Source organism: Klenkia sp. PcliD-1-E (genome assembly GCF_024124375.1).
Taxonomy (GTDB): Bacteria; Actinomycetota; Actinomycetes; order Mycobacteriales; family Geodermatophilaceae; genus Klenkia.
Genome location: NZ_JAMXRZ010000015.1, coordinates 1 through 49,890, shown reverse-complemented (window position 1 = coordinate 49,890; position 49,890 = coordinate 1). Strand labels below are relative to the sequence as shown.

Sequence of the window (49,890 nt, the reverse complement as noted above, 5' to 3'; positions counted from 1 at the left end):
CGTCGGGCTCGCACTTCTCAGGCAGGCCCTCGAAGAGCTCGGTCAGCATGGCGATGCACCGACGGCACCGGGGTGCCACGACAGGCTGTCAACCAACCTCCCGCGCCACCAGGGTCAACCAGTGAGGGTCGGGAGCGCGCCGGGTCCTGGCCCCGGCGCGCTCCCGGTACGGTCACCGCGCGCCCAGAGGAGGGTCCCCCCGTTGGTCCTGTCGGTCATCGTTGCCGCGTTCATCCTCGTCCTCCCGGTCGAGCTGCCGGACAAGACGCTGTTCGCCACGCTCGTCCTGGCCACCCGGTTCGCCCCGCTGCCGGTGTTCGTCGGCGTGGGCACCGCCTTCGCCGTGCAGTCGGCGATCGCGGTCACCGCCGGCTCGCTGCTGTCGCTGCTCCCGGCCGCCGTGGTCAGCGGCGTCGTCGCGGTGCTGTTCCTCGTGGGCGCCGTGCTGCTGTGGCGCAGCGCGACCGAGGGACCCGAGGACGGCGGGGAGGCCGCCGAGCAGCGCGAGCAGGTGCCCTTCCTGCGCGCCGCCGCGATCAGCTTCGGCGTGCTGTTCGCCGCCGAGTGGGGTGACCTGTCCCAGCTGGCCACCGCGGGCCTGGCCGCCCGCTACGACGCCCCGCTGTCGGTGTTCCTCGGCTCCTGGGCCGCGCTGCTGGTCGTCTCGGGCCTGGCGGTGTTCTTGGGCACGAAGCTGGCCGACCGGCTGCCGATCCCGCTGATCCGCCGCGTCGCCGCGGGCCTGTTCCTGGTCTTCGCGGTGATCGCCGTCGTGGAGACCGTGCGCGCCCTCTAGGGCTGCGTGCGCCGCTCGACCATCGCGGCCAGCCGGTGCAGCGCCTCGACGTTGCGGCGGCGCAGCAGCGCCTCCGACACCGGGTTGTGCACCCATGCCCCGGGCCCGCTGACCGGCTCCTCGGTCATCGTGACCCGGGTGCCGCCGTCCTCGGCCGCCAGCTCGAGCTGCACCCGGGCCGCGCCGAAGGGCCGGCCCTGGGCCAGCAGCACGAGGCGGCTGGCCGGCTCCGACACCTCGACGACGGCCTCGTCGTCCAGCGTCACCGGCCAGGTGCCCTGGCTGTGGTGCAGCACGGCGCCGGCCGCCGGCCACGCGGCGTCCACCGCGCGGACGGTGGCGGTGCTGACCACCCAGTTGCTGTAGGCCCAGCCGTCGGCGAGGACGTCCCAGACGGCGGTGGGCGGGGCGTCGACGTACCGGGAGGTGGTGGCCACCGACCGATCGTTCCGCGGCCGGACCGGTTCCGCATCGGCAGCGGCGCTTGCGCTGGTGAGCCGCTCCCGCATCCCGACGGCGAGGCCCGTGACGGTCAGCCGATCGGCCGCGCCGCCCAGCACGCGGGCCACCCGCTCGTGCCGGACGCCGCCGAGCCGCAGCCGCAGCTGCACCCGGGTGCCGCCGTCCTGCTCCCGCAGCACGATCGCCCAGGTGAGCCGGACGTGGTCGCGCACCGACCGGTGCACCAGCACGTGCGGCGGGGTCATCTCGTGCGCGGTGAAGGTGGCGTGCCGGCCACCCCAGTCGGGGATGGTGTCGCCCACCCGCAGGCCCAGCAGGGCGGGGTCCAGGTGGCGCAGACCGCGGCGGGTGCGCGGGGTGAGCGCCTCGAACCAGCGCGGGAGGTAGTAGCCACCGCGCCGCTTGCCCAGCTGGACGAACCACGGCCAGACGGCGGCCGGGGGCGCGGGCAGGTCGAAGGCGGTGTCCATGGCGATGGCGGCGTCGGGGACGACGTCGTCCCCGGGCAGGACGGCGGCCCGCTCGGCCGCCGTCGGACGGGTGCTCACCCGGGCACGCCCGCGCGCAGCTCGGCCAACCAGAGCGCGGCCGAGCCGTCCGACGGTGCCCGCCAGTCCCCGCGGGGGGACAGCGAGCCGCCGGCGCTGACCTTGGGCCCGTTGGGCAGGGCCGAGCGCTTGAACTGGCTGAACCCGAAGAAGCGCTGGCAGAACACCTCGAGCCAGCGCTTGATCTCGGGCAGGTCGTAGGCGACCCGCTTGGCCTCGGGGTAGGCGTGCGGCCAGTCCCCGGCGGCCGCGTCCCGCCAGGCGTGCCAGGCCAGGAAGGCGATCTTGGAGGGCCGGAAGCCGTAGCGCAGCACGTGGAAGAGGGTGAAGTCCTGCAGCGCGTAGGGGCCGACGCTGGCCTCGGTGGACTGCGCGGTCTCGCCGGGCACCAGTTCGGGGCTGATCTCGGTGTCCACGATCGACTGCAGGGTGGCGCCGACCTCGTCGTCGAACTGGCCGGTGGCGATCACCCAGCGGATGAGGTGCTGGATGAAGGTCTTCGGGATGCCGCCGTTGACGTTGTAGTGGCTCATCTGGTCGCCGACCCCGTAGGTGGCCCAGCCCAGCGCGAGCTCGGACAGGTCGCCGGTGCCCAGCACGATGCCGCCGCGCTGGTTGGCGATCCGGAACAGGTAGTCGGTGCGCAGGCCCGCCTGCACGTTCTCGAAGGTGACGTCGTAGACCGGCTCGCCGGCCCCGGCCGGGTGGCCCATCTCCTGCAGCATCAGCCGGGCGGTGGGCTGGATGTCCAGCTCGGCGGCGGTGACGCCGAGGGAGCGCATGAGCGCCCAGGCGTTGCCCTTGGTGTGCTCGCTGGTGGCGAACCCCGGCATGGTGAAGGCCAGGACGTCGCTGCGGGGCCGCCCCGCTCTGTCCATGACCTGCGCCGCGACGATGAGCGCGTGGGTGGAGTCCAGCCCGCCGCTGACCCCGATGACCACCTTCGGGTCCCCGATGGCGGACAGCCGCTGCGCCAGGCCGGCGACCTGGATGTTGTAGGCCTCGTAGCAGTCCTGCTCGAGGCGGGCGTCGTCGCTGGGCACGAACGGGAACCGCTCCAGCTCGCGGCGCAGGCCGAGGTCCGCCTCCGGCGGGTCGAGGGTGAACTCGACGGTGCGGACGGACGGCCCGACGTGCCGCCGGTTGTCGTCGAAGGTGCCCATCCGGGCGCGCTCCTGGCGCAGCAGGTCGAGGTCGACGTCGGCGACGGCACGACGGTCGCCGTCGGGGAAGCGGTCGGTCTCGGCGAGCAGGACGCCGTTCTCGTAGACCAGGGTCTGGCCGTCCCAGGACAGGTCGGTGGTGGACTCGCCCTCCCCGGCGGCGGCGTAGACGTAGGCGGCCAGGCACCGGCTCGACGCCGACCGCACGAGCAGCCGGCGGTCCTCGGCCCGGCCGACGGTGATCGGCGAACCGGACAGGTTGACCAGCACCGTGGCGCCGGCGAGTGCGGCCTCGGCGCTGGGCGGGACGGGCACCCACATGTCCTCGCAGACCTCGGCGTGCAGCACCAGACCGGGGACGTCGGCGGCGGCGAAGAGCAGGTCCGGGCCGAAGGGGACGTCGTCGCCGCCGATGCGGACCGTGCCACCGGCCTGGTCGTCGCCGGGGGCGAGCTGGCGGCGCTCGTAGAACTCGCGGTAGGTCGGCAGGTAGGACTTGGGCGCGACGCCGAGGACCCGGCCGCGGTGCACCACGACGGCGCAGTTGTAGACGCGGTTGCGGTGCCGCAGCGGCGCGCCGACGACGAGCACCGGCAGCAGGTCGCGGGAGCCCTCGACCACCTGGGTGAGCGCGGCCTCGACGGCGTCCAGCAGCGGGTCCTGCAGCAGCAGGTCCTCGATCGAGTAGCCGGACAGGGTCAGCTCGGGGAACACCGCGACCGCGACGCCGTCCTCGTGGCAGCCCCGGGCCTGGCGGAGGACGGCGTCGGCGTTGGCCGGCGGGTCGGCCAGCGCGGTGCGCTGCGTGCACGCGGCGACGCGCGCGAACCCGTGCCGGTAGACCGAGGTGAACCCCATGGTGATCAGTGTCGCGCGCCCCGGCCTCGGCCGTCGGCCGCCCTCCCCCGGCCGGGTGGCGGCAGCGTGGACCAGGTGGGACGACGACTGTGCATCCTCCGCACCCGACGTCGGCCCGGGAGGATGCACGCTGGTCGTCCCACCTGATCCACGCCGACCTCAGAACGGTGCGGTGCCCGAGCGGTCGGTGAACGTGCCGGTGGGGCCGCCGGCCCCCTGCAGGGCGAGCGCGACGACGGCGTCGGTGCCCTCGGTGACCGTCTGCGGTCCGCTGTGCCCGTTCAGGTCGGTGGCCGTGTAGCCGGGGTCGGCGGCGTTGACCCGGATGCCGGGGAGGGCCTTGGCGTACTGCACGGTGAGCATGGTCAGCGCGGACTTCGACGCGGTGTACAGCGGCGCGACGACGGTGGACTCGACGCGGTCGGTGTCGTGCACCGCGGCGAAGGAGCCCAGACCGCTGGTCACGTTGATGATCGCCGGGGCGGCCGAGTCCCGGAGCAGCGGCAGGAAGGCGGTCGTCGTCCGGACCGCACCGGCCACGTTGGTGTCCAGGACGGCGAGCGCGTCGGCGCCGGTGAGCTCGGCCGGGTCGGCGTGCGTGCCGGTGATGCCGGCGTTGTTCACCAGGACGTCGAGCCCGCCCTGCTCGGCGACGGTGGCGGCTGCGGCGGCGACGGAGGCGTCGTCGGTGACGTCGAGCTGGACGAAGCGCGCGCCGAGCTCGTCGGCGGCCTGCCGGCCGCGGGTCTCGTCGCGGGCCCCGATCCAGACGGTGTGTCCCTCGGCCAGGAGGCGGCGGGCGGTCTCGCGGCCCAGGCCCTTGTTGCCGCCGGTGATGAGTGTCGTGGTCATGGTGTCCACCCTGCGCCCGCGGCGGGTGGTCGCGCGTGGCCCGGCGCAGCCTGTGGAGTGCCGGTACCAGGCTGGGGCGTGCGGACCGGACGACACTGGGGTGCGTGACGGACCACGGTGAGCTCGGGGCGTTGCTGCGGTCGTGGCGGGACCGGCTGTCCCCCGCCGACGTGGGGACGGCGACCGGGGGTGTGCGCCGGGCGGCCGGGCTGCGGCGGGAGGAGCTGGCGGCGCTCGCGGGGGTGAGCGTGGACTACGTCGTCCGGCTGGAGCAGGGCCGCGCCCGGACGCCGTCCGCGCAGGTGGTGGCCGCGCTGGGCCGGGCGCTGCAGCTGGACCGGGCCGAGCGGGACCACCTGTACACCCTGGCCGGGCTGCGACCGCCCGGGGACGCACTGGTGAGCACGCACGTGCCGGCCGGGGTGCAGCGGATGGTGACCCGGATGGGCGACGTCCCGATCGCGGTCTTCACCGCGTCCTGGGACATCCTGCTGTGGAGCCCGACCTGGGCGGCGCTGTTCGGCGAGCCGGCCGGGCGCAGCGCCTGGGAACGGAACCTGGTCGTGCAGACCTTCCACGAGGACCTCTTCGCCGAGGAGCGCATCGGCCGGGCCGTGTACGCCGACGGCGGTGCGGCCTTCCGGGTGTCGTTGGTCGCGGGGCTGCGCCGGGCGCAGGGCCGGCACCACGACGACCCGGGCCTGCGTGCGCTGATCGGCCGGCTGCGGGCCAGCAGCGAGGAGTTCGAGCGGCTGTGGGCGACCGGGGTGGTCGGGGAGCACCTGTCGCAGCGGAAGGTGCTCGAGCACCCGACGGTCGGCGCGCTGGAGGTCGACTGCGACGTGTTCACCGTCAGCGGCTCGGAGCTGCAGATCGTGGCCATGACCGTGGCCGCCGGGTCGCCGGCGGCGGAGAAGCTGGACTTCCTCCGCGTCACCGGCGCCGCCGTTGGCTGACGTCCCCGCCGTCGTGGCCGACCCCCTCTCGACCCGCCGCCCCCTGACGTCACGCTCCGCGCTGACCCGACTCCGAAGAATTGCCTGCTCAGCGGCCTGTCGACGAGCCCGGGAATGTCGTACCCCTCTGGTCGAATGGGTCCATGACGGCGACGGCGCAGCGGTTCTGGGTGGAGATCACCCCGCGCCTCGCCGTGGACCGCACCGAGGGCCCGACCGTCCTGCCGCGGTTGACCGGCCTCGCCGTGTCCGCCGGTCTGGAGGGCGCCGACCTCGACGCCGAGCTCGCCTCGGTCCACCGGCAGATGGCGTCGTTGGCGGCCTACCGGGCCGGGCTCGTGGAGCGCAAGGCCGCCCTCGGGGCGCAGCACCCGTTGCCCTTCGCACCCGGTACCCGCACCGACACCCGCCCCGAGGCCGACGAACAGGACCCGTCGCTGCAGGCCGCCGATGATTTCCTGCCCGAGGAGGTCGCGGTCCTGCTGCGGATGTCGGTGCCTTCGGCCCGCTACCTGGTCGACGACGACCTGGTGCTGGTCCGGCAGCTGCCCGTGGTGTGGCACGCGCTGGCCGACGGCCGCATCGACGAGACCCGGGCGAAGGTGCTGGTGCGGGCGCTGCGCTACCAGGCCGCGTCGTGGGGCGGCCCGGTCGACCACGCGGTGGTCGACCGGGTCGCGGCACGCGGGGTCGAGTGGGCCGCCGCCGGTTGTCCGCCCACCACGCTGCGCGAACGCGTCGACGCCGCCCTGGTCGCCGCCGACCCCGAGGCTGCCGATCGGCGCAGGGCGCTGCGCAAGCGGGAGGCCGACGTCCGGGTGCAGGGCACCGGCGACGGGTTGGCCGACCTGCGCGCGACCCACCTGGACGCCGCCGACGCGCAGCTGGTCAAGGCCCAGCTCGACGCGTTCGTCCGGAAGCTCCAGGCCGAGGGGGACGACCGCCCGGCCGGCCAGATCCGCACGGCCCTGGTGGTCACCCTGCTGACCCGGCCGTGGGAGAAGCTCGACCCGGCCATCGCGCACCTGACCATCAACGCCGACCTCGCCGACCTGCTCGTCCCCGGCATCGGTGACCTCCTCGCCGACGCCGAGGCGCGAGCCGCAGACACCCGAGTAGCCGGGGCCACGGAGCAGGCGGCAGCCCAGGCCTCGGGCCAGGGAGCCGAACGAGCGCGGGACACTGATCCGCCCCCGGCCGACGACGGGACAGGTGCGCCCGCCGGCGAGCCCATGGGGACAGGCGCGCCCGCCGGTGAGCCCGTGGGGACAGGTGCGCCCGGCGGCGGCGCGCAGGTCGGCGACGTGGGCGGGCTGCCGGTGTCGCCGGCCGCGGTGCAGGAGCTGCTGCGGCGCATCGACGCGCTCGGTCTCACCCACCCCGGCGGCGGCGAGCTGGCGTTCACGATCACCGGCGAGCACGGGCGGCTGCTCGCCGTCGCCACCCCGGAGGAGCTGCTCGCCGCGGCACGGGCCGGACGCGGCGTCGGGCCGCCACCACCGGCCGTCGGCTACACCCCCACGGCCGCCCAGTACCGGTACCTGCGCGCCCGCGACCGGCACTGCCGCTTCCCCGGTTGCCGCCAGGTCGCTTTGCGCACCGACGCCGACCACGTCGTCCCCTACGACCACCGCGACCCGGCGGCCGGCGGGCGCACCTCCGTGCGCAACCTGGTGCTGCTCTGCCGGCGGCACCACCGGCTGAAGACCTTCGCCGGGGCCTGGCGCTTCGCCCTCGACGCCGACGGCACCCTGCACGTCACCACGCCCGGCGGCGGCACCGTCGTCACCCGACCACCGGGCGAGGGTCGCGTCCTCGACCTCGGGCACCCGCCACCGCCACCGCACGACCCGGTCGCGGACCCCGCCCCGTTCTGAGCGGCACCTTGCATCGACGGCTGACGTCCCCGCGGGGGCCCGCTCGTCCTGGGGCCGGCGGGCGACGCTACGTTCGGCGGCCGTGCGCGTCGTCAGCCTCAACGCCTGGTGCGGGGTCGAGCTGGACGCCCTGCTCGCCTGGCTCCCCGCCGTCGGGGCCGACGTGCTGTGCCTGCAGGAGGTCACCAGCTCGGCGACGCACCACGGCTGGGTGACCTACGCCGACGGCGACCGCACGCTGCGCCAGCGCTCCGACCTGCTCGCCGACGTCCACGCCGTGCTGCCCGGCCACGAGGCGCACTTCGTCACCTTCGACACCGGGCCGGTGGTCGACGAGGACGGCACCCGGCACCGTCAGCTGTTCGGCCAGGCCGTGTTCGTCCGCCACGGGCTCCCGGTGGTCGGGCTCCACGCGGAGCACGTCGTCGGCGGGTTCGCCGCGCACGACGAGTGGCCGCCCGAGGGCCGGCCGCGCCTGGCGCAGGCCGTGCGCGTCGTCGACCCGGACGGCGGCCGGCCCGTCGTCGTGGTGCACACCCACGGCGTCCGCGAGCGCAGCGGCAAGGGCGACACCGACCTGCGACGGTCGCAGGCGCAGCGCATCGCCGAGGTCGTCGAGCGGGTCCGCCGGCCCGGCGACCTCGGCGTCCTGGTGGGTGACCTCAACCTGCTGCCGGACTCGGAGACCTTCGCCGTGCTGGCCGGCACCGGCCTGCGCGACCTCGTCGGCACGGCCGACACCCGCACCCACCTCTACCCCAGGGCGGTGCGGCACGCGAGCTACGCGCTCGTCTCCGACGTCGACGCGGTCCGGCGCTTCGAGGTGGTCGCCGATCCGGTCGTCTCCGACCACCGGCCCCTGGTGCTCGACCTCTGAGGGCCGCGACCAGGCAGGGTGCACGATGCGGGGATGAGCGAGCACGCGGGCGAACGCCCCCTCGAGGCAGGCATCCGCACCGACCTGCGCGACACCATGACCTACGGCGGCTACCTCGACCTGGACCGCCTGCTGTCCGCCCAGCACCCGGTCAGCCGGCCCGAGCACCACGACGAGCTGCTGTTCATCATCCAGCACCAGACCACCGAGCTGTGGTTCAAGCTGGTCCTGCACGAGCTGCGCGCGGTCCGTGACCAGCTCGACGCCGACGACCCCGCTCGAGCGCGCAAGGGCCTGGCCCGGGTCAAGCACATCTTCAAGACCCTGGCCGAGCAGTGGTCGGTGCTGGCCACCCTGACCCCGAGCGAGTACGCCGAGTTCCGCGGCTCGCTCGGCAGCTCCTCGGGCTTCCAGTCCCACCAGTACCGGGCCGTCGAGTTCATCCTCGGCAACAAGAACGCGGCCATGCTCGAGGTCTTCGACGCCGACCCCACGGCCCGCGCAGTGCTGGCCGACCTGCTCGCCGAGCCCACCGTCTACGACGCCTTCCTCGCCCACCTCGCCCGGCACGGCCACGCCGTCCCCGAGCAGCTGCTGCACCGCGAGGTCACGAAGGCCTGGGTGTTCGCCCCCGAGCTGGTCCCCGTGGTCCGCCGCGTCTACGACGACACCGACGCGCACTGGGACGCCTACGCCACCTGCGAGGACCTCGTCGACATCGAGGACGCCGTCCAGTTCTGGCGCTTCCGCCACCTGCGCACGGTCCAGCGCACCATCGGCTTCACCACCGGCACCGGCGGCTCCTCGGGTGCGGCCTTCCTCCGCCGCGCCCTGGACCTCACGTTCTTCCCCGAGCTCTACGAGGTGCGCACCGGCATCGGCGCCTCCGCCCGCTGACCGGAGGCGTCCTCCTGCACCGGAGTCCGTCCTCCTGCACCAGATCTCGCGCGGGAGGACGGAGTTCGATCAACCTCCCTGATCAACGCTGCGGTGGGGGGCGGGGGGCGCTCAGTCGGTGAGGCGGGACATGCTGTCGGGCAGCTCCTGCGCGTGCAGGACGGCGAGCCGTTGCGTGGCGCGGGTCAGCGCGACGTAGAGGTCGGAGTCCCCGCGCACGCCCTCGGCCAGCACCGCCGCCGGCTCCACCAGCACCACCGAGTCGAACTCCAGCCCCTTGGCCTCCGCCGGGCGCAGCAGCACCGGCCCGGCCGAGGAGTCGGCGTCCGCCCCCGCGGTTGCTTCGGGCAGCGCGGCCACGGCGGCGTCGAACAGCGACGGCGGCACGACGACCGCCGCCGTCCCCCCCTTGCCGGCCAGGTCCGCCGTCACCTCGGCGACCCGGTCCATCAGGTCGGCCGAGGCCACCCGCTCGGCGGTCGGCGGCTCACCGCTGCTGCGCACCGAGCGGGGCGCCTCCAGCGACGACCCGGACGCCGCGAGCACGTCGGCGGCGACCTCCATGATCTCGGTCGGCGTCCGGTAGTTGACCGTGAGCACCGCCTGGCGCCACTGGGTGCGGGCGTGCGGGGTGAGCACCTCGGCCCAGCTGTCCGCCCCGCCGAGCGTCCCGGTCTGCGCCAGGTCCCCGACCACCGTCATCGACAGCGTCGGGCACTTGCGGGCCAGCACCCGCCAGGCCATCGCCGACAGCTCCTGCGCCTCGTCCACGACCACGTGCCCGAAGGTCCAGGTGCGGTCGGCGGCGGCCCGCTCGGCGGTGGAGCGGTAGTCGGCCTCGTCGGCGCGGGCGGCCAGGCCCTCGGCGTCCAGCAGGTCGCCGGCCATCAGCTCCTCGGACTCCTCGTCGTCGTCCGCGTCGTGCGACCGGGACCCGTGCAGCAGGTCCAGGACCCGCTGCGCCTCGTCCAGCCCCGCCTGCCGCCGGCGCGCCGCGGCGGCCCGCTCCGCGGAGTCGTCGACCCCGAGCAGCTCGTCGGCCTCCTCGAGCAGCGGGACGTCGGACACCGTCCACGGCGCGTCGGCGTCGCGCACCAGCAGCGCGCGGTCGGCCTCGGACAGCCCCTTCGCGGCCCGGGCCAGCCGCTCCGGGGAGGCGAACAGGTCCCGCAGCAGGTCCTCGGGCGTGAGCAGCGGCCACAGCTCCTCGACCAGGTCCACCACCGCCGGCTCCCCGGCGATCTCCCGGCGCAGCGCGCGGCGGTCCTCGGCGTCGAGCAGGTTCTCCCCGCCACGGACGTCGGACCCCAGCCGGTCGGCCACCCGCTGGGCCAGCAGGTCGACCAGGCCCCGGTAGAAGGCGGGGCGGGCCAGGTTGTGCAGCCGCGACGCCCGCCGCGCCTGGGTGCGCACCTTCGCGACGTCACCCGCGCGGAGCCGGATGCGCTCCCGGTCGACGACCAGCTCGCGGGTGCCGCGCAGCACGCCCTGCCGGTCCTTCACGGCGGTCGCGACCACCTCGGCCATGGCGAGGCGCCCCTTGACCTCGGCGACGGCCGGCTCGTCGACCAGCGTGGTCGACAGCCCCGGCCGCAGGTCGCCCAGGCCGGCCATGACCACGCCGGTCTCGCCGAGGGCCGGCAGCACGTCGGCGATGTAGCGCAGGAAGGTCGGGGTGGGGCCGACGACGAGCAGGCCGCTGCGGGCCAGCCGGTCGCGGTGGGTGTAGAGCAGGTAGGCCGCCCGGTGCAGCGCCACCGCGGTCTTGCCGGTGCCCGGGCCGCCCTGCACGACCAGGATGCCGCGGGCGTCCGAGCGGATGATCGCGTCCTGCTCGGCCTGGATGGTCCGCACGATGTCGGTCATCCGGCCGGTCCGCTCGGCGGTCAGCGCGCGCAGCAGCGCCGCCTCGCCGGTCAGCCCGCGGTCGTCGGCCTCCTCGCCCTCGGCCAGCACCAGCACCTCGTCGTCGATGCCGGTGACCGTCCGGCCCAGGGTGCGGATGTGCCGGCGCCGGGTGATGCCCTCGGGCCGGAACGGGGTGGCGGTGTAGAAGGGCCGGCTGGCCGGGGCGCGCCAGTCCACCAGGGCCGGGTCACCGCCGGCGTCGTCGGCGGGCAGGCCGGTGCGCCCGACGTAGAGCGGCTGCGGGGAGGACTCCCGGTCCAGCCGGCCCAGCACCAGCCCGGCCTCGGCGGCGTCCAGCTGCACGATCCGGGTGCCGTGGAACCGGACCGCGGCCTCCTTCTCCCCCATCGCCTGCGGGTTGTCCACCAGCGGCGCCGAGATCGCCTGCTGCCGGCGGGTGACCGCCAGCTCGCGGGCAGCGTCCAACCGGGCGTAGAGGCCGGTGACGTGCTCCTGCTCCTCGGCGAGGTTCGGGACGGTGCTCGACACGTGCAGGTCTCCTCCTAGTGCGCGGGCCCGTCGAAGGTAGTCGCAGAACCTGCCGAACGGTGATCACCGCGCGCCAGGGTCCGCGCCGTGACCGGTCACCACCTCGCCCAGCTCGATCGCGCTGCCCGTCGATCCACTGACCTCGGCCCGGTTGGCCGGTCCCGTCGACCTGCTCGAGCCGGTCGACGCGGCCGGCGACGCCGCCCCGGGCTTCGTCCGGCGACTGCAGACCGAGGACGGCGACGCCACCGCCGTCCGGGGTCCCGGCGACGACGCGCTGATCGTCGACATGAGCACCTGGACGTCGCCCGAGACCGTGGGCGACGACCGTGGATCAGGTGGGACGACCAGCGTGCATCCTCCGCCGCCGACGTCGGTGGCTGAGGATGCACATTCGTCGTCCCACCTGATCCACGCCGGTCAGCGGCGCCCCAGCACCTGGTCCAGCGCACCGGCCAGCCACTCCTGCGCGCCGTCCCCGGGTGCCTCGAGGTGCCGGGCGGCGACGTAGCAGTCGGGCCGGACCAGCAGGCAGCCGCCGTCGGCGATCTCGCGGAGGTCGGCCCAGGTGCCGTAGGGGTCGTCGTAGGGCAGGCCCGGCCCGATGGCGACCGGCGTGATGTCCAGGCCGCGCTCCGCGCCCAGCGACGCGGCGGCGTCCAGCCATGCCTCGCCGCCGACCCCGGTGACGACGGCGAACCTGCCCTTCCCGACCAGGTCCAGGGTGGAGACCTCCCGGCCGCCGCGGGTGACCCAGGCGTGCGGCAGCTTGGCGCCGGGCCAGGTGGTGGGCTGGGCGTAGAGCTGGTGGTCGCGGCGGTAGGGCGGCATGTCGGTGCCGTCGGGGACGACGGCGGACGAGGCGTAGCGCTGGTTGTGCTCCACGCCGTGCGCGTCGAACTCGTAGGCCTTGTAGGCGATGGCCTCCCGCACGGCGGCGCGCACCTTGTCCCCCTCGGGCCCCGGCGCCCGGCGCAGCGCGAGCTGGCGCTCGAGGGCCTCGGTGTCGGTGGTGTCGGTGAGCTCCAGGGCGGCCATGATCCGGCCGGTGTCGGCGATCGACTGGTTCGCCCGCTCGACGACCTGGCGCGCGATCGGAGCCCGCTCGGCGTCGTAGGACTCCAGCAGGGCAGGACCCGCGGCTCCGTCGATCACGTGCGCCAGCTTCCAGGCCAGGTTGTAGCTGTCCTGGATGGAGGTGTTGGAACCCAGGCCGTTGGTCGGCGGGTGCCGGTGCACCGCGTCGCCGGCGCAGAACACCCTGCCCCGGGCGATCGTGGTGGCGAAGTGGTGGTTGACCGTCCACGGCGAGCCGGACAGCACCTCCATCTCGAAGTCGTCCCGGCCGACCAGCCCGACGGCCAGCTCGCGGACGAACTCGTCGGTCAGCTCCGGCGGCCCGTCGGCGACCGCGTAGCCCCACATGAGCATCCACTCGGTCCAGGGCTTGATCATCCGGAGGACTCCGAGGCCGACGCCCTCCTTCTCCGCGCCCGGCTGCAGCATCCAGTACAGGACCGAGGGCCGGTGCGCGACCAGGTGGGTGAGGTCGGCCTTGAACACGATGCCCAGCGCACCGCCCACCGCGCCGGGGCCCTCGTAGGGCAGCTCGAGGTCGGCGGCGACCTTGGACCGCGCGCCGTCGGCGCCGACCAGGTACTTCGAGCGGATCTCGTACTCCAGGCCGCTCAACCGGTCGCGGACGGTGGTGGTGACGCCCTCGTCGTCCTGCACGTGCCGCAGGTACTCGGTGTCGAAGCGCACCGTCGCTCCGCGGTCCTGGGCGGCCTTGACCATCACCGGCTCGGTGATCGTCTGCGGGGCGTCGAGCATCGTGCAGGGGCTGGCCAGCTGGTAGTCGGCGTGCCGGGCGGGGTCGGTGCCCCAGCTCGGGATGCGGCCCAGCTCCTCGCCGGCCAGCGAGGTGCAGAAGGTCGTCGTCCCCATCAGCTCCCAGGGGGTGGCCAGCGCCATGAGGGTGTCCTCGACACCCATGTCGCGCATGGTCTCCAGCGCCCGCTGGTTGGTGATGTGCGCCCGCGGGTCCTGGGACAGCCGCGAGTACTTGGTGACGACGACGACGCGGGTGCCGTAGGTGGCCAGGAACAGCGCGGCGGAGGCACCGGCGGGGCCGGTCCCCACCACCAGGACGTCGGTCTCCACGGGCACGGGCGCACTCCTCGACGAGTTCCGGGTGACCGCGGTCACGGCCTGGCCCTGACGGTCGTTGAACGTTCGACCACTGTCAAGGCCGATCTACGCTGGCCCGCATGACCGCGCTGACCCCGGAGGAGGCGACCGCCCGCGCCGCCGCACACCGGGACCGGCTGCTGACCTGGGTCGGGCCGCACCTGGAGCGGCGGCAGCGGCACGAGGCGCACCCGGTGCTGGACTTCCTGTTCACCTACTACTCCGAACCGCCGGCCCGGCTGCTGCGCTGGCACGCCGGCGTCGGCGCCTCGGTCACCGGCGACCTCGCGGAGGAGCGGCTGGGCTGGCCGCTGTACGCGCGGCTGGACGACGGGTCGGTCGGGCTGGACCTCGCGGCCTACCGCGCCAAGCGCGGGACGTCGGCCGGCTGGGTCGCCGGGTTGCTGGGTGCCACCGCCAGCCGGGCGGGCCAGTTCGGGTGCTTCGGCCTGCACGAGTGGGCGATGGTGCACCGGGCCGCCCCGCGGCACGGCGCCGTCCCGCTGCGACTGGGCCCCGCCGGGACCGACGCCGTCGTCGAGTCGCACCGCCTGCAGTGCACGCACGTCGACGCCTACAGGTTCTTCACCCCGACCGCTGCCCCGCGCAACGCGCTCACCCCCACCCGCGGCACCCAGGTGGCGCTGGAGCAGCCGGGCTGCCTGCACGCCGGGATGGACCTCTACAAGTGGGCCTACAAGCTCGCCCCGGCGGTGCCCGGCGAGCTGCTGGCCGACTGCTTCGAGCTCGCGGTGGACATCCGGGTTCTGGACATGCGGGCCAGCCCCTACGACCTCGCCGACCACGGCTACGACCCGGTGCCGGTCGAGACCGCCACGGGCAAGGCCGAGTACGCCGCGGCGCAGCGGGGCTTCGCCGCCCGCGGCCAGCAGCTGCGCGCCCGCCTGCTCGCCGTCTGCGACGCCGTGCTGGAGCCGGCCGTCCTCTAGGGGAGCCCGCGCAGCCAGTCCGCGATGGCCGACCCCAGCTCGTCGGGGCTGTCCTCCGGCACGAAGTGGTTGCCCGGCACCTGCACCTCGGTCAACGCCGGCCAGCGCCGGACCAGGTTCCGCTGCCGGCCGACCAGGATCGACCCCGGGTCGGCGTCGACGAACAGCTTCGGGACGTCGGAGGACGCCAGCCACTCCCCGTAGGCGTCGACGACGTCGTGCACGTCCGGCGGCACGTGCTCGATGGGGATGTTCCGCGGCCACTCCAGGGTGGGCCAGCGGCTCTCCGGCGTCGGGTAGGGCGCCCGGTACCGGTCGTGCACCTCGGGAGCCAGCCCCTGCAGCGTCGAGGCGGGCAGGATCCGCTCGACGAAGGTGTTGCGCTCCAGCACCAGCTCCTCGCCGTGGTCGGACCGCATGCCCTGGAACACGCCCTTCGCCGCCTGCGGCCAGTCGGCCCACAGCAACGGCGTCACGATCGTCTCGAGGAAGGCGATGGCCCGGACCCGGTCGGGGTTCTTCCGGGCCCAGTCGAAGCCCAGCGGACCGCCCCAGTCGTGCAGCACCAGGGTCACCCGGTCGCCGAGCTGCACCTCCTCGAGCAGGTCGGCCAGGAACTCGGCGTGCGCGGAGAAGGAGTAGGTGCCGCGCTGCGGGTCGGGCAGCTTGTCCGACTCGCCCATGCCGATGAGGTCCGGTGCGATGCACCGGCCCAGCCCGGTCAGGTGCGGGATGACCCCGCGCCAGAGGTAGGACGACGTCGGGTTGCCGTGCAGCAGCAGGATCGCGTCCCCCTCGCCGACGTCGACGTAGGCCATCTCGTGGCCGCGGACACGCGCCCGGGAGCGCGGGAAGGGGTCGTGCGGGGAAGCCGCCATCGCCCGATCCTGCGCCGGACTTGACCCTGACGCGACGTGAGGCGCTTCCATCGTCGGCATGAGGAGGACGGAGCGATGAGCCACACGGTGGGCGAGCTGGCCAGGCTGGCCGGGGTCACGGTGCGCACGCTGCACCACTACGACCGGATCGGGTTGCTGACCCCGTCCGGCCGCACCGCGGCCGGCTACCGGGTCTACGAGCTCGCCGACGTCGACCGGCTGCAGCAGGTGCTGGTCTACCGCGGGCTCGGCTTCGGCCTCGAGGAGATCGCCGCCCTGCTGGACGACCCGGACGCCGACGCGGGCGAGCACCTGCGCCGGCAGCACCGCCTGCTCCTGGAGCAGCGGGACCGGACCGACGCGATGGTGGCGGCCGTGGAGAAGGAGATGGAGGCACTGGAGATGGGGAACCCGATGACCCCGCAGGAGAAGCTCGCGGTGTTCGGCGACTGGCTGCCCGAGGAGTACGCCGACGAGGCCGAGCAGCGCTGGGGCGACACCGAGGCGTGGGCGCAGTCGCAGGCCCGCACCAGCCGTTACGGCAAGGCCGACTGGCTGGCGATCAAGGCCGAGACCGACGACCTCGAGCGCCGGTTCGCCGCCGCCCTGGCCGACGGCGCACCCGCCGACGGCGAGCGGGCGATGGACCTGGCCGAGGAGCACCGGCAGCACATCACCCGGCGCTTCTACGACTGCCCGCCGGAGATCCACGCCGGCCTGGGCCGGATGTACGTCGAGGACGAGCGGTTCACCGCCCACTACGAGCAGATCGCACCGGGGCTGGCCGCCTACGTCAGCACCGCCTGCCAGGCGAACGCCGCCCGGCAGGGCTGAAACCGGAACGGCTCCGTTCTCACCCGCGGGGGTGGGACGGCTCCACTCCTGGTCAACGTCGCGCCCGCGGTCGCCGAGAACCCACGGACGAGCAGCGACCCCGCTGCTCGCCCGTGGGTCCGACGACGACCAGGAAGGGTGATGTCGACCGTGCAGACCGTCGCGATGCACCACCCGCCCGGCACCCGACCGCTGTTGCACCGGGTCACCTCGCCGCGCGCCCTGCTCGTCACCGCCGGCGTGCTCGCCGGGTGGGGGCTGGTGCAGAGCGCCAGCTCACCCGACCGCGCCTGGCGGTTGGTCCTCGACGTCGTCGTCCTGGCCGGGGTGCACGGGCTGGCCGCCCTGGTCGCGCTGCGCGACCCCCTGCCCGGCTCCCCCGGCGCGGTCGCCCGCCGCGCCCTCGGCATCGGCCTGGGCGCCTTCGCCCTCGGCGCGGTGGTCGCGCGCGTCCTGCACCCGGTGCCGTCCGGCGCCCTCGCCTGGCTGCTCGACGGCCTGCACCTGGTCGGCCAGGTCGGCATCGGGGTCCTGCTGCTGTCGCTGGTGCTGCCCCTGCGCGGACGCCTCGTGCTCGCCGGCATCGGCCTGGACTCGGTCAGCACCGCCCTCGGGCTCACCGCCGTCGCCGGCACCGTCGTGCTCATCGGCATCGGCGACGGCGGGACCGACGCCGCCACCCGCGCCGTCCTGGTCCTCACCGGCATCGACGTCACCCTGGTCTCCGGGGCCGTCGCGCTGTTCTCCGTGCTGCGCCCCGGCCGGGACTCCGTCGTCCCGCCCCTGCTCGCCGGCTCGGCCCTCGTGCTCGCGGCGGACCTGGCCTCCGGGTACTCGCTGCACCACGAGGGCCCGGCATCCCCCGGCCCGTCCTTCCTGCTCATGGTCGGCGCCTGCGTGGTCCTCGCCTACGCCGTCACCCGGCCGGCGCGCACCACCGACCGCGCCGTGCTCGACGCCACCCACCGGCTGCGCAGCTGGTCCAACGTGCTGCCCTTCGCCGGGTGCGGGGCGAACCTGCTCGCCGTCCTGCTCGCCGCCCACTCCGCCGGGACCGGCCGCTGGGTGCTGCCGCTCGTGCTGGCCGGCGCCGGGTGCCTGGCGGTGGTCGTGGTCCGGTTCCAGCTCACCATCCGGGTCGCCCGCGCCGCCCTCGAGCAGCTCGAGGACGCCTTCACCGACCCGCTCACCGGCCTGCTCAACCGCCGCGGCCTGGGCGCCGGCGTCGACCGCTGGCTCGCCGGGCCCGAAGCGGTCACCCTGCTCGCCCTCGACCTCGACGGGTTCCGCCGGATCAACGAGGAGGCCGGCCACGAGACCGGTGACCGGGTGCTGCAGCGGGTCGCCGCCCAGCTGTCCACCCTGGCCGGGCCCGGCACCGTGGTCGCCCGCATCGACGGCGACGACTTCGCGCTCGCCTTCGTCGGCCAGGACGCCGCGCGCGCCGCACTGCTGGCCGCCCAGGTCCGCGGTGCGCTCGGCCGGCCCTTCGACCTGGACGGCCACCGGCTGCACCTCACCGTCAACGTGGGGACGGCGACCAGCCACGCCCTGGACGGCCGGCCCGGCGAGCAGGCCACCACCGGGGACCTGCTGCGCTGCGCCGACCAGGCCCTCGCCGAGGCCCAGGCCAGCACCAGCGGCGTCGCCGTGCACGACCCCGCCCGCTGCGGCCGGGCACAGGAGGACGGCCTGCTGGCCTGGGTCGACGACCTGCACGCCGCCCTGGACGCCGACGACCAGCTGCTGCTGCACTTCCAGCCCCAGCACCGCATCGAGGCCACCGGCACCGGCACCGTCGCCACGGTCGTCGGCTGCGAGGCCCTGCTGCGCTGGGCGCACCCCGTCCGCGGCCTCCTCGGCCCCGGCGAGGTGCTGCGCGCGGCCGAGCACGGTCACCTCTCCGACGCCGTCACCGAGCGGGTGCTCGACCTCGCCCTCGGCGGCGTCGCCGGCTGGTGGGCCGAGCGCGAGGTGCCCGTCGCGGTGAACCTGAGCGCCACCGACCTCGACGACCCGCTGCTGCCGCACCGGATCGCCGACGCGCTCGACCGGCACGGCCTGCCCGCCCGGGCGCTCACCGTCGAGGTCGTCGAGGACACCCTCATGCTCGACCCCGACCGCGCCCTGCAGACCCTCACCGCGCTGCGCTCCATCGGGCTGCGCATCGCCGTCGACGACTACGGCACCGGCTACAGCTCGCTGGCCTACCTGCACCGGCTGCCCATCGACGAGGTGAAGTTCGACCGCTCGCTGACCTCGGGCATCGCCTCCGACGCGGCGGCCGCCGTCATCGTCGGGCACAGCATCCGGCTCGCCCACGACCTCGGTCTGTCCGCGCTGGCCGAGGGCATCGAGGACCCCGCGGACCTGCAGCTGCTGTTCCGGCTGGGCTGCGACGCCGTGCAGGGCTGGCTGACCGGCCACCCGCTGCCCGTGCAGGGCTGGGTGACGGCCCTGGACCTGGAGGCGGTACACACGGCGACCCTCCGGGCCGCACCGCGGCCGACGGCCGTCCCCCGGGTGGGCTGAGCGCGTCCGTCCCCTCCTCGTGGAGGGGACCTCGCGCCTCGGACCCCTCCGTCGTCGTGGACCCCTGCCTGTGCCGTCCCCGGCTCTCCTGCCGATCGGTGTTGCCCGCGGCGGGTGGGGGCCGCCATCCTGCGCGCGTGGCGTACGACCTGGAGCTCGCGGAGCGGGTGCGGACGGCGCTGGCCGACGTCCCCGACCTCGCCGAGAAGAGGATGTTCGGCGGGCTGGCGTTCCTGGTCGGCGGGTCCATGGCGCTGGCGGTCAGCGGCAACGGCGGGCTGATGGTGCGCTGCGACCCGGCGCTGGCCGACGAGCTGGTCACCCGCGACGGGGTGGCCCGGATGGTCATGCAGGGCCGGGAGCTGGCCGGCTGGGTGCTGGTCGACCCGGCCACCCTGGACGCCGCCGCGCTGCGGGGGTACGTCGACGCGGGCCTCGCGGCGGCTGCCCGGGCGTAGGGCACCCTGGGCCCGGTGATCGCGCTCGTCGAGGTGCTGCGCCGGCCGTGGGTGCAGCGCGGCATCCGGGCCGCCGTCGCCGCCGGGCTGGCCTGGCAGCTCGCCGTGCTGCTGCCGCCGACGCTGGCCGACTACGCCTACTACGCCCCGCTGGGCGCGGTCATCGCCGTGCACCCCACGGTGGCCGACTCCGCCGGTGCGGCCTGGCGGACGGTCGCGGCCATGTTCCTGGGCTTCGGCCTGGCCGTCGCGCTGTACGAGGTCACCCGCGGGGTGCCCAACGCGTTCACCATCGCGCTGATCGTCGCCGCGGCCGTCGTGGTGGAGCAGTGGCGGCTGCTGCGCGAGCAGGCCAGCTGGGTCAGCTTCGCCGCCGTCCTGATGCTCACCATCGGCACCGACGACCCAGCGGCCTACGTCCTGCGCTACGGCGGGCTGACCCTGCTCGGGGCCGCGGTCGGCGTCGCCGTCACCACCGTGCTGTTCCCGCCGATGATGCTCACCGTCGCCGTGGAGCGGATCGCCGTCACCCGCGGCCTGCTGGCCGCGCACCTGGTGGACATGGCCGACGCCGTCCGCGGCGGCACCGTCCCCGACCCGGAGGACTGGGCCCACCGCGGCCGCGCGCTGGACGCCGCCCTGGACCGCATGCGCGCCGCCGAGACGCAGGTCGAGCGCGCCCGGCGGGCCAACCCGCGGGCGCCGCGGTGGCAGGGCACCGCGGCGCGGGTGCGCGAGCAGTCCCGCGCGCTGGACCGGGTGGCCGTGCTGGTCGACGACCTGACCGACCTGGTCGCGGAGTTCCAGCCGCACCGCCGCGGCCTGGACCGGGTGGACGACGGCACCGGGTGGGTGCTCGCCGACGCCCTCACCGGGCTGGCCGGCGTGGTCCGCATCCCGTACCACGACGGCCCCGAGCGGGACTCCCGCGACGACGCCATCGACGCCGCGGTGGCCGCGCTGGACCGGTTGGTGCAGCTGCTGCGCGCCGCCGAGGTGCCCGACGACGAGGGGTTCTTCGCGCTCGGCGCGGTCACGGTCGGTGTGCGGCGGTCCCTGCACGCGCTGGAGGCGGCGCCGCGCCACTGAGCCGGCCGGTACCGGGCTCAGTGGCGCCTCCACACCCCTGATCGGCGGCTAGCCGGTGGTGCTTGAGGGGCCGACCCGGACCAGCAGCTCGCCGTGCAGCATGCCCAGCCAGCCGTCGTCCGCGGCCGCCCAGCGCTGCCAGGCCGCGGCGACGTCCGCGAGCTCGTCGGCGGTGGCCAGGCCGTAGGCCACCGCCTGCTCGGCGAAGGACGACGCGGTCGCCCGGCCGGCCCACGAGTCGCCCCACCAGCGGCGCTCGGCGTCCGAGGCGTAGCAGTAGGTGGACGCCGACGCGGTCACCTCGCGCAGGCCGGCCGCGTGCGCCCAGGCCCGCAGCCGGCGGCCGGCGTCGGGCTCGGCGTCGTTGCGCCGGGCCACCCGGCGGTAGAGGTCCAGCCAGCGGGCGAGGCCGTCGTCCTCGGGGAACCAGGTGGTGGCGGCGTAGTCGACGTCGCGGACGGCGAGCAGCCCACCCGGTCGGCACACCCGGGCCATCTCGCGCAGCGCGGCGACCGGGTCGGTCAGGTGCTGCAGCACCTGGTGGGCGTGCACGACGTCGAAGGAGTCGTCGGGCAGGTCGAGGGCGTAGACGTCGCCGACGGCGAACCCGACCGGCACGCCCTCCCGGTCGGCCAGTGCGCGGGCCTCGCCCAGCGGGTCCTCGACGACGTCCAGGCCCAGGACGCGGCCCGGGGCGACCCGGCGGGCCAGGTCGACGGTGATCGTGCCCGGCCCGCAGCCCACGTCGAGGAGGTCGAGGCCGGGCCGCAGGTGCGGGAGCAGGTACCCGGCGGAGTTCTCCGCGGTGCGCCAGCGGTGGGACTGCAGGACGGCGTCGGCGTGGCCGTGGGTGTAGATGTCCACCGGGTCAGCGTGCACCTGCCGTCCCACGATGTGAACAGGCTGTCCCATTCAGTGAACGACAAGCACTGAGCGTGCGGCTCGGCGTGGCACGATCCGCGCCGTGCCGCCTGCCACCCGACGCCGCCCGGCGCGGCGTGACCCGCTGCTGGCCCCGGCCGGGCGGTGACCGACCGCCCGGCCGCCCTGCGCGCGGCGACCGCTGACCTGCAGCCGCCCTTCGCCGTCGTCGACCTGGACGCATTCGACGCCAACGCCGACGCCCTGGTCTCCCGGGCCGCCCCCGGCACCACGATCCGGCTGGCCAGCAAGTCCGTGCGCTGCCGGCCGCTGACCGACCGGGCGCTGGCCCGCCCCGGGTTCGCCGGCGTCCTCGCCCTCACCCTCCCCGAGGCGGTCTGGCTGGCCGCCGACCACGCCGACGTCGTCGTCGGGTACCCCAGCACCGACGGCCCCGCGATGGCCACCCTGGCCGCCGACCCGGAGCTGGCCGCGCGGGTCACGCTGATGGTCGACTCGGTCGAGTCCCTGGACGTCGTCGAGGCCGCGGTCGGCCGCTCCCCCGCCGCGCCGATCAAGGTCTGCCTGGACCTGGACGCCGCGCTGGAGCTGCTCGGCGGGCGGGTGCACCTGGGTCCGCTGCGGTCCCCGGTGCGCACTCCCGCGCAGGCCGTCGCGCTGGCCCGCGCCGTGCTGGACCGGCCGTGGCTGCACCTGGACGGCCTGATGGCCTACGAGGGCCAGATCGCCGGGACGGCGGACGGCGCGGGCCCGCGGCTGCGGCAGCTGGCGGTGCGGGCGATGCAGCGGGCGTCGGCCCGGGAGCTCGCCGACCGGCGGGCCGCGGTGGTGGCCGCGGTGTCGGAGCTGGCGCCGCTGCGGTTCGTCAACGGCGGCGGCACCGGCTCGGTCGAGCAGACCTCGGCCGAGCCCGCGGTCACCGAGGTCGCCGCCGGGTCCGGCCTCTACGCACCCGGGTTGTTCGACGGGTACCGCCGGTTCCGGCCGCGGCCCGCCGCCTACTTCGTGCAGCCGGTCGTGCGCCGGCCGTCGACGACGGTCGCCACCGCACTGGGCGGCGGCTGGATCGCCTCGGGCCCACCCGGCCCCGACCGGCAGCCCACCATCGCCTGGCCGGCCGGCCTGCGCTTCAGCCCGCTCGAGGGCGCCGGCGAGGCGCAGACCCCGTTGCTCGGCCCGCCCGCCGCGGGCCTGCGATTGGGCGACCGGGTCTGGTTCCGGCACGCCAAGGCCGGCGAGCTGGCCGAGCGGGTCGGCGAGCTGCACCTGGTCAGCGGCGACGCGCTGGTCGGGTCGGTGCCCACCTACCGCGGCGAGGGCAAGGCCTTCCTGTGAGGGAGGCGTTCCTGTGAGGCGGGCGTTCCTGTGAGGCTGGTCGACGCGCACCTGCACGTCGTGGACCCGGCGTTCCCGCTGGTGCCCAACGACGGGTTCGTGCCCGAGCCCTTCACCGTGGCCGACTACCGGGCCCGGGTCGCGGGGCTGGACGTCGTCGGCGGCGCCGTCGTCTCCGGGTCCTTCCAGGCCTTCGACCAGACCTACCTGGCCACCGCGCTGGCCCAGCTCGGGCCCGGGTTCGTCGGGGTGACCCAGCTGCCGGCCGACGTGCCCGACGCCGAGGTGCTGCGGCTGGACGCCGCCGGGGTGCGCGCCGTGCGGGTCAACCTGCGCCGCGGCGGGTCGGCCCCGCTCGCCGACCTCGACCGGCTGGCCCGCCGGGTGCACGAGCTGGCCGGCTGGCACACCGAGCTCCACGTCGACGGCCGCGACCTCGCCGACCTCGCGCCGGTGCTGCACCCGCTGCCGCAGGTGGTGGTCGACCACCTGGGCCTGCACGCCGGCGGCCTGCCCGACCTGCTGCGGCTGGTCGGGACGGGCGCAGTGGTCAAGGCGACCGGGTTCGGCCGGGTGGAGCTGGACGTCGTCGACGCGGTGACCCGGGTGCTGGCCGTCGACCCGCAGGCCCTCGTCGCCGGCACCGACCTGCCCAGCACCCGCGCCCGCCGTCCCTTCGCCGACACCGACCTCGACCTGCTGGCCCGGGCCGCCGGCGAGCACGCGGAGGCGGTCTTCGAGGACAACGCCAGACGCCTCTACCGCCTGCCCCCTTCCCCTGCCCCCTCAGCCGTGATCATGGGGTTGTCGCCACGCGCCGCGCCGGCCCCCGGCGTGTCCGTGGCACCAACCCCATGATCAGCGCCCGGGGCGGCGGCTGAGCTCGTCGGCCAGGGTCTCCTGCGCGCGGGCGGCCGCCGCCTCCCGGTCGGCCGGCACCAGACCCACCCTCGTCCGGCGGTCGAGCAGGTCGGCCACCGTGCGGGCGCCCTCCGCCCGGACGGCGAAGCGCAGCTCCCCCACCGTCTCCGGCCGGCCGGCCACCAGCGGCTCACCCCCCAGCGCGTGCACCGCCGGCGCCTCCGTGCCGTACCGGGCGACCAGCCGGGCCGGGGCGTCCACGCCGTCCAGCACCCGGCGCGGCGCGGCCCCGACCAGGGGGAGCCGGGCCGTCACCGACCGGCGGGCACCCCGGCCCAGCACGTCGAGGGCGGCGTCCACCGTCTCCTCGGCCATCGCCCGGTAGGTGGTCAGCTTCCCGCCCACCACGGTCAGCACCGAGCCCGACCGGTGCAGCAGGTGCGTGCGGGAGAGGTCCGCGGTGGCGCCGGCGACGGCGTCCGAGGGCAGCACCAGCGGGCGCAGCCCGGCGTAGGCGCCCACCACGTCGTCGGTGGTCAGCGGGTCGGCGAGCACCCGGTTGACCGTGCCCAGCAGCTGCTCGACCTCGGCCGCCGAGGGCTGTGGGTCCTCGTCGGGCACCGGGCCCTCGACCGGCTCGTCGGTGATGCCGAGGAACACCAGCCCGGTGTCCTGCGGGAGCGCGAAGACGTAGCGGGAGCGGGAGCCGGGCAGCGGCACGGTCAGCGCCGCGGTGGGGTGGCCCAGTCGCTCCGCGCGGACGACCAGGTGCGACCCGCGCGAGGGCACCAGCGAGACGCCGTCGTCCAGCCCGGCCGACCACACACCCGCCGCGTTGACCACCACCCCGGCCTCGACCTCGACCCGGCGTCCCTCGACCTCGACGACCGCGGTCCGACCGTCGACGCCGAGCACCGACGCCCCGGTGAGCACCGACGCGCCGTACCCCGCGGCGGTGCGGGCCAGCGCCACGACCAGCCGGGCGTCGTCGACGAGCTGGCCGTCCCAGAAGGCCACGCCCCCGCGCCCCGGCCGCACCGCCGGCAGCCACGCCGCGACCTGGTCGGCCCCCACCCGCCGGGCCCGGGGCAGCGACCCGCGCCCGCCGCGCACCGATGCGCGGAGGGCGTCCCCGAGCACCCCGCCCACCCCGGCGACGGCGGCGACGTCGGTGCCGCCGACCGCGGGCACGCAGAATGGCAGCGGCGCGACCAGGTGCGGCGCCGTCACCCCCATGAGGACGGCGCGCTCGCGGGCGGACTCCCGGGCCAACCCGACCTCGCCGTGCGCCAGGTAGCGCAGCCCGCCGTGCACCAGCTTCGAGGACCACCGGCTCGTCCCGGCCGCCAGGTCGGTGCGCTCGCACAGCAGCACCGACAGGCCCCGGGAGGCCGCGTCCAGGGCCACCCCGGCGCCGGTCACCCCGCCCCCGACCACCAGGACGTCGACCGCGCGCCCGAGCCGGTCCAGATCGCGGGCGCGGCGGGCGGGGTCGAGGCGGGTGCCGATCACGACCCCACCCTCCCCCAACGCCCAGGTATCGGAAGCTCCACCCTGCCGATCGGGGCGCGACGGTCGGGTAGAGCTTCCAATACCGGGGAGACCCCGGCGGGCAGACTGTCCCGGTGGCCGAGCAACCCGAACTGACCGTCCAGGGCTGGGGTCCCCCCGGCACCCGCGTCGCGCACGTGGCCGAGGGCGGCACGCTGGAGCTGACCGCCGACCAGGCACTGGCCAAGGCGCTGCCCAAGGCCGCCCGCAAGCACCTGGCCCGCGAGCTGGGCTGGACGCCGCGGCACACCCCGCCGGTCCCGGTGGCGGACGTCGAGCTGGCCCCCAGCCGCCTGCCGGTGCCGGTGCGCGCCGAGCTGGTGACCCTGCTCGGGCTGGAGAACGTGCGCGACGACCGGGAGTCCCGGCTGCGGCGCACCGGCGGCAAGAGCTACCTGGACCTGCTCCGCCGCCGCTCGGGCGACGCCTCGGACGCCCCCGACGCCGTCCTCACCCCCGCCGACACCGCCGAGACCGCCGCCCTTCTGCAGCTGTGCAGCCGGCACGGCGTGGTCGTCGTCCCCTTCGGCGGCGGCACCAGCGTGGTCGGCGGCCTGTCCGGCACCGACGTCGACGACCGGCCGGTCGTGGTCGTCGACCTCTCCCGGATGTCCGGGCTGGTCGCGGTCGACGTCCCCAGCTCGCTGGTCACCGTCGGCCCGGGCATGCGCGGGCCGGCCCTGGAGGACGCCCTCGCCGAGCACGACCTCACCCTCGGCCACCTGCCGCAGAGCTGGGAGTTCGCCACCCTGGGCGGGTACGCCGCGACCCGCAGCGCCGGCCAGGCCTCCACCGGCGTGGGCCGGTTCGAGGACCTGGTGGCCTCGCTGGTGCTGGCGACGCCGTCCGGGGTGCTCGAGGTGGGCCACCCGCCGGCGTCCGCGGCCGGCCCCGACCTGCTGGGCCTGGCGCTGGGGTCGGAGGGCGCGCTGGGTGTCATCACCGAGCTGACCGTGCGGGTGCGGCCCCGTCCGCGGGTCCAGGAGTACGAGGGCTGGTCCTTCCGCAGCTGGGCGGCCGGGCTCGCGGCACTGCAGCGGCTGGCCCGGCACGACCTGCTGCCCGACGTCGTCCGGCTCAGCGACCCAGACGAGACCCGCGCCAACCTGCTGCTGTCGGGGGGCGCCGGCGCCCGGGCGCTGCGCGGTGCGCTGCGCACCCGCGGGCACGGGTCGGGCTGCCTGCTGGTGGTGGGCTGGCAGGGACTGCCCACCCTGGTGCGGGCCCGGCAGCGGGCGGCCACGTCGCTGCTGCGGGAGGACGGCGGCAAGCGCGCGGGCTCCCGGGTCGGCGAGACCTGGGAGCGGCACCGGTTCGAGGGGCCCTACCTGCGCGACCGGTTGCTCGACCACGGCCTGCTGGTGGAGACCCTGGAGACCGCCGCCACCTGGAGCGCGCTGCCCACCGTGTACGACGCCGCGCGCCGGGCGCTGCGCGAGGCGCTGGCCGGCCCGGGCAAGCAGCCGCTGGTCATGACGCACGTGTCGCACGGCTACGCCACGGGCGCCTCGCTGTACCTCACGGTGCTGGCCGACCGGGACGACGACCTGCCCCTGCAGCAGTGGCTGGGCGCCAAGCGGGCCGCCACCGACGCGGTGCTGGCCGCCGGCGGCACGCTCACCCACCACCACGCGGTGGGCGCCGACCACCGCCCGTGGCTGGACCGGGAGGTCGGGCCGCTCGGCGTGGACGTGCTGCGGGCGGTGAAGGCGTCGCTGGACCCCGAGGGCATCTGCAACCCCGGGGTGCTGTTGCCCTCCTGAGCGGCGTGTCGGGTTTGGCTGTGCGTGGTCCGGGACACCCTGGGCTGCATGACCACGGACGTTGAAGCCACAGCGCCCGACCACGGGTCCGTCGAGCTGTCCGCCGACGGCACCCTGCTGGTGTTCACGGGCGAGATCGACAAGGACGTCGTCCGGCAGTTCCGGGTGACCGTCCGCCCCGCCGAGTGGCCCGCGCGGGTCGACGTCCGCGGCGTGACCTTCATGAGCTCGGCCGGGCTGGAGCTGCTGGTGCACCTGGCCCGCAAGCAGAAGCGCGCCGGCGGCGAGCTCGAGGTCGTCGAGCCCCCCACGTCGCTGCGGCTGCTGCTGAACCAGACGGGCCTGAGCCGGGTGTTCCGGTCGGTGCCCGCCTCGGTCATCCCCGCCTGATCTCGGCGGCGACCGCCAGCAGTTCCTCGAGCACCACCGCCACCACGGCGCGCTCGGCGGTGTCCGGGCGGACCAGCGCGTCCACCTGCCGCCCGGCCCGCACCCCGGCCAGCGGCACCAGCACGACCCCGGGGTGCCCCCCGGAGCTGTAGCGCGGCAGCAGCGAGATGCCGTGCCCGGCCGCGACCAGCGCCTCCACGACGTGGAAGTCGTTGATCCGCTGCACGACGCGGGGCGCGGTGCCGGTCGCGACGCCGACGTCGGTGAGCACCCGGGCCACCGGGAACCCCTCCCGGACGGCGATCCAGTCCGCCCCGGCCACGTCGGCCGGCTCCAGGGCGCTGCGCCCGGCCAGGGGTGACCCGGCCGGGACGGCGACGTCCAGCGGCTCGCGCAGCAGCGGGACCACGCGGACGTCGGGTCCCCAGCCCGGGTCGGCCTCGGCCGGGCGGTGGGCCACCACCACGTCGTGCCGGTCGGTGAGCGCGGTGAAGGCGTCCTGCGCGACGTCCTCGTCGGCGCACTCCACCGTGATCCCGCCCCGGGCGGCGACCCGGGTGAGCAACCCGGGCAGCAGCATCCACGCCGCGCTCTGGAACGCCGACACCCGCACCGAGCCGGTCGGCGAGCCGGCGAAGGCCGCGCACGCGGCACGTGCGCGCTCCAGGGCGACCGCGACGTCGACGGCGGCGTCGGCCAGCGCCTCGCCGGCCGCGGTGAGCCGCAGCCCGCGGCCGACCCGCTCGGTGAGCGGCACCCCGGTGTCGCGGGCCAGCCCCGCCAGCTGCTGGGACACCGCGGACGGCGTGAGGTGCAGCACGGCCGCGGCGGCGGTCACCCCGCCCTGGCTGCGCACCGCGCGCAGCGTCTCCAGCGCGCGCACGTCCATGCAGCGACGCTACATCGACGACGCAGAACCATTCGATGGTGCTGCACGGGAAGCGACCGCACAGTGGTCGACGTGAGCACCCGGGACCGCCTGCTGGCCTGCCTCGTCGCCGTCTGCTGGGGGCTGAACTTCGTCGCGATCCACCTGTCGCTGGCGCAGTTCCCGCCGTTCTTCCTGGTCGCGCTGCGCTTCGCCCTGCTCGCGGTGCCCACGGTGCTGCTGGTGCCCCGCCCCGGCGTCCCGTGGCGGTGGGTGCTCGGCTACGGCGTCGGCTTCGGCGTCCTGCAGTTCCTCTTCCTCTACCTGGCGATGGCCGTCGGGATGCCCACCGGGTTGGCGTCGCTGGTGCTGCAGTCCTCGGCCCCGTTCACCGTGCTGCTGGCCGGTGTGCTGCTGCGCGAGCGGGTCACCGGGCGCCAGGCCCTCGGGGTGGCCGTGGCCATCGCCGGGCTGGGCGGCATCGCGGTGCACCGCGCGGACGTCGACGGCGGGGCGCTGCTGCTGCCGGTGCTGCTCACCCTCTGCGGCGGGCTGGGCTGGGCGCTGGGCAACCTGGCCACCCGGCAGGCCCGCGCGCCGCACCCGCTGCGGCTGACGCTGTGGATGTCGGTGGTGCCGCCGCTGCCGATGCTGGCGGTCTCGCTGCTGGTGGAGGGCCCGGCGCAGATCGGCCGCTCCTTCACCGGCCTCGGGACGGCGACGGGCCTGCTCGCCGTCGGCGGTCTGGCCTACACGGTGCTGGTGGGCACCGTCCTGGGTTCGGGGCTGTGGGCCACGCTCATGAGCCGCAACCCGTCGTCCTCGGTGGCGCCGTTCTCGATGCTGGTGCCGGTGGTCGGCATCGGCGCGGCCTGGCTGCTGCTCGGCGAGGCCACCTCCGCGACCGAGCTCGCCTGCGGCGCCCTGGTGGTCGGCGGGGTGCTGGTGGGCTCGACCGGCTCAGCGCGGGCGGCGCACCGGCGGCAGCTTGGCCGCGACCGAGCGGGCCAGGAAGCCGCCGACGACCGCCGACAGGACGCCGACCAGGACGGCGAAGCCGCTGCCGACCTCGCGGGCGCCCAGCGCCGATAGCGCGAAGAAGCACAGCGCGGCGACGAGGACCGCCAGTCCCAGGCCCAGCAGCACCACGAACCAGGCGGGTTGGGGCACGGCTGGTTGTCGCTCGTCGTCCGCCACAGGGCACAGTCTGCCCATGACTTCCCCCCTGGTCACCAGCGAGGTCGGGCGACTGCGCACGGTGCTGCTGCACCGCCCCGGGGCCGAGCTGCGCCGGCTGACCCCCCGCAACAACGACGAGCTGCTCTTCGACGGCGTCCCCTGGGTGGCGCGGGCCCAGGACGAGCACGACGCGTTCGCCGCGGCCCTGTCGAGCCGGGGTGTGGAGGTGCTGCACCTGGACCGGCTGCTGGCCGAGGTGCTCGACGTCCCCGACGCCCGCGATCAGCTGGTCACCGCTGCGGTCGACGACCCCCGCATCGGCGAGACGCTCCGGCACACCTGCGTGGCGCACCTGTCGGACCTGGCGTCCGACGAGCTGGCCGCGGCCCTCATCGGCGGGGTGGCCCACGACGAGCTGCCCGGCGCCCGGGGCCTGGCCTTCGAGCTGATGGGACCCGGGGACTTCGTGGTGCGGCCGCTGCCGAACCTGCTGTTCACCCGCGACTCCAGCGTCTGGGTGGGTGACCAGGTGGCCATCACCTCGCTGGCGATGCCGGCCCGGCACCGGGAGTCCACGATCACCGGCGCGGTCTACGCCCACCACCCGCGCTTCGCCGGTCCGCAGCGGCTCTACGACCCGACGCTGGAGCACCTCGAGGGCGGCGACGTGCTGCTGCTCGCGCCCGGCGTCCTGGCGGTCGGCGTGGGCGAGCGGACCACCGCCGGCGGCGCCGAGCGGCTGGCCCGGCGGGTCTTCACCCGGGGCCTGGCGCACACGGTGCTCGTCGTCCCGATCGCGCAGGAGCGGGCGACCATGCACCTGGACACCATCGCCACGATGGTCGACGTCGACGCGATGGTCATGTACCCCGCCGTCGCCGACACCCTGGTCGCCTGGACGGTGCGCGCCGGGGAGGAGCCCGAGGCGGGCGACCTGCGGGTGAGCGGTCCCCGGCCGTTCCTCGCCGCGGCCGCCGACGCGATGGGCATCGACCGGCTGCGGCTGATCGACACCGGCCTGGACCCGGTCACCGCCGAGCGCGAGCAGTGGGACGACGGCAACAACACCCTCTGCATCGGGCCCCGCCTGGCGGTGGCCTACGAGCGCAACACGGTGACCAACAAGGCGCTGGAGGACGCCGGCATCGAGGTGGTGCCGATCGCCGGCGACCAGCTGGGGAGCGGCCGCGGCGGGCCCCGGTGCATGAGCTGCCCGGTGGTCCGCGACGCCTCACCGGCCTGAGCGGACCCCCAGCGCGACCACGGCCGGCGAGGCGAACACGCCCTCGGGGTCGAGGGAGTCGAACAGCTCCCGGGCCCGGTCCAGGCAGGGCACGACGCCGGCCAGCCCGGCCGCGCGCAGCGGGTGCACCTTGCCCCAGTGCGGCCGGGCACCGAAGGGCGCCAGCACCTCGGCGACCAGGGGCACCGCCTCGGCGAGGGTGCCGGGGGTCCGCCGCCACGTGAAGTGCACCGCCAGGGAGTCCCGGCCGTGCGCCATCGACAGCCACAGGTCGTCGGCGGCCACCGTGCGCAGCTCGCTGACCACCAGGTGCTCGCGGATGCGGTCGCCGACCCCGGCCACCGCCTCGACGGCGGCCGCGGCGTCGGCCCGGTCGAGGAAGAACTCCGACTGCACCTCGTCGCCGTTGCTGGGGGTGGCGTCGTGCCGGAAGTGCGGCAGCCGCTCGTGCCACGGGCCGGGGACGCCGCCCTGCGGGGTCACGTTCCCGACGATCTCGTCGGTGATCCGGTCCCGGCTGTCCGGGTCGCGCGGCACGCCGAGCAGTTCGTCGGGGGCGTCGGCGGGCAGCCGGGTCTTGACCCAGAGGTCGGCGGCACCGTCCCAGCGGGTGAACGCGCTCACGCTGTCACCGGCGCCGAGCCCCCCGGTCACCTCGGCGAGCGGGACACCGCGGTAGACGTCCTGGCGCACGTCGTAGGTGGGTTCGGTGGCCAGCACGAGCTCGGTGACCACCCCGGTCGAGCCGAGCGCCACGGCCTGGGCGGCGACGTCGTCCCCGGTCACCTCGACGGCCTCGCCGTCCGGCCCGATGCGGGTGAGGGACCGGACCGCGGTGGCCAGCGCGCCGGCGCGATCGCCGGAGCCGTGCGTGCCGGTGGCCACCGCCCCGCCGACGGAGATGTGCGGCAGCGATCCCAGGTTGTGCAGGGCCCGGCCCTGCCGGTGCAGCTCGCGAGCGAGCGCCCCGTAGGTGGTGCCGGCGGTCACCGCGACCGTGCCGTCGGGGCGGACGTCCACGCGGTCCGGCAGCGCGGTCAGGTCGACCAGGATGCCGGGTGAGTCCGCCAGCCCGTTGAAGGTGTGCCGGGTGCCCAGCGCGCGCACCCTAGGGGCGTCCCGGACGACCTGCTGGAGCTCGTCGGTGCTGCGCGGGCGGAGCACCCGTGCGGTGTAGGTGTGCGTGCCGGCCCAGTCCTGTTCCACGTCCCCACCGTAGGCGAGCGGGCCAACCTGTACGCCTGTACCGTTTTTCCGGTACGGTTGTGCAGATCCGAGTGGGAGGAGGCCGTCGTGGCCTGGGTGCTGGTGGTCGTGGCCGGTCTGTTCGAGACGGCGTTCGCGGTGTCGCTGAAGAACTCCGAGGGCTTCAGCCGGCTCTGGTGGACGCTGTCCTTCGTCGTCTGCGCCGGCATCAGCTTCACCCTGCTGACCACCGCGCTGCGCGACCTGCCGGTGGGCACCGCGTACGCGGTGTGGACGGGCATCGGTGCGGCGGGGACCGCCGTGGTGGGCATGGTGCTGCTCGGCGACCCGGTCGGCACCGTGCGGATCCTGTCGATCCTGCTCATCGTGGCCGGCGTGGTCGGCCTCAACCTGGCCCCGTCGTCGGCGCACTGAGGTGACCACGCCCAAGGGGGAGGCCCGCCGGGATGCCATCGTGGCCGCCGCGGCGCAGCTGGTGGCCGACCACGGCCCCGATGCGGTCTCGCACCGGGCGGTCGCGGCGGCGGCCGGGGTGCCCCTGGCCGCGACCACCTACTACTTCCGCGCCCTCGGCGACCTGCTGGTGGCCGCGGTGACCCGGGTCGGGGAGACCGAGACGACCGCGGCGGCCGCGGCCGTCGCGGCCCTCCCCACCGGGCGCCGCAGCACCCACGACACCGCCGTGGTCGTCCTCGACGTGCTGCTCGGCGCCGGGCGGCAGACCGACGAGCAGCTGCAGGCGCACTACGAACGCTTCCTGGCGGCGGGCCGGCACCCGGCGCTGCGGCCGGTCCTGGCCGCCACCCGGGCCCGGGTGGACCAGCTGCTGGCGCAGGTGCTCGCGCGCGGCGGTCACCGCGAGGTGCCCGTGGCCCGGCTGGTGGCGCTGGCCGACGGCACGGCGCTGTCGGCCCTGGTGGAGGGCGGGGGCGGCGCCCGAGCCGCGACCGAGGACGCCGTGGCCGAGCTGCTGAGCCGGCGCCGGCGCTGGTGAGGACCGGGACCTAGGTCCTCACCCGGCGTAAACCGTGGTTACAGCGGGCCGGGCCCGGGGTAGTGGGCGGGCTGTCGTTCAGACACGAGCGCCAGGAGGCTCCCCCATGACCACGACACCGACCCGCCCCACCCGGACCCCTCCGCGTCTGCACGAGGACGTCGTCGAGACCCCCACCGCCCGCCGGGTGAAAGCCGTGCACCGGCTCGGCGCCTTCACCGTGGCCGCCGTCCTCGCGGTCTTCGGCATCCTGGGCTTCGTCGGGGGCCTGGACTACTTCTCCACCGACGGCGGCCAGGTGGCCGGCCTGTCCTCCAACGGCCTGCTGTCGACCATCTCGCTGGTCACCGCCGTCGTGCTCGTCGCCGGGGCGGCCAAGGGCGGACGGGTCGCCAGCATCGTGGAGACCGGCGTGGGCACCGCGTTCCTGCTGTCGGCCTTCTGGCACCTGTTCGTGCTCAACACCAGCCTCAACGTGCTGGCCTTCCAGATGTCGAACGTGATCTTCTCGATCGTGGTCGGCCTGCTGCTGCTCACCGTGGGTCTCTACGGCCGGGTCAGCGGCAACCTGCCGTCCGACAACCCCTACCGGGCCAACCTCGAGGCCGGGGTCGAGCCGCTGACCGAGGAGCCCGAGCTGCCGGCCCGCACCCCCGAGGAGCGCCGGGCCGAGGCCGAGATCCGGGCGGCGGAGATCGCCGTCGCCGAGCACCGGGCCACCCCCGAGCAGGCTGCTCGGGTCGAGGCCATGAGCCACGAGCGCACCAAGGCCGGCCGTCGCCGGGTCTGGATGCAGTACAGCTGACCTCACCCGGGGCGGGCCGCGCACGGCGGCCCGCCCCGAGGTCTCACAGCCCCTGGGCCAGCCGGTGGTAGGCCGCCGACCAGCGCAGCTCCTTGGCCAGGCTGCGCCGGGTGGTGTCGGCGTCGATGACCACCAGCTCGGTGCGGAACACGTCGGCCAGGTCGGTGAGCTCGGCCGTCGTCAGCTGCGTGGTCAGCACCGTGTGGTGCGGACCGCCCGCGGTCAGCCAGCCCTCGGTGGACGTCGCGAAGTCCGGGCGGGGCTCCCACACGGCACGCGCGACCGGCAGGTTGGGCAGCGGCTGCGAGGGCTCGACGACGTCGATCTCGTTGGCCACCCAGCGGAACCGCTCGCCCAGGTCCGCCCAGCCGACGACGACGCCCTCCGCGGGGGCGGCGGAGAACACCAGGCGCGCCGGGTCCTCCTTGCCGCCGATGCCCAGCGGGTGCACCTCGAGGGAGGGCTGCTCGCCGGCGATGGTGGGGCAGACCTCGAGCATGTGCGCGCCGAGGATCTTCGGGGTGTCGGCGGACAGGTCGTAGGTGTAGTCCTCCATGAACGAGGTGCCCCCGGGCAGGCCGCGGCCCGCGGTCTTGAGCACCCGCAGCAGGGCCGAGGTCTTCCAGTCGCCCTCGCCGCCGAAGCCGTAGCCGTCGGCCATCAGCCGCTGCACGGCCAGGCCCGGCAGCTGGCGCAGCGCGCCCAGGTCCTCGAAGTTGGTGGTGAAGGCACCGAACCCGCCGTCGGTCAGGAACCGGCGCAGCGCCACCTCGAGTCGGGCCTGGTAGCGCACCGAGTCGTGCCGGTCGCCGCCCGGGCGCAGGTCCTCGGCGACCGCGTACAGGTCCAGGTACTCGGCGACCACCCCGTCGACCTCGGCGTCGGCGACGGCCTCGACGACGGCGACCAGGTCGTTGACGCCGTAGGTGTTCACCGAGACGCCGAAGCGCAGCTGCGCCTCGACCTTGTCGCCCTCGGTGACCGCGACGTTGCGCATGTTGTCGCCGAACCGGGCCAGCTTGAGCGAGCGGGCCTCGGCGGCGGCGACGGCGGCACGCGCCCAGCCGCCGACCCGGGCCTGCACGGCGGGGTTGTCGGCGTGCCCGGCGACGGTGGTGCGGGGCACCCGCAGCCGGGTCAGCGCGTAGCCGTACTCCCGGTCGCCGTGGGCGGCCTGGTTGAGGTTCATGAAGTCCATGTCGATCGTCGCCCACGGCAGGGCGGCGTCGGCCTGGGTGTGCAGGTGCAGCAGGGGCTTGCGCAGCGCGTCCAGCCCGGCGATCCACATCTTGGCCGGGGAGAAGGTGTGCATCCAGGTGATGACGCCGACGCAGGCCGCGGACTCGTTCGCCTCGCCCATGACCCGCCGGATCGCGGCCGGCTCCTTGAGCACGGGCTTCCAGACGACCCGCACGGGGACGGCGGCGGCGCCGTCGAGGGCCGCGGCGACCCGCTGGGACTGCTCGGCGACCTGCTGCAGCGTCTCCTCGCCGTAGAGGTCCTGGCTGCCGGTGAGGAACCAGATCTCCTGGTCCGGGAACGGGCTGTTCATCTGGCTGCTCACTTCTGTCCGTAGACGTTCTGGTAGCGCTCGTACAGGGCGTCGACGTCGGCCTGGGGGATGGGGACCGGGGTACCGAGCTGCAGGGCGATGTGCACGGTCCGGGCCACGTCCTCGGCCATGACCGCGGCCTTGACCGCGGCCCGGGCCGAGCGCCCGATGGTGAAGACCCCGTGGTTCTGCATGAAGACCGCCGGGGACCGGTGGCCGGACAGGGTGTCGACGATGCCGCGGCCGATCGAGTCGTCCCCGATCAGCGCGAAGGGGCCGATCGGGATCGGACCGCCGAACTCGTCGGCCATCGCCGTCAGCACGCACGGCACCGGCTCGGCGCGGGCGGCCCAGGCTGCGGCGTAGGTGCTGTGCGTGTGCACCTGGCCGTTCACCTCCGGCATGTGCCGGTAGACGTAGGCGTGCGCGTCGGTGTCGCTCGAGGGCCCGCGGACGCCGTCCACGGCCACGCCGTCCAGGTCGCAGACGGTGATGCCCTCCCAGGTGAGCCCCGCGTAGTCGACGCCGCTGCCCTTGATCACGAACAGGTCCTCGCCGGGCACCCGCTCGCTGATGTTGCCCGCCGTCCAGGTGACCAGGCCGTTGCTGACCAGCAGCCCGTGCAGCGCGGCGACGTGCTCGCGCTGCTCGCGGTGGGTGCCGCGCTCCTCGCCGGCCGCGGCGCGGACGGTCAGCCGGGCCGACGTCGGGCCGTCACACGCCGAGCACATCGGGGGTCTCCTCGATCGCGGGCGCCTCGACCTCGGGCGCGACGGGGGTGGCGGTGGTGGCTCCGGCGCCCGGGCCGCCGGCGCGGCGGGCGGCGGCGTCCCGGCGGAGGGCGCGCAGCCGGTGCAGCACGTCGTTGCCGCCGCCGGGCTGGTCCTCGCCCCGGCCGAAGAAGTCGTGCAGCCGGCGGTACTCGGCGAACAGCACGTCGTAGCGGTCGGCACGCTCGTCGTCGGGGGTGTAGACCGCCCGGCGCACCTTGCCCATCGCGGCCGAGGCGGCCGGGACGTCGGGGTGCGCGCCGGCGGCGACGGCGGCGTGGATGGCCGAGCCCAGCGCGGGGCCCTGGTCGGAGTCGATGACCGACAGCGGCCGGCGGCAGACGTCGGAGTACAGCTGCATGAGGAAGGTGTTCTTCAGCAGCCCGCCGGCCACGACCAGCTCGGTGACCGGCACGCCCGACCCCTCGAAGGCCTCGATGATGGTGCGGGTGCCGAAGGCGGTGGCCTCCAGCAGCGCCCGGTAGGTGTCCTCCGGGCGGGTGGCCAGGGTCTGGCCGAGCACGACCCCGGACAGCTCGGCGTCCACCAGCACCGACCGATTGCCGTTGTGCCAGTCCAGCGCGACCAGGCCGTGCTCGCCGACCTCCTGCTGGGCGGCCAGCTCGGTGAGCAGCTGGTGCACGCTGACCCCGCGCTCCCCGGCGGCCTGCACGTAGGACGGCGGCACCGAGGTGTCGACGAACCAGCCGAAGATGTCGCCGACGCCGCTCTGGCCGGCCTCGTAGCCGTAGCGGCCCGCGGTGATGCCGCCCTCGACGACCCCGCACATGCCGGGGACCTCGGCCAGGGTGTCGCCGTTCATCACGTGGCAGGTCGAGGTCCCCATGATGGCGACCATCTGGCCGGGCTCGATGGCCTGCGCGGCGGGCGCGGTGACGTGCGCGTCGACGTTGCCGACCGCGACCGCGATGCCCTCGGGCAGGCCGGTCCAGCCGGCGGCCTCCCGGGTCAGCCCCCCGGCCCGCTCCCCCAGCTCGCCGATGCGGTGGTCGAGCTTGTCGGTGACGAAGCCGGCGAAGTCGGGGTTCAGCGCGGCCAGGTAGTCGCGCGAGGGGTAGTCCCCGTCCTGCCGGATGCCCTTGTAGCCGGCCGTGCAGGCGTTGCGGACGTACTCCCCGCACAGCTGCCAGACGATCCAGTCGGCCGCCTCGACCCAGTGGCCCATGGCCGCGTAGACCTCGGGGTCCTCCTCGAGCAGCTGCAGGCCCTTGGCGAACTCCCACTCGCTGGAGATCAGCCCGCCGTACCGGGGCAGCCAGGCCTCCCCGCGCTCGTGGGCGAGGGCGTTGATCCGGTCGGCGTGCGGCTGGGCGGCGTGGTGCTTCCACAGCTTGACGTAGGCGTGCTTGCGGCCGACGAACTCGGGCAGCTCGCACAGCGGCGTGCCGTCGGCGGTGGTCGGCACCATCGTGCAGGCGGTGAAGTCGGTGGCGATGCCGACGACGTCGGCCGGGTCGACCCCCGCGTCCCGGACAGCGGCGGGCACCGCGGTGCGCAGCACGTCGACGTAGTCCGAGGGCACCTGCAGCGCCCAGTCGGGCGGCAGCTGCTCGCCGGTGCCGGGCAGCTGCCGGTCGACCACGGCGTGCGCGTAGGGGTGGGTGGCACTGGCCAGCTCGGCCCCGTCGGACACCCGGACGACGACCGCCCGGCCGGACAGGGTGCCGTAGTCGACGCCCACCACGTACTGCTCGCTCATTCCGTCTCCTCCTGCGGTCGCCGACCGCGCGTCGAGCATGTTAGCGCTAACAATGGTGGTTCGGAACACACCTCCGGGGGACCGCGGCTCAGCCCGCGACCGGTCCGGTGGAGCGCCGGACGAGCAACTGCGGGTCGACCTCGTCGGAGCCCGCGTCCTCCCCGGCGATGCGGGCGAGCACCAGCCCGACGCCGCGCCTGCCGAGCTCGGCGAAGTCCTGCCGCACGGTGGTCAGCGGCGGGCTGAAGTACGGCGCCTCGGGCACGTCGTCGAAGCCGACGACGCTGACGTCGCCGGGGACCGTGATGCCCTGCTCGTGCAGGGCGACCATCAGGCCCAGGGCCATCTGGTCGTTGCCGGCGAAGACCGCGGTGATCGGTTCCCCGGCCCGGATCCGGCGGGCCAGGTCGGTCCCCACGGCGTGCCCGGACGACGGCCACCAGTCACCCAGCCACAGCTCCCCCGGCGGGGCGCCGGCGCGGGCCAGGGCGGTGCGCCAGCCCTGGATGCGCCGGCGCGCCTCGACCGAGTAGGAGGGTCCGGCGAGGTGGTGCACCGTGGTGTGCCCGAGCTCGAGCAGGTGGTCGACCGCCAGCTGGGCACCGGCCTCCTGGCCGACGGTGATCGCGGTGCCCAGGCCCTCGCCGCCCATCTGCACGGCGACCAACGGCACCGGGGGGTCGACCTGCTCGAGGGCCTCCAGCGCCTGCACCTCGGCGGTGTGCACCACGACGGCGTCCACCGACTGGGCGACGAACCGGTCGACCGCCTCGGCGATGGTCAGCCCGCCCGCCCGGTCCAGGATGGCCACCGACAGCGAGTAGCCCGCGGCCCGGGCCGCCTGCTCCAGGCCGATCATGGTCTGCGCCGGGCCGTACTGGTCGACGTCGATGGTGACCAGCCCGATCGTCCGGGAGGACCCGGTGACCAGGGCCCGGGCCGCGGCGTTGGGCCGGTAGCCCAGCTCCTCGATGGCCTGCTGCACCCGCTCCCGGGTGCGCGGGGCGACGTTGGGGTGGCCGTTGACCACCCGGGACACCGTCTGGTGCGAGACGCCGGCCCGGGCGGCCACGTCGCTCATCACGAGCGGGCGGGCCGGGGCGGATCCGTGCGTGTCGGTCGACACCGCTGGCTCCTCCCCGGCCCTCGTCCCCGGCCTCAGCGGCTGGAGCCGGCCCGGCGCTTGTTGTAGACGTCGAAGGCCACGGCCAGCAGCAGCACCAGGCCCTTGACCATCGACTGGACGGACTGGTCGACACCCATGAGCTGCATGCCGTTGCTCATGACGCCGACGAGCAGACCACCGACCATGGCGCCGACGACCGTGCCGACGCCACCGGTGACAGCCGCGCCACCGATGAAGGCCGCGGCGATGGCGTCCAGCTCGAAGCTGTTGCCGGCGCCGGGCTGGGCGCCGTTGGACCGGGAGGAGAAGACCACACCGGCCACGGCGGCCAGGAAGCCCATGTTGACGAAGATCCAGAAGTTGACGACCTTCACCTTGACGCCCGACAGCGTCGCCGCGGCCAGGTTGCCGCCGATGGCGTAGACCTGCCGGCCGAACACCGTGCGCTTGGTGACCACGCCGTAGACCAGGATCAGCACGGCCAGGATGACCAGCACGTAGGGCAGGCCGCGCGCGTTCGCCAGCTGCCAGGCGAAGGCCATGACGACGGCCGCGACCACGACGATCTTGACGACGAACAGCGGGAAGGACTCGACCTGCTGGCCGTAGCGGATGTTGGTCTGCCGGGTGCGGAACTGGCCGAAGGCGTAGGCGACCACCGCGATCGCGAACACCAGCAGGGTGAAGGCGTCGTAGCCGTTGCCGCCGATGAGCCCGTTGCTGAACCCGGATGCGATCCGGCTGTACTCCGCGGTGAACGGCGACAGCGAGATGTTGTCCAGCACCTGCAGGGTCAGGCCGCGGAACAGCAGCATGCCGGCCAGGGTCACGATGAAGGCGGGGATGCCGACGTAGGCGACCCAGAACCCGTGCCAGGCACCGATGGCCAGGCCCACGCCGAGGGCGGCGAGGACGCCGACCCACCACGGCTGGTCGTGCCGGATGACGACGACCGCGGACACCGCGCCGGTCACCGCGACCACGGACCCCACCGACAGGTCGATGTGGCCGGCGATGATCACGATGACCATCCCGATCGCCAGGATCAGGATGTAGGAGTACTGCAGGATGATGTTGGTGATGTTGCCCGGCGACAGCGAGGTGCCCCCGGTCAGGATCGCGAACAGCGCCACGACCACCACGAAGGCGATGTAGATGCCGCTGGTGCGCAGGTTGCGGGTCAGCAGCGTGCGCACGTCGCTGGTGCCGAGGGCACCGGCGGTCGCGTTGTCCTTCTGCGCGGTGGCCGACTCGGCCTCGGGCTCCGACGTCGGGCCGACGGTCTGGGTCATCCGACGAGCTCCTTCTCCTGGGTCATGAGGGTCATGAGACGTTCCTGGTCGGCGTCGGCGACGGGCAGCTGCCCGGTGATCCGGCCGGCCGAGAGGGTGTAGACGCGGTCGCAGATGCCCAGCAGCTCGGGCAGCTCGGAGCTGATGACGACGACGGCCTTCCCGGCCGCCACCAGCTTGTTGATGATCGTGTAGATCTCGTACTTGGCACCGACGTCGATGCCGCGGGTGGGCTCGTCGAGGATCAGCACGTCGGGGTCGGTGAGCAGCCACTTGCTCAGCACGACCTTCTGCTGGTTGCCACCGGACAGCTTGCCCACGATCGACTTCACCGTCGGGGCCTTGATGTTCATCGCCCGGCGACCCTCCTCGGCCGCCTTGGTCTCCTCGTTGGCGTTGACGAACCCCCGGCTGGAGAGCTTGTCCAGCGCGGCCGCGGAGTTGTTGCGCGAGATGTCGTCGATGAGGTTCAGCCCGTACCGCTTGCGGTCCTCGGTGGCGTAGGCGATGCCGTTGGAGATGGCCTCGGCGACGCTGCGCGCCTTGACCTCCCTGCCGTGCATGAACAGCTTGCCCTCGACGAAGGTGCCGTAGGAGCGGCCGAAGATGCTCATCGCCAGCTCGGTGCGACCGGCGCCCATCAGCCCGGCGATGCCCACGACCTCGCCGGCCCGGACGTCGAAGCTGGCGTGGTCGACCACCAGGCGGTCCTGGGTGGGGTGCTTGACCGTCCAGCCCTCGACCCGCAGGACCTCCTCGCCCGGGTGCGACTCGCGCTCGGGGTAGTAGGAGTCCAGGGCGCGGCCGACCATGCCGCGGATGATCCGGTCGACGGTCACCGACTCGTCGCTCATGTCCAGCGTCTCGACGGTCTGGCCGTCGCGGATGATCGTGGTGTGGTCGGCGATCGCGTCGATCTCGTTCAGCTTGTGCGAGATGATGATCGAGGTGATGCCCTGGTCGCGCAGACCGCGGATCAGGCCCAGCAGGTGCGCGGAGTCGGTGTCGTTGAGCGCAGCGGTGGGCTCGTCCAGGATGAGCAGCTTCACGTCCTTGGACAGCGCCTTGGCGATCTCGACCAGCTGCTGCTTGCCCACGCCGAGCTGGCCGACCGGGGTGGTGGGGTTCTCGTGCAGGCCCACCGACTGCAGCAGCTTGGTCGCCTCGGCGTTGGCCAGGTTCCAGTCGATGAGGCCGAACTTCCCGCGCTTCTCGCTGCCCAGGAAGATGTTCTCGGCGATCGAGAGGTAGGGCACCAGGGCGAGCTCCTGGTGGATGATCACGATCCCGGCGTGCTCGGAGTCGCGGATGCCGCCGAAGGACACGACCTGGCCCTCGAAGACGATCTCGCCCTCGTAGTCACCGGCCGGGTAGACCCCGGAGAGCACCTTCATGAGGGTCGACTTGCCGGCGCCGTTCTCGCCGCAGATCGCGTGCACCTCGCCGCGCTGGACGGACAGCGTCACGTCCTGCAGCGCCTTGACGCCGGGGAAGGTCTTGGTGATGGAGCGCATCTCGAGGATGGGGTCGGACATCGGACTCCGTCGTCTCGTCGTCGTTCTGTGTGCCGTGCGGGTGGAGCCGTGCGGGTGGAGCAGGTGGAGCGTGGAGCCGGCCGGGCCCGACAGCTGAGCTGCCGGACCCGGCCGGGTTCAGGGGCAGGTCAGTTGGTCTGACCCGCGTCGACCTCTTCCTGGGTGTAGTACCCGGAATCGATCAGCACCGACTGGATGTCGGCGGCGTAGACCGTCTGCACCGGGAGCAGGTACGACGGCACGACCTTCACGCCGTTGTCGTAGGTCTCGGTGTCGTTGGCCTCGGGCTCGTCACCCTCCAGGAACGCCTTGGCAGCCGTGACGGCCTGCTCGGCCAGGTTGCGGGTGTCCTTGAAGATGGTCGAGCTCTGCACGCCGTCCTGGATCAGCTTGACCGAGGCGATCTCGGCGTCCTGACCGGTCACGACCGGCAGCGGGCGCGGGGTCGAGGCCAGGGCCGGGCCGTAGCCGGCGTTCTGCAGGGCGGTGATGATGCCGCGGGAGATGCCGTCGTAGGGCGACAGCACACCGTTGAGCACGGTGCCGTTGTTGTAGGAACCGGTCAGCAGCGTCTCCATGCGCGACTGGGCGGTCTCCTGCTGCCAGCGCAGCGTCGCGGCCTGCTCGATGTCGGTCTGGCCCGAGGGGACGACCAGCGTGCCGTCGTCGATCAGCGGCTGGAGCACGTCCATGGCGCCGTTGAAGAAGAAGAACGCGTTGTTGTCGTCCAGCGAGCCGGCGAACAGCTCGATGTTGAACGGACCGGCGGCGTCGGTGCGGTTGCCGTCGGCGTCGAGCACGCCCAGGCCGGTCAGCAGTGCGGTGGCCTGCGCCTGGCCGACCGCGAAGTTGTCGAACGTGACGTAGAAGTCGACGTTCTCGCTGTCGCGGATCAGGCGGTCGTAGGAGATGACCGGGATGTTGGCGTCGGCGGCGGCCTGCAGCTGGCCCGAGAGGGCGGTGCCGTCGATGGCGGCGATGATCAGGAGGTCGGCACCCTCGGTGATCATCTGGTCGATCTGCTGCGACTGGGTGGGGATGTCGTCGTTGGCGTACTGCAGGTCGACCTGGTAGCCGGCGTCCTCGAGCTGGGACTTGACGTTGTTGCCGTCGGCGATCCAGCGCTCGGAGGTCTGGGTGGGCATGGCCACACCGATGGTGAGGTCCTCGGGGTTGGCGTTGGCGGTGTCGTTGCCGCCACCGCTGCCGGCGCCGCCACCACCACAGGCGGTGAGGCCGACGGCCGCGACCGCGCCGATGGCGGCCAGCCTGAGCTTCTTGCTCACGTGTTCTCCTTCACGAGACGTCTGCCGCCGGACACATCTCGGCGCTCAGGCCCGCAGCTGTGCGAGCGCTCACATTGTGAACGCTAACAACAGCCTCCCGTCAAGAGGTTGTGCGCAACCGGCGGTCACGTTCTCGTAACGTTGGCGACGCCCTCCGGCAACCCGTTCCGGCCCCGTTGGCCGCGACCTGCGGCGATGCCGGTCACAGCAGCAGCCATCCGGGCCCAAGCGGGCCCCCGCCCGTCCCGGTCGCCCCACCCGTCCGGGTGGCCCCGGGCACGCGGTGCTCAACCGGGCGCGCCGGGCTGCCGACCCGTACCGCACAGCACGTCCACCGACCGGGGAGCACCCCGCGCCCGGACCACCGCAGACCGGAGACCCGTGAGCGCCCTCCCCGCGCCCGTCGACGACCGGGCCACCGGCTCGGCCCGCCCCGGTCGCGCCGCCCGGTGGGCCGGCACGCGCGACCCGCGGTCGGCCACCCGGCTGGCGGTCGCGGTCATGCTGCCCGCGGCCGCCGTCCAGACCGGGTACGCCTTGCTGGCCGACCAGTCCCGGGTCGCCGACGTCGGCTCCTGGACGATGGTCGTGCTGCTGGTGTCCGCCAGCGCCGTCCTGCTGCGCACCGACCCCCGCCGCTGGGACGAGCGCGGGTTGCTCGCGCTCGTGCCGCTGCTGGGCGCCGTCGCGCTGAACGTCCTGAACTGGATCACCGCGGACACCTCGGCGGCCGCCCAGGTCTTCGCCGTCCTGCCCGTGCTGTGGGCGGCCTCGCAGCTGCGCCCGCCCGCCGCCTGGGTGGTCGCCGGCTTCTCCGGGGTCGCCAACGCCGTGCTCGTGCTGCACCTGGAGCCGCTGGACCGCGCGGTCCCCGACGCGGTCTTCGTGGCCGCCACCCTGGTGCTGGCCACCGCCCTGCTCGTGCACGCCGGCAACCGCCAGGAACGACTGGTCGCCCGGCTGCGGGAGCAGGCCGCCGTCGACCCGCTGACCGGCCTGGTGACCCGGCCCGTGCTCGACGCCGCGGTGGCCCGCGAGCTGTCAGGGGTGCCGGTCCGCGGCACGGCGATGGTGCTGGTCGACGTCGACAGGTTCAAGGCCGTCAACGACCGCTACGGCCACCCGGTCGGCGACGACACGCTGCGCCACCTCGGCCGGGTGCTGCGCGACGCCGTGCGCGACGGGGACGCGGTGGTCGGCCGGCTGGGCGGCGACGAGCTCGCGGTGCTGCTCACTGGCTGCCCGACCGAGGTCGCCGAGCGCCGCGCGGCCGACCTGGTCTCCGCCGTCCGCGCGCACCCGCTGCTGCTGGAGGACGGCACCGAGCTGCCGCTGACCATCAGCGTCGGGGTCGCCCAGGTGCCGGCGCACGCCACCGACGCCCGCGCCCTCTACGCTGCCGCGGACCGGGCGCTCTACGTGGCCAAGCGCCGCGGCCGCGACCAGGCCTGCTCGGCGGGGAGCGCGCCGGTCAGCGGAGGGTGACCTGCCGGGACAGCAGCCCCGCCCGCGAGCGGCGCTCGTCGGCGGTCAGCGGCTCGTCCCGCGCCAGCGCGGCGGTCAGCCGCTGGTCCAGCTCGGTCGCCGGGCCGGCCCAGTCCGTCGCCGGGACGTCGGCCGGCACGTCCCACACCGGGACGACGAGGCCGTGCGCGCGGAAGGCGCCGGCGTACCTGGTCCCGGCACCCAGGGTGAGCTCCTCGGCCGCACCGAGGCGGGCCAGGGCGTCCAGCAGCTGCTCCTCGGGCTCGGGCCGCACCCAGCGCAGGTGCGCCCGGTCGGTGGCCGGCCGGCACCAGTAGGCGGCGCCGAGGCCGTCGAGCAGCACGGTCGGGATGATCGCCTCGTTGGCCTGCTCCAGGCCCGCCATCGCGGCCGGGCCGGCGCCGGTGCCCTCCAGCCAGAAGCCGAAGTCCTCGTGCACGGTGACCTCGAGGTCGGCCGCGGGGTCCAGCAGCTCCTGCAGGCGCGGGCCGGCCGAGCCCTCGGCGCCGATCGGGCCCGGGTCGACGGGGTTGCCGGCCGGCGCCTCCAGGGCCGCGGCCAGCGCGGTGCCCAGGTCGCGGCTGACGTCGTCGGAGGAGGTGGCCAGCTGGACGCCGAGGAGCACCTCGCCGCTGGCCCGCACCAGCGCCGGGGCGCCGCCGGGCAGGACGCTGGCCAGGGTCGCCGTCCGGCCGTCGGTCGTGGTCAGCACCGCGGTGGCCGCCGGCACCAGCTCGCGCAGGGCGACCCAGTGGGTCTCGCCGGGCAGGCCCTCGAACGGCCGGGTGACCACCGGGGCGTAGGCCGAGCCGTGGCAGTGCTTGTACTTGCGGCCCGAGCCGCACGGGCACGGCGCCTTGGGGTTGGGCGCCCCGTCGGCGGCGGCGGGGGCGGGACGGCGCTGGGACTGCGTGCGGGCCATGCACCCGACCCTATGCGGGGACGGTGCACACTCGTCGGGTGCTGGACCTGACCGACCCGTCGTTCGTCGAGGACCCCTACCCCGCCTTCGCCGCTGCCCGGGCCCAGGCGCCGGTGCAGTGGGACGAGGGCCTGGGCATGTGGCTGGCCTACGGGCACGCCGAGGCCAACGCCGTGCTGCGCACCCGGGCGCTGGGCCGGATCTGGACCGACCGCGAGCCGGCGGAGCGGTTCGGCCAGTTCAACCTCATCCACCGCAACGCGATCCTGGAGATGGAGCCGCCGGACCACACCCGGCTGCGCCGGCTGATCAGCGCCGCCTTCGCCCGCGGACACGTGGAGCGCTTGCGCCCGTGGGTCGAGGAGCTGGCCGCGTCGCTGGTCGACGGCATGGTCGAGCGGTCGAGCGCCGGGGAGCCGGTGGACCTGTTCACCGGGATGGCCGAGCAGCTGCCGGTCGAGGTCATCGCCGAGCTGCTGGGCGTGCCGCAGGCCGACCGGCCGCTGCTTCGGCCGTGGTCCAACGCGATCGTGAAGATGTACGAGTACGGCCGGACGACGCAGACCGAGGACGCCGCCGAGACCGCCGCGGCGGAGTTCGTGGCCTACCTGCGGGAGCTGGCCGCCCAGCGCCGGCAGGCGCCCGGGGAGGACCTGCTCACCCACCTGGTCACCGCGCGGGACGCCGACGGCGACCGGCTGACCGAGGACGAGCTGGTCACCACCTGCATCCTGCTGCTCAACGCCGGCCACGAGGCCACCGTCAACGTGACCGGCAACGGCCTGCTCGCGCTGCTGCAGCACCCCGACCAGCTGGCCCGGCTGCGCGCGGACCGCTCGCTGCTGCCGACCGCGATCGAGGAGCTGATGCGCTTCGACTCGCCGCTGCAGCTGTTCGAGCGCACCGCCACCGCCGACGTCGAGCTCGGCGGGGTGACCGTGCAGGAGGGGCAGAAGATCGCCGCGCTGCTCGGGTCGGGCAACCACGACCCGGCGGTGTTCGACGCCCCCGACACCCTCGACGTCGGCCGCACCGACAACCCGCACATCTCCTTCGGCGCCGGCGTGCACTTCTGCATCGGGGCGCCGCTGGCCCGGGTGGAGCTGCAGGCCTCCTTCGGCGCGCTGCTGGCCCGCACGTCGGTGCTCGAGCTGGCCGGGGATGCCCGCCGCCGTCCCGAGTTCGTGATCCGCGGCCTGGCCGGGCTGCCGCTGACGTTGCTGCGGTAGCTACCCACGGGTAGAAGGTGGCGGCGGTCACTGGTTGGATGCGGCGCATGCGCGGCCTCATGCAGCAGACGCCCCTGACGATCGACTCGATCTTCCGGTACACGGAGCGCCACCACGGTGACAAGACGATCGTGACGAACTCCCCCACCGGGCCGGTGCGGACGACGTACGCCGACTGGGCGGTGCGCACCCGCAAGCTCGCCGGGGTGCTGGACACCCTCGGCATCTCCGCCGACGGCCGGGTGGGCACCTTCGCCTGGAACTCCGCCCGCCACCTCGAGCTGTACTTCGCCGTCCCGAGCACCGGGCGGGTGCTGCACACGCTCAACATCCGGCTGTTCCCCGAGCAGCTGACCTACATCGCCAACCACGCCGAGGACGAGGCCGTCTTCGTCGACCGCACCGTGCTGCCCCTGCTGTGGCCGCTGATCGACACGATGACGACGGTGCGCCACGTCGTGGTGATGGACGACGGCGGGGACAACGAGATCCCCGACGACCCGCGGGTCTCGCTCTACGAGGACCACATCGCCGCCGCGGAGCCGGTCGACTTCCGGGTCGAGGACGAGAACACCGCGGCGAGCATGTGCTACACCTCGGGCACCACCGGCAACCCGAAGGGCGTGCTCTACAGCCACCGCTCGACGGTGCTGCACACCATGGCCGTGGTCCAGCCCAACGTCTTCGGCATGGGCGAGACCGACGTCGTCATGCCGGTCGTGCCGATGTTCCACGCCAACGCCTGGGGCCTGGCGCAGGCCGCCCCGTCCGTGGGCGCCTCGATGGTCTTCCCCGGCCCGATGATGCAGCCCAAGGCGCTGGCCGACCTCATCGTCGACGAGGGCGTCACCTTCACCGCCGGCGTCCCCACCATCTGGCAGGGCGTGCTGCCCGAGCTCGCCGGCCGCGAGCACAAGCTGCGCGACATCGGCTGCGGCGGGTCCGCCGTGCCCAAGGCGCTGTCGGAGGCCTACCGGGAGCGGGTCGGCCTGCCCATCCTGCAGGCGTGGGGCATGACCGAGACCCACCCGGTGGCCACCTCCGCCCGGCTCCCCCGTCGGCTGTTCGACGGGTCCGACGAGGACAAGGCGGCCTACCGCGCCCGGGCCGGCATCCCCTTCATGGGCGTCGAGGTGCGCATCGTCGAGGCCGGCACCACCGACGAGCTGCCCTGGGACGACGTGGCCACCGGTGAGCTGCAGGTCCGCGGCTCCACGACCGCGCTGGACTACTACAACCCCGACGAGGGTGTCGAGCTGGCCACCCCCGACGGCTGGATGAAGACCGGGGACGTCGCGGCCGTCGACGAGCACGGCTCGGTGCGCATCGCCGACCGCACCAAGGACCTCATCAAGTCCGGCGGCGAGTGGATCAGCTCGGTGGACCTGGAGAACGCGATCATGAGCCACCCCAAGGTCAAGGAGGCCGCCGTCATCGGCATCCCCGACCCCAAGTGGGACGAGCGGCCGCTGGCCTGCGTCGTCGTCGCCGACGGCGAGGAGCTCACCGCCGACGAGGTCATCTCCCACATCACGCCCATGGTGGCCAAGTGGTGGCTGCCCGAGGCGGTGGAGTTCATCGACGAGGTGCCCAAGACCAGCGTCGGCAAGTTCTCCAAGAAGGACCTGCGCACCCGGTTCGCCGACTACCAGCGCTCCTGACCGGGCCGGCGGCGGGCGGGACCACCCCGCCCACCGCCGGCGTTCGCCCAACCCACAGCTCCCCGACACCGTCCGTCCAGGTGGCACTGCTGCACTTCGCTGCCCCCTGACCCCCGGACCGGAAGGCAGCTGTGGACGACGACCGCGTCCTGGTGCTCATCCCCACCTACGACGAGCGGGAGAACCTCCCGCGCACCGTGCGCCGGGTCCGCTCGGCCGTCCCGGGCGCCGAGGTCCTCGTGGTCGACGACGCGAGCCCCGACGGCACCGGGGACGTCGCCGACGGGCTGGCCCGGTCCGACCCGCAGGTGCACGTGCTGCACCGGCGCGGCAAGGAGGGGCTGGGGGCGGCCTACCTGGCCGGGTTCGCCTGGGGCCTGGAGCGCGGGTACGACGTGCTGGTCGAGATGGACGCCGACGGCTCCCACCAGCCCGAGGAGCTGCCCCGCCTGCTGCACGCCCTCGCCGGTGCCGACGTCGTCCTCGGGTCGCGGTGGGTGGCCGGCGGCGAGGTCCGCAACTGGCCCCTGCACCGCCACCTGCTCTCCCGGGGCGGCAGCGCGTACACCCGCTGGGCGCTGGGCCTGCGGCTGCGCGACGCCACCGGCGGGTACCGCGCCTACCGCCGGCACGTGCTGGAGGACCTGGACCTGTCCCGGGTGGCCTCGCACGGCTACTGCTTCCAGATCGACCTGGCGTGGCGGGCCCTGCGGGCGGGCCGGCACGTCGTCGAGGTGCCGATCACCTTCGTGGAGCGGACCAGCGGCACGTCGAAGATGAGCGGCGCCGTCGTGGGCGAGTCGCTGGTCCGGGTGACCCGCTGGGGGATCACCGAGCGCGGCGCCCAGCTGCGCCGGGCCGCCCGCCGCGGGTCCGTGCGGGTCCGGCCGGGGTCGGCGCCGCGCAGCTGCCTGCCCCGCCTCGAGCTGGACGGCGCAGCCTGACCAGGACCGTGCCCGGGTCCGCCTCCCGCACCCAGGCCGCCGTCGGCACCGCCGTCCCGGTCGACCGGGCCGGCGTGCTCGTGGTCACCGGGTGCGTGGTGCTGCCCGGCGTCGTGGCGCTGGCCACCGCCCAGGCCGGGGTGACCCAGCTGGTCCGGCTGGCCGACTGGTGGGGCAGCTGGCCGGTCCGGCTCCCCGGTGGCGAGCTGGGCTGGCGGGTCCTCGCCGTGCTGGCCACCGCCGGGTGGCTGGCCAGCTGGGCCGTGCTGGTCCGCCGGCTGCTGCGTGCGCGCACCGCACCCGGCGGACGGGACGTCGCCGTCGTCGGGGCGCTCGGCGCCTGGGCGTCGGTGCCGTTCCTGGTGGGCGGACCGACCGGCAGCCTGGACGTCGGCAGCTACGCCGCGATCGGCCGGCTGGCCTCCCTGGGACTGGACCCCTACCGCACCTACCCGACCGTGCTGCACGACGCCTTCGGCGCCGCGGTCGACCCCATGTGGCGGCAGACGCCGACCCCCTACGGCCCGCTGCAGGTGGCGCTGTTCCGCTGGGTGGCCGACCTGGCCGGGCACGACCAGCAGCTGGCCGTGCTCGGCATCCGGGCGGTCGCCGTGGCGGCGCTGGCGGCCGCGGTGGCGCTGGTCGCCGTGGCGGCCGCCCCGCGCGACCGCGCCGCC

The 49,890-nt window shown here is 74.8% G+C and carries 42 protein-coding genes and 1 pseudogene; 25 read left to right on the top strand and 18 right to left on the bottom strand.

What is annotated here, in order from left to right; genetic code table 11:
- The first annotated feature begins 202 nt into the window (after positions 1 to 202).
- Positions 203 to 796: a TMEM165/GDT1 family protein gene (locus tag NH342_RS05145; protein ID WP_253012188.1), complete on the top strand. Its 594-nt coding sequence runs from the start codon at positions 203 to 205 to the stop codon at positions 794 to 796.
- Here the strand turns inward: NH342_RS05145 and NH342_RS24090 are convergent.
- The 3 genes from NH342_RS24090 to NH342_RS05130 all read right to left on the bottom strand — a co-directional run bounded on the left by NH342_RS24090 (position 793) and on the right by NH342_RS05130 (position 4,679).
- Positions 793 to 1,806, bottom strand: a complete 1,014-nt coding sequence (locus tag NH342_RS24090; protein ID WP_253012185.1) for an SRPBCC family protein — start codon at positions 1,804 to 1,806, stop codon at positions 793 to 795. The two genes, NH342_RS05145 and NH342_RS24090, sit on opposite strands and share 4 nt — an antisense overlap.
- Positions 1,803 to 3,827: an NAD(+) synthase gene (locus tag NH342_RS05135; protein WP_253012182.1), complete on the bottom strand. Its 2,025-nt coding sequence runs from the start codon at positions 3,825 to 3,827 to the stop codon at positions 1,803 to 1,805. The genes NH342_RS24090 and NH342_RS05135 overlap by 4 nt, the downstream gene beginning before the upstream one ends.
- Positions 3,828 to 3,986: 159 nt before the next feature.
- Positions 3,987 to 4,679, bottom strand: a complete 693-nt coding sequence (locus tag NH342_RS05130) for an SDR family NAD(P)-dependent oxidoreductase (RefSeq protein WP_253012179.1) — start codon at positions 4,677 to 4,679, stop codon at positions 3,987 to 3,989.
- 104 nt (positions 4,680 to 4,783) lie between these two features.
- On the opposite strand from NH342_RS05130, the gene NH342_RS05125 reads away from it, so the two are divergent.
- The 4 genes from NH342_RS05125 (at position 4,784) to NH342_RS05110 (ending at position 9,286) form a co-directional block, all read left to right on the top strand.
- Complete coding sequence (locus tag NH342_RS05125) at positions 4,784 to 5,635, top strand: helix-turn-helix transcriptional regulator (protein ID WP_253012176.1); 852 nt, start codon at positions 4,784 to 4,786, stop codon at positions 5,633 to 5,635.
- A 143-nt stretch (positions 5,636 to 5,778) separates the two neighbouring features.
- Positions 5,779 to 7,512, top strand: coding sequence for an HNH endonuclease (locus NH342_RS05120; protein ID WP_253012173.1), 1,734 nt, complete (start codon positions 5,779 to 5,781; stop codon positions 7,510 to 7,512).
- Between the two features lie 82 nt (positions 7,513 to 7,594).
- Positions 7,595 to 8,389: an endonuclease/exonuclease/phosphatase family protein gene (locus NH342_RS05115; RefSeq protein ID WP_253012170.1), complete on the top strand. Its 795-nt coding sequence runs from the start codon at positions 7,595 to 7,597 to the stop codon at positions 8,387 to 8,389.
- A gap of 33 nt (positions 8,390 to 8,422) precedes the next feature.
- Positions 8,423 to 9,286: a tryptophan 2,3-dioxygenase gene (locus tag NH342_RS05110; RefSeq protein ID WP_253012167.1), complete on the top strand. Its 864-nt coding sequence runs from the start codon at positions 8,423 to 8,425 to the stop codon at positions 9,284 to 9,286.
- A gap of 111 nt (positions 9,287 to 9,397) precedes the next feature.
- Here the strand turns inward: NH342_RS05110 and NH342_RS05105 are convergent, their stop codons facing one another.
- Complete coding sequence (locus tag NH342_RS05105; protein WP_253012164.1) at positions 9,398 to 11,683, bottom strand: AAA family ATPase; 2,286 nt, start codon at positions 11,681 to 11,683, stop codon at positions 9,398 to 9,400.
- Between the two features lie 115 nt (positions 11,684 to 11,798).
- On the opposite strand from NH342_RS05105, the gene NH342_RS24460 reads away from it, so the two are divergent.
- Complete coding sequence (locus NH342_RS24460) at positions 11,799 to 12,194, top strand: DUF3291 domain-containing protein (RefSeq protein ID WP_374209412.1); 396 nt, start codon at positions 11,799 to 11,801, stop codon at positions 12,192 to 12,194.
- Here the strand turns inward: NH342_RS24460 and NH342_RS05100 are convergent.
- Positions 12,104 to 13,852, bottom strand: a complete 1,749-nt coding sequence (locus NH342_RS05100; RefSeq protein WP_253012161.1) for an FAD-dependent monooxygenase — start codon at positions 13,850 to 13,852, stop codon at positions 12,104 to 12,106. The two genes, NH342_RS24460 and NH342_RS05100, sit on opposite strands and share 91 nt — an antisense overlap.
- A gap of 101 nt (positions 13,853 to 13,953) precedes the next feature.
- Between NH342_RS05100 and NH342_RS05095 the strand changes: the two genes are divergently transcribed.
- Positions 13,954 to 14,823, top strand: a complete 870-nt coding sequence (locus NH342_RS05095) for a 3-methyladenine DNA glycosylase (protein ID WP_253012158.1) — start codon at positions 13,954 to 13,956, stop codon at positions 14,821 to 14,823.
- Here the strand turns inward: NH342_RS05095 and NH342_RS05090 are convergent.
- The gene (locus NH342_RS05090; RefSeq protein ID WP_253012155.1) at positions 14,820 to 15,701 is read right to left on the bottom strand and encodes a haloalkane dehalogenase; all 882 of its coding nucleotides are present in this window, start codon (positions 15,699 to 15,701) and stop codon (positions 14,820 to 14,822) included. The genes NH342_RS05095 and NH342_RS05090 overlap by 4 nt on opposite strands.
- A 75-nt stretch (positions 15,702 to 15,776) precedes the next feature.
- Here NH342_RS05090 and NH342_RS05085 point away from each other — a divergent pair, with 75 nt between their 5' ends.
- The 4 genes from NH342_RS05085 (at position 15,777) to NH342_RS05070 (ending at position 20,614) form a co-directional block, all read left to right on the top strand.
- Positions 15,777 to 16,535: a MerR family transcriptional regulator gene (locus NH342_RS05085; protein WP_253012152.1), complete on the top strand. Its 759-nt coding sequence runs from the start codon at positions 15,777 to 15,779 to the stop codon at positions 16,533 to 16,535.
- Positions 16,536 to 16,676: 141 nt separating this feature from the next.
- Positions 16,677 to 19,067, top strand: a complete 2,391-nt coding sequence (locus tag NH342_RS05080) for a bifunctional diguanylate cyclase/phosphodiesterase (protein ID WP_253012149.1) — start codon at positions 16,677 to 16,679, stop codon at positions 19,065 to 19,067.
- Positions 19,068 to 19,204: 137 nt separating this feature from the next.
- A complete protein-coding gene (locus NH342_RS05075) occupies positions 19,205 to 19,525 on the top strand; it encodes a TfoX/Sxy family protein (protein ID WP_253012146.1) in 321 nt (106 codons plus the stop codon).
- Between the two features lie 15 nt (positions 19,526 to 19,540).
- Positions 19,541 to 20,614, top strand: coding sequence for an aromatic acid exporter family protein (locus NH342_RS05070; protein WP_253012142.1), 1,074 nt, complete (start codon positions 19,541 to 19,543; stop codon positions 20,612 to 20,614).
- A gap of 48 nt (positions 20,615 to 20,662) precedes the next feature.
- Here the strand turns inward: NH342_RS05070 and NH342_RS05065 are convergent, their stop codons facing one another.
- The gene (locus tag NH342_RS05065) at positions 20,663 to 21,478 is read right to left on the bottom strand and encodes a methyltransferase domain-containing protein (protein ID WP_253012139.1); all 816 of its coding nucleotides are present in this window, start codon (positions 21,476 to 21,478) and stop codon (positions 20,663 to 20,665) included.
- 162 nt (positions 21,479 to 21,640) lie between these two features.
- Between NH342_RS05065 and NH342_RS05060 the strand changes: the two genes are divergently transcribed.
- Both NH342_RS05060 and NH342_RS05055 read left to right on the top strand, forming a co-directional pair.
- Positions 21,641 to 22,831, top strand: coding sequence for an alanine racemase (locus NH342_RS05060; RefSeq protein WP_253012136.1), 1,191 nt, complete (start codon positions 21,641 to 21,643; stop codon positions 22,829 to 22,831).
- A 30-nt stretch (positions 22,832 to 22,861) separates the two neighbouring features.
- A complete protein-coding gene (locus tag NH342_RS05055; RefSeq protein WP_253012133.1) occupies positions 22,862 to 23,689 on the top strand; it encodes an amidohydrolase family protein in 828 nt (275 codons plus the stop codon).
- On the opposite strand, the gene NH342_RS05050 is transcribed toward NH342_RS05055, so the two are convergent.
- Positions 23,690 to 25,204, bottom strand: a complete 1,515-nt coding sequence (locus tag NH342_RS05050) for a glycerol-3-phosphate dehydrogenase/oxidase (RefSeq protein ID WP_253012129.1) — start codon at positions 25,202 to 25,204, stop codon at positions 23,690 to 23,692.
- Between the two features lie 113 nt (positions 25,205 to 25,317).
- Here NH342_RS05050 and NH342_RS05045 point away from each other — a divergent pair, with 113 nt between their 5' ends.
- Positions 25,318 to 27,006: an FAD-binding oxidoreductase gene (locus tag NH342_RS05045; protein WP_253012126.1), complete on the top strand. Its 1,689-nt coding sequence runs from the start codon at positions 25,318 to 25,320 to the stop codon at positions 27,004 to 27,006.
- Positions 27,007 to 27,054: 48 nt separating this feature from the next.
- Complete coding sequence (locus tag NH342_RS05040; protein ID WP_253012123.1) at positions 27,055 to 27,396, top strand: STAS domain-containing protein; 342 nt, start codon at positions 27,055 to 27,057, stop codon at positions 27,394 to 27,396.
- Here the strand turns inward: NH342_RS05040 and NH342_RS05035 are convergent.
- Positions 27,383 to 28,285 carry a LysR family transcriptional regulator gene (locus NH342_RS05035; RefSeq protein ID WP_253012120.1) on the bottom strand — a complete coding sequence of 301 codons (903 nt, stop codon included), beginning with the start codon at positions 28,283 to 28,285 and terminating at the stop codon, positions 27,383 to 27,385. The genes NH342_RS05040 and NH342_RS05035 overlap by 14 nt on opposite strands.
- Positions 28,286 to 28,357: 72 nt before the next feature.
- On the opposite strand from NH342_RS05035, the gene NH342_RS05030 reads away from it, so the two are divergent.
- Together NH342_RS05030 and NH342_RS05025 are read left to right on the top strand one after the other, a co-directional pair.
- Positions 28,358 to 29,356, top strand: a complete 999-nt coding sequence (locus NH342_RS05030) for an EamA family transporter (protein WP_253012116.1) — start codon at positions 28,358 to 28,360, stop codon at positions 29,354 to 29,356.
- A gap of 121 nt (positions 29,357 to 29,477) precedes the next feature.
- The gene (locus NH342_RS05025) at positions 29,478 to 30,686 is read left to right on the top strand and encodes an arginine deiminase (protein WP_253012113.1); all 1,209 of its coding nucleotides are present in this window, start codon (positions 29,478 to 29,480) and stop codon (positions 30,684 to 30,686) included.
- Here NH342_RS05025 and NH342_RS24085 read toward each other — a convergent pair.
- Complete coding sequence (locus tag NH342_RS24085) at positions 30,675 to 31,892, bottom strand: FAD-binding protein (protein WP_253012110.1); 1,218 nt, start codon at positions 31,890 to 31,892, stop codon at positions 30,675 to 30,677. The two genes, NH342_RS05025 and NH342_RS24085, sit on opposite strands and share 12 nt — an antisense overlap.
- A 57-nt stretch (positions 31,893 to 31,949) precedes the next feature.
- Here NH342_RS24085 and NH342_RS05015 point away from each other — a divergent pair, with 57 nt between their 5' ends.
- From NH342_RS05015 to NH342_RS05005, 3 genes are all read left to right on the top strand, one after another.
- Complete coding sequence (locus NH342_RS05015; protein ID WP_253012107.1) at positions 31,950 to 32,306, top strand: multidrug efflux SMR transporter; 357 nt, start codon at positions 31,950 to 31,952, stop codon at positions 32,304 to 32,306.
- Position 32,307: 1 nt separating this feature from the next.
- On the top strand, positions 32,308 to 32,886 hold the full coding sequence (locus NH342_RS05010; RefSeq protein ID WP_253012105.1) for a TetR/AcrR family transcriptional regulator: 579 nt from the start codon (positions 32,308 to 32,310) through the stop codon (positions 32,884 to 32,886).
- A 106-nt stretch (positions 32,887 to 32,992) separates the two neighbouring features.
- A complete protein-coding gene (locus NH342_RS05005) occupies positions 32,993 to 33,691 on the top strand; it encodes a DUF4383 domain-containing protein (RefSeq protein WP_253012103.1) in 699 nt (232 codons plus the stop codon).
- A 43-nt stretch (positions 33,692 to 33,734) separates the two neighbouring features.
- On the opposite strand, the gene araA is transcribed toward NH342_RS05005, so the two are convergent.
- The 7 genes from araA to chvE all read right to left on the bottom strand — a co-directional run bounded on the left by araA (position 33,735) and on the right by chvE (position 42,972).
- Positions 33,735 to 35,255 carry an L-arabinose isomerase gene (gene araA, locus NH342_RS05000; protein WP_253012101.1) on the bottom strand — a complete coding sequence of 507 codons (1,521 nt, stop codon included), beginning with the start codon at positions 35,253 to 35,255 and terminating at the stop codon, positions 33,735 to 33,737.
- Positions 35,252 to 35,974, bottom strand: a complete 723-nt coding sequence (locus NH342_RS04995) for an L-ribulose-5-phosphate 4-epimerase (RefSeq protein WP_253012098.1) — start codon at positions 35,972 to 35,974, stop codon at positions 35,252 to 35,254. The genes araA and NH342_RS04995 overlap by 4 nt, the downstream gene beginning before the upstream one ends.
- Positions 35,958 to 37,733 carry a ribulokinase gene (araB, locus tag NH342_RS04990; protein WP_253012095.1) on the bottom strand — a complete coding sequence of 592 codons (1,776 nt, stop codon included), beginning with the start codon at positions 37,731 to 37,733 and terminating at the stop codon, positions 35,958 to 35,960. Before araB ends, NH342_RS04995 begins: the two co-directional genes overlap by 17 nt.
- Positions 37,734 to 37,821: 88 nt before the next feature.
- A complete protein-coding gene (locus NH342_RS04985; RefSeq protein WP_253012092.1) occupies positions 37,822 to 38,859 on the bottom strand; it encodes a LacI family DNA-binding transcriptional regulator in 1,038 nt (345 codons plus the stop codon).
- A gap of 32 nt (positions 38,860 to 38,891) precedes the next feature.
- The gene (gene mmsB / locus NH342_RS04980) at positions 38,892 to 40,151 is read right to left on the bottom strand and encodes a multiple monosaccharide ABC transporter permease (RefSeq protein WP_253012089.1); all 1,260 of its coding nucleotides are present in this window, start codon (positions 40,149 to 40,151) and stop codon (positions 38,892 to 38,894) included.
- Entirely contained in the window at positions 40,148 to 41,686 is a 1,539-nt protein-coding gene (mmsA, locus tag NH342_RS04975) for a multiple monosaccharide ABC transporter ATP-binding protein (RefSeq protein ID WP_253012086.1), read from the bottom strand. The genes mmsB and mmsA overlap by 4 nt, the downstream gene beginning before the upstream one ends.
- Before the next feature lie 128 nt (positions 41,687 to 41,814).
- Entirely contained in the window at positions 41,815 to 42,972 is a 1,158-nt protein-coding gene (gene chvE / locus NH342_RS04970) for a multiple monosaccharide ABC transporter substrate-binding protein (protein WP_253012082.1), read from the bottom strand.
- A gap of 381 nt (positions 42,973 to 43,353) precedes the next feature.
- Between chvE and NH342_RS04965 the strand changes: the two genes are divergently transcribed.
- Positions 43,354 to 44,457 (top strand): GGDEF domain-containing protein, encoded by a 1,104-nt coding sequence (locus tag NH342_RS04965; protein WP_253012079.1) that lies wholly within the window; start codon positions 43,354 to 43,356, stop codon positions 44,455 to 44,457.
- Here the strand turns inward: NH342_RS04965 and NH342_RS04960 are convergent.
- Entirely contained in the window at positions 44,444 to 45,379 is a 936-nt protein-coding gene (locus tag NH342_RS04960) for a DUF5926 family protein (RefSeq protein ID WP_253012076.1), read from the bottom strand. The genes NH342_RS04965 and NH342_RS04960 overlap by 14 nt on opposite strands.
- Positions 45,380 to 45,417: 38 nt before the next feature.
- Here NH342_RS04960 and NH342_RS04955 point away from each other — a divergent pair, with 38 nt between their 5' ends.
- From NH342_RS04955 to NH342_RS04940, 4 genes and pseudogenes are all read left to right on the top strand, one after another.
- Positions 45,418 to 46,608 (top strand): cytochrome P450, encoded by a 1,191-nt coding sequence (locus NH342_RS04955; RefSeq protein WP_253012073.1) that lies wholly within the window; start codon positions 45,418 to 45,420, stop codon positions 46,606 to 46,608.
- 47 nt (positions 46,609 to 46,655) lie between these two features.
- Positions 46,656 to 48,269 (top strand): long-chain fatty acid--CoA ligase, encoded by a 1,614-nt coding sequence (locus tag NH342_RS04950; RefSeq protein ID WP_253012070.1) that lies wholly within the window; start codon positions 46,656 to 46,658, stop codon positions 48,267 to 48,269.
- Between the two features lie 131 nt (positions 48,270 to 48,400).
- Positions 48,401 to 49,213, top strand: a complete 813-nt coding sequence (locus tag NH342_RS04945; protein WP_253012068.1) for a polyprenol monophosphomannose synthase — start codon at positions 48,401 to 48,403, stop codon at positions 49,211 to 49,213.
- Between the two features lie 8 nt (positions 49,214 to 49,221).
- Positions 49,222 to 49,890 (top strand): annotated as a pseudogene (locus tag NH342_RS04940) (hypothetical protein); the annotation flags it as partial.

What these genes read in the sequence shown, in the direction of transcription:
- NH342_RS05135 (WP_253012182.1), bottom strand. Translation starts at nt 3,827, where the DNA reads ATGGGGTTCACCTCGGTCTACCGGCACGGGTTCGCGCGCGTCGCCGCG.
- NH342_RS05130 (WP_253012179.1), bottom strand. Translation starts at nt 4,679, where the DNA reads ATGACCACGACACTCATCACCGGCGGCAACAAGGGCCTGGGCCGCGAG.
- NH342_RS05120 (WP_253012173.1), top strand. Translation starts at nt 5,779, where the DNA reads ATGACGGCGACGGCGCAGCGGTTCTGGGTGGAGATCACCCCGCGCCTC.
- NH342_RS05110 (WP_253012167.1), top strand. Translation starts at nt 8,423, where the DNA reads ATGAGCGAGCACGCGGGCGAACGCCCCCTCGAGGCAGGCATCCGCACC.
- NH342_RS05095 (WP_253012158.1), top strand. Translation starts at nt 13,954, where the DNA reads ATGACCGCGCTGACCCCGGAGGAGGCGACCGCCCGCGCCGCCGCACAC.
- NH342_RS05090 (WP_253012155.1), bottom strand. Translation starts at nt 15,701, where the DNA reads ATGGCGGCTTCCCCGCACGACCCCTTCCCGCGCTCCCGGGCGCGTGTC.
- NH342_RS05085 (WP_253012152.1), top strand. Translation starts at nt 15,777, where the DNA reads ATGAGCCACACGGTGGGCGAGCTGGCCAGGCTGGCCGGGGTCACGGTG.
- NH342_RS05080 (WP_253012149.1), top strand. Translation starts at nt 16,677, where the DNA reads ATGTCGACCGTGCAGACCGTCGCGATGCACCACCCGCCCGGCACCCGA.
- NH342_RS05040 (WP_253012123.1), top strand. Translation starts at nt 27,055, where the DNA reads ATGACCACGGACGTTGAAGCCACAGCGCCCGACCACGGGTCCGTCGAG.
- NH342_RS05035 (WP_253012120.1), bottom strand. Translation starts at nt 28,285, where the DNA reads ATGGACGTGCGCGCGCTGGAGACGCTGCGCGCGGTGCGCAGCCAGGGC.
- NH342_RS05025 (WP_253012113.1), top strand. Translation starts at nt 29,478, where the DNA reads ATGACTTCCCCCCTGGTCACCAGCGAGGTCGGGCGACTGCGCACGGTG.
- NH342_RS05005 (WP_253012103.1), top strand. Translation starts at nt 32,993, where the DNA reads ATGACCACGACACCGACCCGCCCCACCCGGACCCCTCCGCGTCTGCAC.
- NH342_RS04995 (WP_253012098.1), bottom strand. Translation starts at nt 35,974, where the DNA reads ATGTGCTCGGCGTGTGACGGCCCGACGTCGGCCCGGCTGACCGTCCGC.
- araB (WP_253012095.1), bottom strand. Translation starts at nt 37,733, where the DNA reads ATGAGCGAGCAGTACGTGGTGGGCGTCGACTACGGCACCCTGTCCGGC.
- mmsB (WP_253012089.1), bottom strand. Translation starts at nt 40,151, where the DNA reads ATGACCCAGACCGTCGGCCCGACGTCGGAGCCCGAGGCCGAGTCGGCC.
- mmsA (WP_253012086.1), bottom strand. Translation starts at nt 41,686, where the DNA reads ATGTCCGACCCCATCCTCGAGATGCGCTCCATCACCAAGACCTTCCCC.
- NH342_RS04960 (WP_253012076.1), bottom strand. Translation starts at nt 45,379, where the DNA reads ATGGCCCGCACGCAGTCCCAGCGCCGTCCCGCCCCCGCCGCCGCCGAC.
- NH342_RS04950 (WP_253012070.1), top strand. Translation starts at nt 46,656, where the DNA reads ATGCGCGGCCTCATGCAGCAGACGCCCCTGACGATCGACTCGATCTTC.